The organism is Alteromonas sp. 07-89-2, from assembly GCF_013113925.1.
Lineage (GTDB): Bacteria > Pseudomonadota > Gammaproteobacteria > Enterobacterales > Alteromonadaceae > Alteromonas > Alteromonas macleodii.
Window position 1 is genome coordinate 1 of the sequence record NZ_VTYM01000030.1, and the last position, 40,649, is coordinate 40,649.

Genomic DNA, 40,649 nt, shown 5'->3' on the forward strand with positions numbered 1-40,649 from the left:
CTGGCAGCCATAGCGATACGGTACCACCTGACTCCATTCCGAACTCAGAAGTGAAACGTATTAGCGCCGATGGTAGTGTGGGGTTTCCCCATGTGAGAGTAGGATACTGCCAGGTCCCATTAAAAGAAACCCGCCTAACGGCGGGTTTTTTGCGTTTGGAAGAAAGAAATAATGGGGTCAGAGTACATTAATCTCCATCACCCCAGTAAAACCTCAAATTGGGGTCAGAGTACTTTTTGGCTCTCACTCTCGTTAAAAAAAGAAATGTACTCTGCCCCCATTATTGTGGGCTACCTAAATTACATGGTTTTTTTCTTTTTAGGGCATTTAAGAAACAGTTTGACGATATGGTAGATAGGTACAGACTGTAGCTTAGGTCCAAGCGTTGGAAATACGAATGTAGAGTCAGAGTACTTTAAAAGGTTATCTTTTAAAAAGTACTCTGACTCCAATCTTTGAAATGTATTCCTACCCCACTTGTTAGATAAGTAAAAATGTACTCTGACCCCATTATTTTTGTGTTGTCAGTATTTGTAGACATTCTTATTCGATAAAAGCCTTAATAGATCTGACTTACTTTTAGCAAAGTGAGCGTTTTTTGGTAAACTCTGTCGGGTATTTTTCTAGTTGAAGTAAATAGGACAAACTAATGGCCGTATTCGGTACAGTATTCATGCCACAAATGGCACTTGCTACCTTTGTCAACGATAAGTGGACTGACACCGAATTTGTCAGTGCAGATAGTATTCAACTGCACCCTGGTGCACACGTGCTTCATTACTCAAGTACATGCTTTGAAGGATTGAAAGCATTTAAGCACGAAGATGGCAGCATCAACATTTTTAGAATGGATAAGAATATTGAGCGCTTCGCTCAAAGTAGCCGTCTGCTTAACTTGCCTGAAATAGACAAAGCGCAAGTCGAAAAGATGATCATCGATATTGTTGCAAAATACGCCTCTGAGGTTCCTGAGCCTCCAGGCTCTATGTATATCCGCCCTACGCATATCGGAACGGAAGCGTCTATTGGTAAAGCGGCAGCACCATCAGCAAGTTCTATGCTATACGTCCTGTTATCGCCAGTTGGTGATTACTTTGCTGGCGGTTTGAAGCCACTTCGCTTGTTGCTAGACGAAACAGGCATGCGCTGTGCACCGCACATGGGAATGGTAAAAAGCGGTGGTAACTACGCCAGTGCGTTGCCTCCTATTCTTAAAGCGCGTGCAGAAGTTCAGGCTGATCAAATTCTGTTTTGCCCTAATGGCGATGTACAAGAAACAGGGGCTGCTAACTTTCTGCTTATCGATGGTGATGAAATCATTACTAAAGGGTTAGATTCTAGCTTCCTACACGGTGTGACCCGAGCAACGATTCTTCAAATTGCTAAAGACCACGGCATGAAGGTGAGTGAGCGTGATATTACTGTAGACGAACTACTAGAGCGTTCAGCTAAACGGAACACTGAAGCAGCACTGTCTGGTACAGCGGCTGTACTTACGCCGGTAGGTACTTTTATTCACAATGATAAAGAGTATCAGGTGGGTAACGGTGAAGCTGGTCCTGTAACGATGAAGCTAAGACAAGCGTTAAATGATATCCAATGGGGTAAGGCCGAAGACACTCACAATTGGTTGGTGAAAGTGCCAAACTAGTCTAATCAGACACCCATTAAAAAAGCCTGCGAACGCAGGCTTTTTCGTTTCTAAAAAGGCAATCGATTACTTCGCTTTGCCTTGCTTAGCGACTGCATCCATCATTGCTTTGATAGCGTCAGCATCGCCAAGATATTCTTTAGAGATTGGCTTAAGGTTTTCATCTAGTTCGTATACTAGCGGTACACCTGTAGGAATGTTTAGACCCAACACTTCTTCGTCTGACATACCATCAAGGTACTTAACAAGAGCACGAAGACTGTTGCCGTGCGCAGCAATAATTACGCGCTTGCCTGCTTGGATGTCTGGACGAATAACGTCGTGCCAGTATGGTAGTACACGTTCGATAGTTAGTTTTAGACTTTCACCACGTGGCAAGATATCAGCATCTACATTGTTGTAACGCGGATCGTGACCTGGGAAGTGCTCGCTATCATCTTCAACGGCCGGAGGTGGGATGTCGAAGCTACGACGCCAGATTTTAACCTGTTCTTCACCATGCTTAGCGGCAGTCTCTGCTTTGTCTAGACCTGTTAACGCACCGTAGTGACGCTCGTTCAGACGCCAGTGACGCTCAACTGGAAGGTAGTGCTGACCCATTTCTTCAAGTGCAATATTAAGTGTTTTAATTGCGCGAAGAAGTACAGACGTATAAGCCTGATCAAATGTAAATCCAGCATCTTTAAGAAGCTGACCTGCGGTCTTTGCTTGTGCTACACCAGTGTCGGTCAAGTCAACGTCGTGCCAGCCCGTGAAACGGTTTTCCAAGTTCCACTGACTTTCTCCATGACGAATAAGTACCAATTTATACATAGTTGGGTTACCTGCGGCGTTAGAGTGAAATAGTCTGAAAGTTTCCAGAAATTGGACGTTCAGACGTATATTTAAAAATCTGCTGTTATCATCCTTGATTGGCGCTTAAAAATCCAGTTTATGCTGGTACAAAATCGCAGGTAAGACGTGTGTTTATCACTATAACTTGGGAATAATTATATAAAACGGGTAAGGTCTGGATGAGCAACTTTTATCCACTCTTGCATTGATTGCTCTTCAATAAAGCTAAAGTCTTCGAAGTCGAAGCCAGGTGCTACTGTACAACCGACAAGTGAGTAATCACCCATAGTTGCGGCTGCCTGAAAATTCCCCGCTTTAACAACTTCTACATAGTCAGTGCTTTGCCCACCAATGCGACGTTCCCACAACTGTTGTTTTTCAAGTTGAAACAGTTGTAGTGGGGCCCCTTCGTAGTGATTCCACACTTCATCATGTAACACACGATGAAAACGACTAACTTGTCCCTTTAACAGAAGAAAATAAATATGAGTAAGCGCGGGTCGACTAGCATTGTGCACAAACGATTTAGTTTCGTTTTCAGAACGGAAAACTTGACGATAGAAACCTCCCTCGGGGTGAGGTGCAAGGTTGTACTTCTTAACTAGCGGGTGTGTCATGATAACTTCGTTATTATTGTTATTGCTTACTACTAATGCTTGTATATCTCAAAGCTTTCCTAAGCATGTATTAAGACATTTAATGTTTAACCTTCTTTTAAGCATACCGTTTGGTGCGTTATAAGAAAACAGAAATGTTGCATATTTGTAAACCATCTTAATCAGCAAGTACTCTGTGCATATGCGAAGTTTTCTTACCAATTAGCCTCAATATAAAGTGTGCCAAGCTTACTTACCAATAAGCGCTATCTGCCCTAGTCAGCTTTTTCCAACTGTTACAGCGCTTCTTCATAATCCATCTGTTTAAACCAATAATGAGAAATAGCTAAAAAAGCGATGCCATTACTAATAGTAGGTGAACTTTTTTTCATGTTTAGGCCGTACAAATTGGAAAATAAGGCGACGAAAAACACGTTGCTCGTTTCTTGCGTTAGCAAAATTGAAACGTACACAATATTAACGAACAGGCAAAGAAGGATGGTGAGCGTATGACATATAAGTCTTTTTCGCAGCTTGAAGTAAACGGCAAAAACTTCAAGGCGGTTAATTTTGACGGTATAGGCAATAAATATGCGCTCGACAGGCTTCCGTTTTGTATCAAAATTCTTTTGGAAAACCTGATTCGTCATGAAGACCAAGAGTTTGTAAACAGCAACGATATTGAGCAAGTAGCAAAGTGGGACACAGATAATCACGTTGATCACGAGGTGTCTTTTGTTCCCGCACGCGTTATCCTCCAAGATTTTACGGGTGTGCCTGCTATTGTTGATTTAGCAGCCATGCGCGATGCGGTTAGTCGTTTAGGTGGCGACGCTCAGGCGATTAATCCACTCAATCCAGTAGAGCTGGTTATTGACCATTCAGTAATGGTAGATCATTTTGCTGAAGACGATGCGCTTGAAAAGAATACCGACATTGAAATCCAGCGAAATAGAGAGCGTTATCAATTTCTAAAATGGGGTCAGTCTAGCTTTGACAATTTCAAAGTGGTTCCCCCTGGTCGCGGTATCGTGCATCAGGTTAACCTAGAGTATCTGGCTCGTTGCGCGTTTACTAAGGAACAGGATGGGGAAACCTTGGTTTACCCAGATACCCTAGTAGGTACAGATTCGCATACCACGATGATTAATGGCCTTGGCGTACTTGGCTGGGGTGTGGGAGGCATTGAAGCAGAAGCGGCGATGCTGGGTCAACCAGTAACAATGTTATTACCAAAAGTGGTTGGCTTCAGGCTTTCAGGTAAGTTACCTGCTGGCGTAACTGCCACCGACATGGTGCTAACTATCACACAACAACTACGTGAACATGGCGTTGTTGGAAAATTTGTAGAATTCTATGGACCGGGTCTTAAGCATCTTACTACGGCAGACCGTGCTACCATCGCAAACATGGCGCCCGAATATGGTGCTACTTGCGGTATCTTCCCTATTGATGATGTTGCGCTAGATTACCTGCGACTCACCGGCCGAGACGAAGATCAAATTGCCCTTGTGGAGGAATATGCAAAGTTCAGTCACTTATGGCATGACGACCACTCTAAAGATGCCCAGTATCATGAAACCTTGGAACTTAACTTAGATGAAGTGGTTCCTTCACTTGCTGGACCGAAGCGTCCTCAAGATAGAATTGCCCTCGATAATGCAGCAGAGGCATTTAGAGAGTGGCATCGTTCGCAAATTGACGTGAAAGTACTTGATGAAGAAACCGATCTCATTGCAGAAGCGGGGTTAGGTACAACAGACGAGGTGGACGAAGAACACGCCTCATTCGTGGAGTTCAGAGGAAGCAAGTTCAACCTTGAAGATGGCGCTATTGTAATAGCTGCTATCACCAGCTGTACTAATACGTCAAATCCATCAGTGCTCGTTGGCGCAGGCTTACTTGCGAAGAAAGCAGCAGAAAAAGGGCTAACTCGTAAGCCGTGGGTTAAGACTTCATTGGCACCTGGTTCTCAGGTTGTTACTCAGTATCTAGAAGATGCAGGTCTTATGGACCCGCTTGAAGCACTTGGCTTTAACTTGGTTGGCTACGGCTGTACTACGTGTATTGGTAACTCTGGACCGCTACCTGATGCCATTACCGACGCCATTAGAAAAGCGAAACTTACGGTTACCTCAGTTTTATCTGGTAACCGCAACTTTGAAGGGCGTATCCATCCTGATGTGGCTGCAAACTACTTGGCATCACCACCACTGGTTGTTGCATACGCGCTGGCTGGAAGCATGAATGTAGATATCACTAAAGAGCCGTTAGGTAAGGCGAGTGATGGTTCTCCGGTATATCTAAAAGACATCTGGCCTACCGAAGACGAAATTCAGCAATATATATCGGAAAACGTCACCGGTGATTTGTTTAAAGAAAAGTATGCAGATGTATTTAAAGGAAGCGGTGAATGGAATGAACTGCAGGTAAGTAAAACATCGGTCTACGACTGGCCAGAATCAACCTACATTAAGCATCCGCCTTTCTTTGAAGTAATGGGTAAGGAGCCTGAGGCTCTCAGTGCAATTGAAAATGCACGATGTTTGGTTAAGGTGGGCGATTCGATTACTACCGACCATATTTCTCCAGCCGGCGCCATCGCAGAAGATAGCCCAGCCGGAGAGTACCTGCAGGCCCAAGCCTAAAGACTTTAACTCTTACGGGTCGCGTCGTGGTAACCACGAAGTTATGATGAGAGGTACGTTTGCTAACGTGCGTCTTCAAAACCAATTAGCACCCGGCACAAGAGGCAGTGCTACCACACACTTCCCAAGTGGCGATGGTATGTCTATTTTCCATGCTGCTATGCGTTACAAAGATGACGGCGTACCAGCCATTGTTATTGGTGGAAAAGAGTACGGTACCGGCTCGAGTCGAGATTGGGCTGCTAAAGGTCCTTCTTTAATGGGTGTAAAAGCAGTACTAGCTGAGAGCTACGAGAGAATTCACCGCTCGAACCTCATTGGGATGGGAATTTTACCGCTCCAATTTAAGTCAGGTGACAGCGCGAGTTCTTTGGAGCTTAAAGGCAATGAGTCTTTTTCTATTAACGCTGTTGAACGTGGGCAGACCGAGGTTGAAGTTAAAGCCGTGTCGGATGAAGGGAAAACAACAACGTTTATGATGGATATCAGAATTGATACATCAAACGAGTTCACTTACTTTGAAAACGGCGGCATTCTGCATTACGTAATAAGAGAATACTTGAAGAAATAAGAATGCTAGACGTTGATGGCAAGGGGTAAATCCCTTGCCTTTTATTTGCGAGTTAGTAGTAGCGCTTTTCGCAGATGATTTCTTTTATATTCGAACCAATTTCTTTGTAGCGAAAGCACTTAAGATCTTTGGCCTCGGCACCATACAGGCTAACGTACTCATCGACTTTTGGCTGCATAGCAGACTTAAAATCTTCGGGGAGTGCACTGTCGATCTCTCTGTAAGTTTGTTCCCATTTGCGTCGCTTTTGCTCAAGCGCCACATTAAGCCACACCCAACCTTTTTGGTAATCGGGCTCCATTCCCCACCCATACAGATACATTTGTGCTAGGTAGTACTGAGCTTCTTTATTTCCTGTATGTGCTGATTCAGTCAACTTGCTTAACGCTGTGTCGAAATCCTCATCTTTTAGGGCTCTTACACCATCTTTAACTATCGCTAAATAATCATCTTTCCACATATCTTCAATGGTTCTATCCCTTGCTTGAAGTGTTGTCGAAAACGCGCTAATTGATATCATCAAAAAAACAGCTTGTTTTAGTTTCATTGCTTCCTTTCTCTAATATTATTGAAAACGTAAATTGAAGATTAATCACCACCGATAATTTGAACTTGTGCAAGGTCGGTGTCGCCTTTAAGCACTTTGAAAATTGCGTCCTGAACGAGGGTGCGCATGCCATCGGCAGCGGCCTGAGACTTCATATCGGCGACGCTGGCTTCTTTGTACACCATTGACCGAAGCTCTGGCGTCATACCTAGTAGTTCGTGTACACCTGTTCTACCTTTGTAACCCGTGTTTCCACATTCTTCGCAGCCTTTAGCGCGGTAAAGCTCTAGTGGCGTCTGAATATTCAGCTCCGCCATGTGCGCTTTACCGTACTGACGCTCAATAAAGGACATATCGGTTTCAGTGGCGATGTACTTTTCTTTGCAGTTACTACATAGCGTTCGAATAAGACGTTGAGCCAGTATACCCACGCAGGCATCTGAGAAGTTCACAGGGTCGAGACCCAAATCAAGTAAACGGGTAATCGTTTCAGGGGCTGAGTTAGTATGCAGTGTAGACAGTACTAAGTGACCGGTTAACGAGGCCTCAATACCTGCATGCGCGGTTTCTTTATCACGCATCTCACCAATAAGAATAATGTCAGGATCAGCACGTAAGAATGCGCGCAGGGCAGCAGCAAAGTTGAAGCCAATCTTAGGGCTTACTTGAACCTGTTGTAGGCCGGGTTGCGTGATTTCCACCGGGTCCTCGGCTGTCCAAATCTTCTTTTCAGGCGTGTTTAAATATCCCAATATAGCGTGAAGCGTGGTGGTTTTACCTGAACCCGTTGGCCCAACAACGAGAAGAATGCCGTGAGGCTTCTTAATCATTTCTTCTAAACGCGCACGGTTGTTCGGTGCCAAGTTCATCTTATCAATAGGCATCGCACCGCCAGATGCCAGAATACGCATAACCACACCTTCACCGGCAACCGTAGGAATGGTGGCAACACGAACTTCAACAAGTTGACCATTCATTCTAAACGCGAGTTTGCCATCCTGAGGTACGCGTTTTTCGGCAATGTTCAAATTCGACATTATCTTTATGCGTGCAATAACCGCACTGTGATGCGAATTAGGCACTTGGTTCATGTCGCGGCACACACCGTCCACGCGCATACGTACACGAGTGGGCGCGTTTTTCTCTGGGTCTATATGAATATCTGACGCGTTGAGTCTTTTTGCATCGTGCAGAATACGGCTTACTAAGCGCACCACAGCAGGGGCGTCGTCAGAAAGTTCATCGACCTGGTCGTCGTTATCTTCAGTTGATGTACCAATCTCGTCGAGAATATCACTCATCTCGCCGGGACCACCGCCACCGCTGTTTTCCCCCAAATATTGAAGAATTAAGCTTGGAAGGCTGACAGCTATCTCGTAGCTATCAATGCCCATGGCGCTCTCTATTTCCATAAGTAGCGCTGCATTATTAGGTTCAGCCATCAACACGATGGGCTTGTCATGGGCATCGGCAATGACAGCCACATAGTTTCTTTTTAAATAAGAAACATTCAGACGGCTTTCATTTTCGAACCTGTGATACTTATCAGGTAAATAAGGAATAAAAGGCACCTGATAGTGAATAGAAAGCGAGTTGCCAATTTCTTCTTCAGAGATGCGGTGTTCCGATACAAGACGCTGTATAAGAGCGCGAATGTCTGGAGTAGAACTTTGAATATCGTTTAATGTAGCTTCGTCTAATAAGCTTTTGTGGACTAGTAGGTCGAAAGGGTTATTTGTGCCGCCCAGTTCAAATCTGAACTTGTCGCCAAGAATAAGTGCAAGGGCATTGCCTAGCTTTAAATCTTCTTCAGTAAAACCACCACTGACTTTGTTGATGATTTGGATAACACCCATCAACACGCCCGCATTCATTATAGGTACGCATAAAATGTTCTGGGTTTTAAAGTCATTGTCTTTGTCGAACTTGTCGGCAAAGCGCAGGCGAGGGTGAATGCTTTGAAGTAGTGCAGGATTATACGGGTCGTCAATAACCACAGCCTTTTGTGATAGGGCAACATAACCAGCAATCGACATTGGGCTAATTGGCACTTTTATTTCCAGTGTCTCTTTACCCGTTTTAAATCTCGCGACCAAATCTTGATGCTGACGTCGACGTTGAAAAATACTCATACGCTGGGCATCAAACAAACCAAGTATAATTGGCTCTAATAGGCCATACGCATCCAGTAACGTGGAATGGTTATTTAAAATGCGTTTTATTTGTGCAAAAGTTTGCTGGTTATTCACTACTTCCATATTCTCACTACTAATAATATTGGCGCCTAGTCCTTTATGCATTTGGCGTTACAAGTGCCTGTTAAGCTAGGGTAACAAGATATACCTATACCACGAAAGCAACAATACTACTTATAGACAGTTACATACACTGGTATAGCGTAAAAATATGTGTATAAAAAGCAGACTGCCTCTTGCATTGCTTCTGCCTTTCTGTATAATTCGCGCCCACTGCCCAATTAGGGCACGTAATTTTTAGCCGCGACCTCACTGCTTTTAGGGTGGTTGCCGAAGTAACGGATTCATCATCACTGATTGGCCTGTTGCTGGCGTGCTAGAAAAAAGAACAGGGTTCCGATTGGGAACCATCGGTTTACGCACATCCTTTCTTTCCGGAATAAATGGAAGAGAAAGGGTGAATTTTTTTGTTCTTTCGATTGGAGCTTAATCGATGCCAAATCAAAGAATTCGCATTCGTTTGAAAGCGTTTGATCACAAGTTGATCGATCAGTCTACGGCTGAAATCGTTGAAACTGCGAAACGCACTGGTGCTCAGGTAAGTGGTCCTATTCCTCTACCTACTCGCAAAGAACGCTATACAGTTCTGATTTCTCCGCACGTTAACAAAGACGCGCGTGATCAATATGAAATCCGTACTCACAAGCGTTTGGTAGACATCATCGAGCCAACTGATAAAACAGTTGACGCGTTGATGCGTTTGGACTTGGCTGCTGGCGTTGATGTTCAAATCAGCCTGGGCTAATAAGAGAGGGTTATAACAATGGCGATTGGTCTAGTCGGTCGTAAAGTGGGTATGACTCGCATCTTCACTGAAGATGGTACGTCTATCCCTGTGACTGTTATTGAAGCGACCCCAAACCGCGTTACTCAGCTTCGTACTGAGGAAACTGACGGTTATCGCGCTCTTCAGGTTACTGCTGGAACTAAGAAAGCTAACCGCATCAACAAAGCTGAAGCAGGTCACTTTGCTAAAGCTGGTGTTGAAGCTGGACGCACTCTAGTAGAATTCCGCCTAGAAGAAAACGAAGGTGCCGATATTGAAGTAGGCAGTGAAATCACTGTTGAAATCTTTAACGACACTAAGAAAATTGATGTAACTGGTACATCAAAAGGTAAAGGTTTCCAAGGTGCTATCAAACGCTGGAACTTCAGTTCTCAGCGTATGACACACGGTAACTCTTTGTCACACCGTGCTCCTGGTTCAATTGGTCAAAACCAATCACCAGGTAAAGTATTCAAAGGCAAGAAAATGGCTGGTCAGCTTGGTAACAAGCAAGTGACTACTCAGTCTTTGGAAGTTGTACGTGTTGACGTAGAGAACGGCCTTATCCTAGTTAAAGGTGCCGTACCTGGCGCAACTGGCAACGATGTAATCGTAAAGCCAGCTGTTAAAGCGTAACGTCTGGGGAGTGAACTGATGGAATTAACATTGAAAGACGCGCAAAGCGCTCTTGAAGTATCCGAAGCGACCTTTGGACGTGAATTCAACGAAGCCCTGGTACACCAGGTAGTTGTAGCTTACGGTGCAGGCGCTCGTCAGGGTACAAAAGCGCAGAAAACTCGCGCTGAAGTTCGTGGTGGCGGTAAGAAGCCATGGCGTCAAAAAGGTACTGGCCGTGCACGTGCTGGTACAATCCGTAGCCCAATTTGGGTTGGCGGTGGCCGTGCTTTCGCAGCAAAGCCTCGTGACTTTGACCAAAAAGTTAACAAGAAAATGTATCGCGGTGCGATCAAGAGCATCCTGTCTGAACTAATTCGTCAAGACCGTTTGGTTGTTGTAGAGAAGTTCGGTGTTGACGCACCTAAGACTAAAGCTCTTATTTCTGCACTTAACGAATATGAGCTAAATGACGTTCTAATCGTTACTCCTGAAGTTGATGAGAACTTGTTCCTAGCGGCACGCAACTTGTACAAAGTTGACGTACGTGACGTAGCAGGCATCGACCCAGTGAGCTTGATTGCATTTGAAAAAGTGCTAATGACTGCTGATGCGGTTAAACAACTTGAGGAGGCGTTAGCATGAAAGAAGAACGTCTACTGAAGGTGCTAGTAGCACCTCACGTTTCAGAAAAGTCTACAATGGCTGCTGAAGCGAACAACACAGTTGTATTTAAAGTAGCTAAAGACGCGAACAAAGCCGAAATCAAAGCTGCAGTTGAAAAACTGTTTGAAGTTGAAGTTGAAGGTGTTCGTACTGTGAACGTTAAGGGTAAAACCAAGCGTCACGGCATGTCTTTCGGTAAGCGCAGCGACTGGAAAAAGGCCTACGTGGTTCTTAAAGAAGGTCAGGACATCGACTTTGTCGGTGGTGCTGAGTAAGAAGGGGATTAGAAATGCCATTATTGAAAGCTAAGCCAACTTCTGCCGGTCGTCGTCACGTTGTTCAGGTCGTAAATCCTGACCTGCACAAAGGTGCACCGTACGCACCTTTGCTTGAAAAGAACAGCAAATCTGGCGGTCGTAACAACAATGGTCGTATTACCACTCGTCACATTGGTGGTGGTCATAAGCAACACTACCGTGTAATCGACTTTAAACGCAACAAAGACGGCATTCCAGCTAAAGTTGAGCGTTTAGAATACGATCCAAACCGTTCTGCAAACATTGCACTAGTATTGTACGCAGACGGTGAACGTCGTTACATTCTGGCTCCTAAGGGTATGCAAGCAGGTGATGCAATCCAGTCTGGTTCGGACGCTCCGATCAAGTCTGGTAACACTCTACCTATGCGTAACATCCCTGTAGGTACTGTTGTACACGCAATTGAAATGAAGCCTGGCAAAGGTGCGCAAATCGCACGTTCTGCTGGTGCTTATGCTCAGATCCTAGCACGTGACGGAAACTACGTTACCCTACGTCTACGCTCTGGCGAAATGCGTAAAGTTCTATCTGATTGCCGCGCCACTATCGGTGAAGTTGGCAATGCAGAGCACATGCTTCGTTCACTAGGTAAAGCTGGTGCTACACGCTGGCGTGGTGTTCGTCCTACCGTTCGTGGTGTTGCCATGAACCCGGTTGATCACCCACACGGTGGTGGTGAAGGTCGTACATCAGGCGGTCGTCACCCAGTAACTCCTTGGGGTGTTCCTACCAAAGGTAAGAAAACCCGAAGCAACAAGCGTACTGATAAGCTTATCGTACGTCGTCGAAACAAGTAATAGCGAGGATTCACCATGCCACGTTCTCTCAAGAAAGGTCCTTTTATTGACCTTCACTTGCTGAAGAAGGTAGAGGCTGCAGTGGAAAAGAACGAACGTAAACCAATCAAAACTTGGTCTCGTCGTTCTATGATCATCCCAGATATGATTGGGTTGACCATTGCGGTCCATAACGGTCGCCAACATGTACCTGTCATTATTAGTGACGAAATGGTCGGCCACAAGTTGGGCGAATTTGCGCCAACGCGTACTTACCGCGGCCATGTCGCGGATAAGAAAGCTAAACGTTAAGGGGTAGGAAGATGGAAGCATTAGCTAAACACCGTTTTGCCCGCACGTCGGCTCAAAAGGCACGCTTGGTTGCGGATCAAATTCGCGGAATGCACGTTGAGAAAGCTCTAGAGCTTCTTGCGTACAGCCCGAAGAAAAGCGCAGCGCTAGTAAAGAAAGTATTGGAATCTGCGATTGCTAACGCAGAGCACAACGAAGGCGCAGACATCGACGAATTACGCGTGTCTAAAGTTTTCGTTGACGAAGGTCCAACTATGAAACGTATCAAGCCACGTGCTAAAGGCCGTGCTGATCGTATCTTCAAGCGCAGCAGTCACATCACTGTGGTTGTAGCGGATAACTAGGAGTAGATAATGGGACAGAAGGTACATCCTACAGGTATACGCCTGGGTATCAGCAAACCATGGACTTCTACCTGGTACGCTAATACTGCAGACTATGCAGACAACCTGTATAACGATCATCAGGTACGTCAGTATCTGACTAAGCAACTAAAGAACGCTTCACTTTCTAAAATCGTGATCGAGCGTCCTGCTAAGAGCATCCGTGTGACTATTCACACTGCTCGTCCAGGCGTTGTAATCGGTAAGAAAGGTGAAGACGTAGAGAAGTTGCGTAACTACGTATCTAAGCTAGCCGGCGTGCCAGCTCAGATCAACATCGCTGAAGTACGTAAGCCAGAGCTAGATGGCCAGCTAGTAGCTGACAGCATCTCTAGCCAGCTAGAGCGTCGTGTTATGTTCCGTCGTGCTATGAAGCGCGCAGTACAAAACGCAATGCGTCTAGGCGCGAAAGGTATCAAAGTTGAAGTTAGTGGCCGTTTGGGCGGTGCAGAGATTGCACGTTCTGAATGGTACCGTGAAGGTCGCGTTCCTCTGCACACTTTCCGTGCGGACATCGATTACGCAACCTCTGAAGCGTCAACTACTTACGGTATCATCGGCGTTAAAGTATGGATCTTCAAAGGTGAAGTTCTAGGTGGTCTACCTACAACTCAAGAGCAAGCACCAGCTGCTCAACCTAAGAAGAAAGGCCGCAACGCTAAGCGAGAGGGCTAATCATGTTACAACCAAAACGCATGAAGTTCCGTAAGATGCACAAAGGCCGCAACCGCGGCTTAGCAGCGGGTAATACTGTTGCCTTTGGTACTTACGGCCTTAAAGCAGTTGGTCGTGGTCGAATGACTGCGCGCCAAATCGAAGCAGCGCGTCGTGCTATGACTCGTCACGTTAAGCGTCAAGGTAAAATTTGGATTCGAGTTTTCCCTGACAAGCCAATTACTGAGAAGCCTCTAGAAGTGCGTCAAGGTAAAGGTAAAGGTAACGTTGAGTACTGGGTATGCCAAATTCAGCCTGGTCGTGTGCTATACGAGATGGAAGGTGTTCCTGAAAATCTTGCACGCGAAGCGTTTGAATTGGCAGCGGCTAAACTGCCATTTAAAACAACCTTTGTAACTCGGACGGTGATGTAATGAAAGCGACTGAACTGAAAGAAAAGAGCGTAGAAGAGCTGAACGCAGAGTTGATTAACCTGCTACGCGAACAGTTCAACCTACGCATGCAGCACACAACAGGTCAGCTTGAAAAAACTGATCAGTTGAGAAAAGTACGTCGTAACATCGCGCGTGTTAAAACCATTCTGACTCAAAAGGCTGATGCGTAATGACTGAGCAAAAAATTCGTACAGTACAAGGTCGTGTGGTTAGCAACAAGATGGATAAGTCTATCACTGTTGTAGTTGAACGTTTTGTTAAGCACCCAATCTACGGGAAGTTCATCAAGCGCTCTACTAAGCTTCACGCCCACGACGAAAACAACGTATGCAATAAAGGTGACGTAGTAACAGTACGTGAATGTCGCCCACTATCTAAGAGCAAATCTTGGATGCTAGTTGACGTTGTTGAGAAAGCTGGCGTTTAATCGCTAACTTTTTTCAAAGTCTTAAAAAAGCCGCTCTCGAGCGGCTTTTTTGTATCTGCAGTTTCTTACACGTGCTTCCATAGGCTTAAGCGTGTTCATCATCAGCGCCGTTGAAGACTAGCGTCTTGTATAAATCAGCGTAGGCACTGGACATCCTTTCTATAACAAATTTACTCGTGACAAGCTTATACAAGGCCTCTCCATATTGTGCTCTTTCATCAGGTGCTTCAATTAGACTAATTAAGCTCTCCCCTATTCCGTCAATATCTCCCGGCGCTACCAAAACACCTGTTTCCTTATGCTTGATAACTTCGGGTATTCCTCCCACAGGACTAGATAACACTGCACATTTATTAGCACCTGCCTGAAGTAAAATATCGCCTAACCCCTCTGAATAGGAAGGATGAACCAGAATATCTACATTAGGAAGTATTTTGGCTACCTCTTTAGTAAAACCGCAAAGCTTCACATGCTCGTCTAGCTTGTGGCGTTCTATAAGTGATTGATAGCTCTCTTTTAGATTTCCCTCGCCAAACAATAAACAGGTTACATTTTCATGCTTGTTCAATACATCGTGCATAGCCAAAATGATATCCGCTTGCCCTTTTTGAGATATGTACTGAGCGAAGTTTGCAATGACGATATGGTCTTCAGGAATAGAGAATGTACGTCGCAGCCAACCGCTATCTTTGCGTTGGGAATAATCTGTTAAGTCTACTGCTGGATATATAACGCGCTGATGCTCTACGCCTTCACAATGTAAGGAAACCACTTTCCTCACACCTTCAGATACGCTGATAACTGCATCGAATTGTTTGTACTTATAAAATGAAAAGTGAGTTTCGGGGTTATCTATTCGCCTTGTGCAAACTGTAGGCACACCTGAAATTTTGGCGAGCATGGCACCCCATACATCCGAACCCCGTTCGCTGTGTACATGAATAATGTCTGGGTTAACCCCATTTACGACTTCCAGTAAACGCTTTACACATAGGAAGTCTGACTCACCGGCATACTTAATGGTATGCGTTTCACAATGCCCAAAAGCCGTATGACGAATTTCACTGTCTTCAGCGCAAACCAAGTTTAGTGATATATCATCATGGTGCTCTAAGGCATTGATGAGGTATGCAACTTGTTCGGCGCCACCGTGAAGATGTATGCCAAGTTCAATGTGTAGAACGCGTATACTCAAGTGTCTTCCTTAAAATTTATTTAATATTCTGTATACGCTGCTTTTTTATTTAAGACCGTTTTTTTGCGGCTTTTCTTATATGGTTGTGGTTACATCCTGCTGTTTAAACATCGCTATACGCATAAAGCGAGTGACCAATATATTATTGCCTTTCTCATATACACTATTTACTTACGTATAGGGTCGCTTTGCCCTAGACGCGGGCTATTTAGCCACTACAATGTCGAAAGAATCTATCGGGAACTGCGGCACTAGATAGCTAGAGTTACCTGCGTAACGCTGGAAGTGGGTGTTTCGCAGTGCCCAGCACACCGTATTTGAAAAGCATAATTCAACATCGATAGTCGATCACTTGTAGTCGTGCCGTCGAAGTATCTGTATCAAAAAGGATGTATTTATGGTTGTTGCCAATACACGTGGCTATAAACCTACTCTACTTGAAACGCTCTGCCGGTGGGGATATTCGCTTGTATTGGCGATTGCGATTCCCTTCGCATTTATTCATTTATTAATAAAAGCCACGAAAACAAGCGATGACTCGCATCGAGGGAGATTTGAGCGTTTTGGCATAGTTCCAAAGCCGCTCAAGCAGAATGGCTATTTGTTTCACTGTGTTTCAGTGGGAGAAGTCGTGGCTGCTTCATGCGTAATAAAGCGAATAATGCAACACGAGCCAGACGCGCAAATAACCGTTACTACAACCACGTCTACAGGCTCTGCTCGCGTTCGAGATATATTCAAAGACACCGTTCACCATTTCTATCTGCCTTACGATTTGTCGCTGACTATGTCTTCAATGCTGAAACGCATCAAGCCCAAAGCAGTAATGATTACAGAAGTTGAACTATGGCCAAACCTTATTCACGTGTGTTGGAAGCGCAATATTCCCGTTATGGTAATAAATGCTCGCATGACTGAGCGCTCGGCCAAACGTTATAAAAAAATCGGACAGCTATTTAATCCTATGTTGGCTAAGCTGTCTCACGTATGTGCTCAAGGGCAGAGAGACTATGATAATTATGCTTGGCTTGGTGTTGCGCAAGATAAGCTAACCCTCACGAATAATATTAAGTTTGATCAAGCCGCAAATACAGCGAGCTCTTTTGCACATTTTCTTGGGTTAGCTAAGGGTGAAAGGCCAATACTAGTTGCAGGTAGCACACACGAACCTGAAGAGAGCGTTATCGTTGAATCTGCAAAGGTTTTATGGAACGAGAACCCTCAACTACGGGTGATTATTGTCCCTCGCCATCCAGAGCGTTTTGAAGCCGTAGCAAAATTACTTGAAAGGCATAATCTGAACTTTGTCAAAAGTTCAGAGGTGGATAACGTTCCAGACGATGTGAACGTTATCCTGTTGGATGAAATGGGTAAGTTAAATCATGCTTATGCGGTAGCAAAATTTGCCTTTGTTGGCGGCTCTATTGCCGATAGAGGCGGCCATAATGCCCTTGAGCCGGCAGCATTCTCGTTGCCAATAATGATGGGGCCACACACCTATAATAACCCTGTTATCTGCGACTATTTAAAAGAATGTGGCGCATTAAGCATTGTAGAAGATGCTTCTCGCGTTTCTTCAACGGTACAAGAATGGCTTGAATCACCCAGTAAAGCTGAAAAAGCGGGAATGGCCGGTAAAAAGGTACTACAGGATAACAGCGGCGCGTTAGATTCTACTTTAGCGTGTATACATCGCAGTATTCATTAAATGCCGTCAGTCAAAAACAGCAACTCGTTGTTATTGAACAAAAAAGGAACCCCGCATTTGTGCGTCTGATGCACCAAATTAGGCGCTGTGACAGCTAGAAGATAATGAATAGGGACTTGGTTTTTAGCTATCTATTTGATTATAAGAGGATTGTTGAAGTTGGTTCGCTGCTTGCTATAAAGTGTGCGACAGCGTAATAACAGTAAAATCCAAATAAATATGCACCTTTTAAAAAGGGCACTGCGTTGCGCGTTTTCCAGGGAGAGACCTCCTGCCGGTGGGCAGGAGGTTTTCTTACTTTTGCACTTCTACTTTTTCTTCTTTTCGTTCTGGTTCAATCAAGCTAATCACACGCCATCCCGCTTTAGGCTGAATACTGTTACCGTTGATAAAAGTATAGCTCTTACCTTCAGCGTTGATCGCAATGAGAGGTGTAGCGCGCTCACCATACTGTTTAATATACTGCTCGTAAGTAAACTCTTCAGATAAACGGGTGGTTTTCACCATTGAGTCACGGGCAATGGCCGATGCTAAATACCCATAAGTAACGCCTTCATCGAACAGAGTAAGTTTTTTCGCGTATTGTTCGCTAACTTGGTGACTTGGTCGCGTAGATTGTTCGTTATTTGTAAGTGCCCATACTTTGTCTTTGCCCATCGTGTATTCAAAGTGATAAGCAATAAGTGGGTTAAGCTGTTTATAAGGCGACATAATCAGCACGGTACCGAATGTATTCAGATCAAGATGTCGCGCTGCATGGTCAGACATTGGGTTGCCAAAATATACTGGGATATCCTTCATACGCGCTTCTCTTATTGCGTCCCAGTTAGTATCTGCAATGGTAACGTCTAGTTTTTGGTTTATCATTTCCGTCGCTAAGGCGCGGTTGAATTTACTGCCACCGAAAATCAGATAGCCAGTTGGCGCAGGCGCTCTCACCTTAAGTAGCGACGCAACAGTGCGTGAAGTAAGGCTCTGTACCACTACTGTTGCAATAATCACCATAAAGACAATAGGAACAATGATACCCGCGCCTTCATAGCCAATTTCTTCAAGCTTTAAAGAGAAAAGGGCTGATACTGCCGCTGCAACAATACCGCGAGGTGCAATCCAGCTTAGCAAGGCTAATTCGTTTAACTTGAGTCCGGTACCAACGGAGGACGCCAATACGGACAAAGGCCGAGCCACAAACATTATGGCGGCAAGCACTACAATGGAGCCCCAACCTACATCCACTACCGATTGTAAGTTCAAACGCGTGGCAAGCAGAATAAATAAGCCTGAAATAAGTAAAACACTGAGGGTTTCCTTAAATTCAAGAATGTCTTCTACGTCTACGTCCTTCATATTGGCCAGTACCATACCAGAGATGGTAACGGCCAAAAGGCCAGACTCGTGCGCGACATAATTAGACGCTGCAAACACACCCAGAATAACGGTTAACACTGCGGTGTTAAGCAAATAGTGCGGTATCCAGTCTTTGCGAATAGACAGACCAAGCAGATAGCCAGAAGCGAGACCTAGTACAGAGCCAATTCCAATGGTTTTGCCAAACGCTATTAGCGTGTGAGTAATGGCGGTTTCTTGCGATGCAACGATAAACTCGAAAACCAGTACGGCGAGCAGAGCGCCGATAGGGTCTATGACAATCCCTTCCCAGCGTAAGATATTGGCCAAATTCGTTTTCGGTCGCACGGTTCTGAGCATGGGTACTATAACCGTGGGGCCTGTTACGGTAACAATGGCTCCGAATAGGAAGGATAGCTGCCAAGTAAGATCAAGACTGTAGTGCGCTGCAGTGGCTGCGACAAGCCAGGTTACAACCACGCCCACAGAGCAAAGGTTTCGAACCATGTTACCGTGACCCGCGATGTCGCTGAACTTCAGCGTCAGTGACCCTTCAAAAAGAATAATGGCAACAGAGAGAGAAACGACAGGAAACAGCAAATCACCGAATAAGTCGTCCGCGTTGAGCACGCCAAAAACAGGGCCAACCACAATACCGACAATTAACAACGGTAAAATAGCAGGGAGCCTAACCTTATAGGCTAAGTATTGGCAGGTAATTGACAGCAATCCAACTGCAACGAGTGAAAGAAGCGGGTCTGACAAAGTGAGTCCTTAACGTGTTGATATTATTCCATGGTATATCAGCCTAAACATTTGTCATACAGAGACTTTAGGCCAACCTATGTTTATAGCGATATACGCTTGGGCTAAAAGTTTAGACCAATAGACCTTATTTAGTGCACTAAAATGCATGTTAGAGAGTGGTAGGTTTGATATTATTCGTCACTTATCGTTCTTTTCGGAGCCTTTCATTGAACACTCACATTAAATTCGGGGCGTTATCAGCATCGCTTGTACTAGCATCGGCATGCGCGGTTCAATATCCCATCCCTTCTGCACAGTTAAAAATAGAAAATATCGTTGAGTTGCCGGAAGAACTTTCAGAAACATCGGGTCTATTTTGCGAAACGGACGGCATGTACTCTTTAAATGACTCAGGTAATGCTCCCGTCATTTATCGTATAAATTACCGGGGTGAAATTATTGAACGAACGCGCTTACCGCTCACCAATAAAGACTGGGAAGCAATAACGGCAGACGCTTCATCGTTTTACATTGCGGATGTGGGAAACAATAAAGGCAAAAGAGAACAGGTCGAAATACATAAAGTAAACCGCTCAAATGTGAATGACATCACCTCTATTACATTGAAATACGAGGGTAATGACGCTTCGAATAACATTCCTTATGCACATGATTTCGACTCAGAGGCGATGGTTAAGCATGGCGATGACCTGCTTCTTTTTTCTAAAAGTTGGAAAACTGGTATAACTCATATCTATAAAGTAAACGAAGACGAAGCTGAGCAAACCATTAGTACGTTTGCGTCCATTGATGGACTGCCGGGCGTGGTAACTGGGGTAGACTTCGATCAGCACCAAAATAGGTTTGTTATCACCGGCTACAAATCAGATCCATTTGGAAACTTTGCTACTTTCATGGCTCAAGTATCAAGCGACTTTGCCCTGCTTGATGTATGGCCGCTTGAGCAATATAAACAAGTTGAAGGCATATGCGTGGATAATAGCGGCACATATTGGTTCAGCGAAGAAGCTACGGAAGGGCGCAAAGCATCGTTGTCTAGCGCCAGAGTAATGCCATAACAAGTAGCGCCAAAACAGGTAACGCCGTAACGAGCAACGCCATAAAAAAGCGAGTTGATTGAAGTCTGGCAGCCAATCCCCCCAAGCTTATTCACGGTTGTGAATAAGCGCTCTTTCATTGTCAGCAGCTGTTCTTTTAAAGTTATCTTTTAGTCGATGTTAGTAAAATGGCTAATACCCAACTGCCTACTTTCCTGTCTATACTGAAATTGTGATCGAATAAGTTGTAGCCAACCACAATTTGAGAGGCAGCGAAAAATGAGACGTTTAAACCAGTCCTTTTTAGCAATGTGCTTTTGTCCATGTTTTTTATTGGCGGGTGCATCTAATGCCTCTGTGGTCGAAAAGGCACAAGAATGGCTCAACAAATATTCAGACAGTGACGATACGTTTTCCCTAACTCTCACTAAAAATAAAATTAAGTTCAAAGGCTGCAAACAAAAGCAGTATCAACTTGCATTTAGCCAAAAACTGGCGCCAATGTTTAACGTTGAAGCCATTGTCCATTACAACAAAGGGCTGCTTGACTACGGTGTTATGTCTCAGCGTGTCAGAAGCCACGAATTTGAAGTGGTTAGCTGGTGGGATCGAGGTGATTATCGGTTGGGGTTAAGCCATAAAGTACGCCCCCGTCATGAGATGAGCATTCCGGTTGCCGATACAATTCGTCTGCCTACCAGTACATCAGCAGGCCTTTACGTAGAAATTCCGTTCAATGAAGACAAGCACCTTCTTACTGTTGGAGCTATGAGAGAGTCGTGGGAAAGTGAAGGGGCATCAATGCAATTGCCATGGCGCTCTAGCCGTGACAATCAAGTAAAAGTAGAATACGCCATCACTTTCTAAATGATGGCGCGTAAGGTTGTGTTATCTCACCGCTTTGCCATCCATAAGACATAAGTAAACTTAAAGCTTAAATCTGCTCACTTCAGACGAGAGTTCTTGTGCCAGTTCGTCGAGCTTGTCACTCACGCTAACCAATATCTTAGTCGCATTCAGGGTTTCTTCACTTGATGCACTAATGTCATTAATGTTTCGACTGATATCTTCAACCACCGTAGCTTGCTCTTCCGTAGCCGTCGCTACTTGCGTGTTCACATCATTAATGTGAGCAATCTCTTCGGCGATATCTTGAAGCAGTTTGTCTATTTCATTGGTTGCGGTTACCACATCGGTTGTGCGTGCGCGACTTGACTCCATTTGCGAAACGGCAGATTTAGAGTCTTGCTGGAACTTATCGATCTTCACCTGTATTTCATCAGTCGCTTGAGCGGCACGTTGTGCAAGTGTTCGCACCTCATCAGCAACGACTGAGAAGCCTCGGCCGTGATCGCCAGCCCGAGCTGCTTCTATAGCAGCGTTTAGCGCAAGTAAATTGGTTTGCTCTGAAATACCTCGAATTGTATCGAGGATACCGCCAATGGCTGCGGTGTGTTCATCTAGCGATTGAATAACCCGAGACACATCTTGAATTTGACCCGAAAGACCGTTAATCGCGTGCACTGCACGTTGGGTAATTTCTCGACCGTGAGCGGAATTAGTTGTAGCCAGATTCGCATTTTGCGCAGCATGGGTAGCTGACTGGGCTACTTCATTTACCGTACTGCCCATCTCTGTTAGCGCGGCTGCCGCCTGTAAGGTTTGATCGCGCTGGCTCTTGGTTGAGTTTTCTGTTTGATGAGACTGCTTCGCAACATCTTGTGCTGACGCCTTTAGTGCGTGACTTGTTTTCGCCACTTGCGAAATGGTGCCGTGAAGGTGATCAATAAAGTTATTGAACCCTTCAACTAATCGGGCAATTTCCTTTTGTTCTGGCATAGGAATACGAGAGCGTAAGTCGCCTTGTCCTCTGCCAAGCTGCTGGAAAACATCGGCCAGTGATTCAAGTGGTTTGGTAAGCGTGCCTGCTAGCCAAATACCAATAAGCGCGAAAGCGCCTGCTATCACCAAAGCCCAAATAATAATCTGGCGACTGCCTGCATTTAGTGATGCGTAAAGCTCATGCTCGGGTACTTGTGCAACCACGTACCAACCGGCTTTTTCCACATAGGTACTGGCAAACAGTTGCGTGTCGCCTGCCGCGTCGCTGGTGGCCATAGCAAAGCCCTGACGATTGAGTAGTTGCCCTGATGTGCTTGAATCGCTTATGGACGCTAACTTAGCCTTACCTAATAACTCGGTATTGGGATGCGCGATAATGGTGCCGTTTCCGTCAACAAGAAAGACAAAGCCGGTTTGCGCAATTTTCACCGCATTGATGATATCTAGCAGCTCATCGACCGATTTAGCGACACCCGACATACCTCTGCCGTTTACTTGCTGGTAATTCGCAAAAAGTCGGTAACCTTGGCCCGGTTCGTTGTATAGGCTTAGTGAAATTGGTTCGCCGCTATTTTTGTAAGCGAAAAACCACCCATCAAATTCATCGTTTTGTAGCACCCGTAAGAAACCATCTTGGTTCCAATATTTGTAGGTGGTTCTGTCTACAAATGAGGCTACCGTTAAATCGTTAAATTCAACGATATTACTTAAATAGCTAAGGAGACGGCGTTCGCCAGCGCTATCTGCGCCTGCCGACGACCAGGCAAGAATGTCGGGGTTAGAAGCAATGCCGTGAGCAACGGTAAGCATTACACTTGCTTCCCTGTCCACTCGGTTGCCAACCTGTTTAAGTAATGAAGGAAGCTGAAGTTCTTCCATGTTCTCTTTAACGAGATCACGGGCAATCCATTGGCTAATAGAACCTACAAGAATAGCAGCAGCGAGCACCGCCACAATAAGAGAAATAATGAGTTTTTGTTTTATACTGAAAGTCATGACTTTCGACCACGTAAGTTAATGCTGAAATTTATGATCAAGGGTGACGTGGCATTGCAGGCACAGCAACGTCTGATACTGAGTCCTAGGCGGGTCAGTACTACTCTCTGATTCTTACGCTAGTGCTATTTTTATTTTTTAAGCGCAGACAAGTTATCGACCTTTTCCCTGCAAAGTTTATACTTTTTGCTGGGGCAAAGAGATTGTGAAGCATAATTGACCAATAGGTCAATAGAAAGATGAGGCTTTACAAAAACGTCAGTTACAAAAAAGCCCTCTGCTTTGCGAAGAAAACAAGAGGGCCAATGGCGTACTGAAGCTAAATATTTAATTAGCCACAGCTAGGGCCTGTTGCTCTTTGATGTACAGCGAATAACAACAGGACCTAGGAAGGGTAAGTGCGTTAACTTACTCTTTGCTTTCCTTAGGAATAGGGAAACCACGGTCACGCATCAATGCGTCTACCTTGGCGTCACGACCACGGAACTTGCGATATGCTTCAGCTGGATCCATTGCGTTACGTACGGCGAATAGATACTTCACTAAGCGATCGCCTACTTCTTTATCGTAGAAACCACCCGGTGCTTCCATAAAGGCTTCTGCTGCGTCAGCAGTAAGAACCTCTGCCCACATGTAGCCGTAATAGGCCGCAGCATAACCTTCACCCGAGAACACGTGACCGAAGTGAGGTGAACGGTGACGCATAACGATTTCTTCTGGCATACCAAGCTTCTTAAGCTCTTCACGCTCAAAAGTATCAGGGTCAATCTTGCTAGGATCGGTAGTATGATACTTCAGGTCCATAATGGCAGAAGCCATGTACTCAGTGGTTTTGAAGCCTTCATTGAAGGTTGAGGCCTTCTTAATCTTCTCAACTAGTTCTGCTGGAATTGGCTCGCCTGTTTCATGGTGAACCAGATAGTTGTTGATTACCTCATCGGTGGTCAACCAGCGCTCTAATAACTGAGACTGGAACTCAGTGTAATCGCGTACGCCAGAATGCGAAGACGGGTATTCTACGTCAGACGCTAAGAAGTGAAGAGCATGACCAAATTCATGGAAGTAGGTTTCAGCATCATCCCACGAAATAAGTGTAGCTTCGCCATCAGCACCTTTCACGAAGTTCGAGTTGTTTGAAGACAATACGGTCTTCTTACCATCGAACGTGGTGTAAGAGCGATATGTGGTTGCCCAAGCACCAGAGCGTTTACCTTGGCGTGAGAATGGGTCAAGGTACCAAAGACCGATATGCTCACCGCTGTCTTTGTCAGTTACTTCCCATACTTTTACATCTTCATGGAAAACCGGCACTTTGCCTTCTTCAACAGGCGTAAAGTTGAAGTTGAACAAGCGACCTGCAACGTAGAACATCGCTTCGCGAAGCTTATCAAGCTGTAAATACTGCTTTACTTCGTTTGAATCTAGGTCGTATTTCGCTTGGCGCACTTTTTCTGCATAGAAGCGGTAGTCCCAAGGGGCAATGGTGATGTCTGCACCTTCTTCATCGGCAATGGCCTGCATGTCGGCCACTTCTTCTTCAACGCGAGCAATAGCGGCAGGCCATACTTTCATCATCAGATCCATGGCGTTTTCTGGGTTCTTCGCCATACGATCTTCTAAACGCCACTGTGCGTAATTTTCGTAACCTAACAGCTCAACGCGCTCATCTCGAAGGGTTAGGATGCGCTTGATAATGTCATTGTTATCAAACTCGTCGGCATTGTCGCCGCGGTTGTAGTAAGTACGCCATACTTTTTCGCGAAGCTCACGATTGGTTGAGTAGGTCAAGAACGGGTCCATAGACGAACGCGTATTGGTAATCGCATACTTACCTTCTTCGCCGCGAGACTCTGCTGCCGCTTTAGCTGCCTTTACAAACGAAGCGGGTAGGCCGTCAAGCTGGTCTTCAGTAATATAAGTAACGTAGTTTTCTTCGTCTGCTAGTACGTTGTTAGAAAACTTGGTGTGCAGCGTAGCAAGTTCTTGGTTAATTTCAGCGTAGCGCTTTTTCGCTTCGCCATCTAACGTCGCACCGTTGCGCGCGAAGCTGTTGTAAGTCATCCACGTAATACGCTGTTCTTCTGGCGTGAGCGATTTCAGTTCATCAGACTCGTACACCGTTTTCACTCTTTCAAAGAGTTTTTCATTTTGCGTAATTTGAGTGAAGAAAGCTGACAGTTTTGGTGACATCTCGGCCTGAATTTCGCGGAATTCAGGGCTAGACTTGTTTGAGCTCCAAATGCCGTAATACGTGAATACGCGTCCAAGCTCTGCACCTGCGCGCTCCATTTCAACAATGACGTTTTCAAACGTTGGTGGCGCTTCGTTATTTGCGATGGCTTCGATCTCTTTAAGATTCAGTTCCATGGCTTTTTCTAGCGCAGGCTTCAAATCTTCCAAATTCATTTTATCGAAAGCAGGCACACCGCCGTACGGGCCTTTAAACTCTTGAAGCAGCACGTTATCAAACTGTGCTTGTTGAGATGTCGCTGTATTTTGTGCATCTGTGCTGGTGGTCTCAGGTGCTTTTTGTTCTGAACATGCACCGAGTGCAACCACAACCGCCATAGCGGTGAGTGATGATTTAAATTTACCCATGAGTTTTCCTGTCTGTTTTTATCTATACGTTTTATGACAAAAACCATCTTAAGATAATGTAAAAATAAGTTAAATGCTCTTTAACGTAATTCCTTGCAGCACAGCGGTTTGAAGAGAAATCGCGCTGATATGCAATTCGTCGAAATTGGTCAAATTTTGATTGGCTTTATGCTGGTTGGAAATTACACTGCGCGCGTTCTGAATAGCTGTCTTCCGCAGCTCGTAAACCACTGACTTTTTTACTGTGATCATCATGTTTGAATTACTTCTTCACGCGTTTCCCGTTGCATTCGCTTTGGCCTCCTTTTGGTCGAACACTGAACGTAAATTACTGCTACTAAATTTAGGGTTATGTATTGCTATTGGCTCACTTTTGGTTTTTGAGCAAGCGTGGGGAGGAGCCGTAGTAATTACGGTGGCGGGGCTGAGTACCAGTTATCGTTTAATAAAACAAAAGCTACTGTCTCCTGTTGCAACCTACATTACATTAATCTCTATGATGGTTATTGTGCTGACGGTGAATAACCTAACCGGTAAAACATCGTTAGTTGAAGCTATGCCGGTGTTAACTTTTATGGCATACCGGTTTGGTGAACTTCACTGCAAGGAAGCGGGTTTAAGGGTATGCATGATCATTGGCTCCATCAACTTCACTGCGTACGGAATAATTACGCAAACGTGGGGATTAGCCATTACTGAAGCCCTGTTTGCGGCCTCGAACCTGTGGTATTACATGAAGCTAAGACGTGCCATGCGTACCAGCCCTGTTTGAAGCATAAAGTAGTTCATGTCAGACCGATAACTGCACTAACTTAATGACAAGCAACTGGACGTTTTGAAGCCTTTGCTTGTATTGAAACCATAGCCGCTTTGTGGTTTATTGCGTCTTTAAAGGGAATCAAAATTTCACAGGGAAGACGATGCAGCGCAAACCCATCGACAAGGCACTATTTCTTGGTGTTCCAGCATTTCTACTGGCTCTTTTTATTTTAAATATCACTGCAGAAGGTGAAGTGAAACTAGCGGCTACTCTAGGCAGTGTTGGGCTATGTATTGGCTTTTTCTCTTATTTAAGAAGCAGGCACTTCGGTAATAGGTATCCCATTGAAAAATTGATAGAAAAAGATGGTGATTTTGTGGTGTTTCACTTTTTACAGGGACTTGATCGTCAGCCTCTCAGGGTTAACGCCAATACTATCTATGCGCTTAATTTTTCTCACCATTACCTTGGAGTCATATTGGAAAGCGGCAACGGTAAAGGGTTTGACTTTCACTATCCTCATAAAGAAGCCGTAATAAAAGCGAGACTTCAAGTGGTGCTTGGTGATGATGGATTTAACAACGTAAAAAAGAATGTCTAAATAAAGCGAAAAAAGTGTAAAACGAAAAAAGTGTAGAGCGAAAACAGTGTAAAGAGAAGCCCGAAAGTAATATTTACTCGCGGGCTTTTTTTATTTTATCAGTGTAAAGACTTACGCAAACACCACGGTCTTATTTCTGTGAATAATCACGCGGTCTTCTAAATGGTAGCGCACGCCATGAGCTAATGCCGTTACTTCACAATCTTTACCCTTACGCACCATATCAGCTGCACTGTCACTGTGACTAATACGCTTAACGCTTTGCTCAATAATAGGGCCTTCATCTAAATCTTTAGTTACGTAGTGACAGGTTGCGCCGATTAACTTTACGCCGCGATCATAGGCTTGCTGGTAAGGCTTAGCACCTGCAAAGCTCGGTAAGAAGCTGTGGTGAATGTTAATGGCTTTACCTTGCAATTCTTGGCAAAGCGTATCAGGTAAAATCTGCATAAAGCGGGCAAGCACGGTCAAATCAATTTTATATTCTTGAAGTAAGGTCGTGATTTGCGCAAAAGCGGCTTCTTTCCCTAACGCTTTAAAGTCTACCCAATGGAAAGGGACCTTGTACCAGTCTGCAAACTGTTTCATTTGCGGGTGGTTACCAATAATAACCGGAATATCACAGTGTAGTTCGCCTGTGTGCCAGCGGTGAAGCAGGTCAACTAAACAGTGAGACTCAAGGCTGGCAAGCAAAGCGACGCGCTGTTTTTTGCTGGAGTCGCTCAACTTCCAGTTCATCTGATATTCGTTAGCAAGCGGGGTGAACTCTTTAACAAAGCTTTGATGATCTAACTTTAGCGAGTCGGTGCTAATTTCATGGCGCATGAAAAAGCGGCCGGTTTGTAAGTCAGTGTGATGGCTTGCTTCAACGATGGTAGCGTTATGGTCGGCCAAAAATTGCGACACGCTGGCAACGAGCCCAATTTGGTCTGGGCAGTCTATTACTAATCTAAATGTTTGTTGCATTTGGGCAGTTTGAATAAAAAAACAGGCTTTCTTTTTACCTGTGCCGCCATGCGTTGTAAAGGCGACGCGGTACTTTAAACCAGCTTAAATTGCTATAACTCATAATCACACGAGGTCTTAAGCTGAAAAGGTGCGAGTCAAATGGACATCAGTTTACCCAAGTCAGCACGGTATTGCGTTTGCCTTTATTCGTCGGTTATCCCTCGGCGCAGCTTTTCTCTCACCGACATATTGTGTTTTAACGGCCAAGACTGGCGGATAGGGTAGACTACCCCTTGCGGTGTAGAGACAGACTCAAAAAGGTGAAATGCCGAAACGTGAACGTCTACATTGGGGCTGTAAAGGGGAAGAGGCAAACTCGACGTAGCCTTTCTGACAAGCGTAACGTGAGGCTTATATTCTCTGCTTTCTACCTCTATTGCCGCCTTGCGGGCTGCTTTTCGCGACAATTTGGCGAGTTCACCTAGCGCCTTTGGCGCATCTGTCGGCGAAGCGAAGAGTATCTTAGGGCCGTTCCATAATCCCGTCGCATCGAGGGTTAGAGAAAAGGGTTCGCTCACAAGCTGATCGAGTTCATACACCAACGCTTCGTGCTGCCGGTGATTTATCTCACCTAAAAAGCTAAGCGTTATGTGGAAGTTCGCCGCCGGCACTGCGTACGGTTGCGCGGACCCTTGGCTATTGGTGTGATCGTAGCGCGCATTGGTAGACTTTCGAGAACGGGTAGACTCGCTTTTTACCCATTGCCGGGGCATAACTTCAGGCAATGCCTGTTGGCGCCAGCTATCTAGAGCAAGTTTTTCTGTGGCGCTAAGATCTAAACCAATAAAGCTTCGCATAGCTTTCCTCCTTCCAATTTGCCCTTTAGCTTGTACATCACGTTAATGTCCATACAAACCTAAGTTTATCATGGCGCTACCTGCGATTTCCAAAACAAGACGCAAGTATTGAGCTATTTGCCATATTTAAAAAAATAGCAGTGATGTTCGGGTACATTGCTCAAATCAGGTACACTATACCCATCAACTTATAACACCTTTATGCCCTTTATGTTACAGCCGTTTTCTCACTTACCCGCTTATGAACTCGTTACGCCGCTTGAAGAAGCTGTAGCCGCTAGCAACGTCATCATAGGGGCTCCTCCGGGCGCGGGAAAGTCCACCGTACTTCCTTTGTCACTGCTGAAATCATCGCTTAAAGGAAAAATATTACTTATGCAGCCACGGCGCGTGGTGGTGAGAAACCTTGCAGACTATTTAGCTAGGCAATTAAATGAAAATGTGGGCGAAACGGTTGGCTATCGCATCAAGGGGGAGTCGAAAACATCGTCTGCCACTCGGCTTGAGATTATAACTGAAGGGGTCCTGACTCGCATGATTCAGCAAGACCCTGAGCTTGCTGGGGTAGCTGCTATTGTCTTCGATGAATTTCATGAACGCAGTATTCACAGTGACTTCGGTTTGGCACTAGCGCTTGAAGTACAGTCTGGGCTTCGCGATGACTTACGATTAGTTGTAATGTCGGCTACCTTGGATGTAGCACCCCTTCAAACGTTGCTCAATGCGCATAGCGCACTGCCAGTAGTGAACTTGAATACGCAAGGGCGCATGTTTGCCGTTGACATCCGCTACACACAAGATGTGCAGACGCATGAGTTAGTACCCAAAACCTGCAATATCATAAAGCAGGCAGTAGGCGAACACGACGGTGATATTTTGGTTTTCCTTCCTGGGCGAGGAAGCATCAATGCTGTTGCCAAAGAAATAAAAGGGTTAGCTGAGAGTGCGGACATGGCAGTTCACATGCTCTATGGAGCGTTAAGTAAATCTGTGCAACAAGCCGCTATTACGCCAGACCCGCAAGGCAGACGAAAAATCATATTATCTACCAATATTGCTGAAACGAGTCTTACCATTGAAGGCGTGACGGTGGTTATTGATAGCCTATGGGAAAACAGTGCTCAGTATCATCCGTCCAGTGACATAACTGCGCTTACCCAGCAGCGCATTTCGCAAGCATCCGCCATTCAAAGATCGGGGCGCGCGGGGCGTGTAATGGCCGGAACCTGCTATCGTTTGTGTAGCAAAAGCAGCTTCGAGCGTTTGGCCAAACACAATGCGGCGCAAATTGAAAAGGAAGACTTAAGTAGCTTTTTGCTTGATACCTTAGCCTGGGGCAGTAGCCCAGATACCTTGGCATTGTTGACGAAGCCTACACAAGCGCAGCAGCAGGTTGCACAACAAAAGCTTCAGCGGGTTAACGCTATCTCACAATCCAGTATTACTCCCTATGGAAGAGCGTTGGCCCAGTTACCTTGTCAACCTCACTTAGCCCATTTATTACTCACCGTTAAACAAGGAGTTGATGGACTTAGTGCCGATATAAACGACGCGCTTCGCCACGCTGCTCCCTTTGTTGTGGCCCTTAGCGAAAGTAATATCAGTGTGGGTGGCGCAACAAATGTCATGGATGCGCTGCTCCACGCCAATAGCAACACGCGCAGTCAGCTTACACAGCAAGCTACCCGTTATGCGCGCTACGTGCAAAATAATGATGGAAAAGCACAACGCTTTAAGCCTGATATTAACGAACTAGACGAGCAAGCCCTCGGGCTTTGTATCGCTATCGCATTTCCTTTGCAGGTGGGCTATAGGCGCAGTGCGTCAGATAAATCGGCAGAGAGCTCGAATACAACAAACGGTAAGCCTAAGACCGGTATAGTCGAATACAAACTGGCAAGTGGCAAGGGTGCAGAGCTCACTGCTGCTGGTAGTGCGTCCATTTTTAATGAGAGTGAAAATGGCGATGGACCATGGCTGGCAGTGCTCGACGGGCAGCTGATAAAAAGCACGGTGGCAATACGCTTGGCACAGCCAGTGCCTGAAAGCTGGTTGCGTTTAGCCTTTCCTGAGGCGTTCAAAGAAAAGCGCAGCGTTGTTCTTAACAGCGATACTGGGGTAATGGAAGCCAGAGTAAGTACGGGCTTTTATGAGATAACGTTAAATAGCACACCGGTTTCTGGACAGGAAAAAAGTCGTGAAAAAGCATTCTGGGATGATGCGTTATGCAACGCATGGTTCGCGTATCTTGATGCACTTCCTCTATCAAGCTGGCCGCTTTCTGATGCAGACTGGCAATGGTGGCGAAGAGTGTCCATGGCAGGAAAGCTCAATTTACCACAAGAAAAAGCCTTCGATGAACCCGATCCGTGGCCGTTGTCATTGAGCGCTCTCGTACACGAGGCCAAAGACAGTTTAGCGCCCCTCTTAAAAAACTGTAAAAACATAAAAAATCTCAAGCAGTTACCGTGGAAAACAGCCTTGAATAATGGCCTTTCTTGGCCTCAGCAAGATGCCTTAGCCACACTCTTACCAACTCACGTGACTATTCCAACCGGCAGAGAGGCTAGCCTGGATTATCGCGATAATGGAGATGTGGTGCTGTCGGTCAAAATGCCAGAGTTATATTCTCAAGGCACGCCATTAACGATAGCGGGTGGGCGAATTACCGTTGTATGTGAGCTGCTGTCACCAGCAGGTAGGCCATTACAAACCACCAGTGATTTAGCCGCCTTTTGGCATGGCAGTTATAAGGAAATACAAAAAGAAATGAAGGGGCGCTATCCAAAGCACTTTTGGCCAGATGACCCCGCAAATGCATCGCCGACCAGCAAAACAAAAAAGCATATGTAGCGCGCTGATACGGCTACACAAACCATCGTTTTCAGGTGATTTTTATTTATTTTAAACAAGAGTAGTATCTATACGCCATTTTCCTATATGCCAGTTTCGTACACAGTATGTTTTTTACGACAGTGGTCGTGCGCTGAAACTTGCGCTAAGTTGGAGTATGAAACCTCACTCTTATTTACAGGTTATACTACCAAATGAAACTATCTTGTATTGCTACCGCTGCTTTTTTATTTGCTCCTTCAATTAACGTTCAAGCTCACGATTTTTGGCTAGAACCCACAGCATATCGTTCTCAAGAACCGAGTTCGCTGGCACTGCAGTTTAAAGTGGGTCATAAGGAAGATACCTCTCATTGGAACCTTGCATGGGATAGAATAGTCGCGTTGCGCACCTACTCTTTTGACGGTGTGACTGATATGGCTGCCAGTGTTGTACCTAAAACCTCAATGCTGCCGGGCATGGCAAAAACAACCAAGCTCCCATCCGGTACTCACGTCATAGGGTTTGAAAGCTATCACGCCACAAGCACATTAAAAGCGAAGAAGTTTAATCAGTATGCAAAAGAAGAAGGCTTAACTGAGGTGTTGGCGCACCGCGAGGCGAGGGGACAAAACGATATCGCCGGCAAAGAGCTGTACTCTAGAAAGGCGAAAACCATTGTGCAAGTTGGTGACGCGGTAACGAACAACGTATTAAAACCCATTGGCCATACATTGGAAATAGTGCCTCTTGAACATCCTTACAAGCTTGCAGGAAACACGCTATCTGTTCAGGTATTATTTAAAGGTAAGCCTTTGAGTAACGCACTTATTGATGCGTATTCCTTGGTTGATCACAGCGCTAAAGAGCAAGCGGTTAAAACTGATAGTGAGGGCAAGGCGACATTTAAATTTGACGTCGAAGGACCTGTAATTCTGAATACAGTTTGGGGAGTCCCACTTGCAAATAGCTCGGCTGCAGATTTCGAAACCTATTTTTCAAGCCTAACGTTTGAGTACTTTCAGTAACCAACACAGTGAGTGGTTTACACCTTGTAGGCCACTGAAAATACCAAACAGTGAATGCGCGCCAGAAATGGCGCAGCATATATGAAATTTAAGAAGTCGTCGTTTCAAGGTCGATATTAAGTGCAGCCATCACTTCAAGTCCTGGGAACCCATCCGCAATCATGTTGTTACTAATTTGGTAATTGCGAATGCCTTCACGTGTAGCGGGGCCAATAATGCCGTCAGGCTTACCCACATCAAAGCCCAAATCATTCAGCTTGCTTTGAAGGGCAATAATATCTTTGCGATTGTACGCAGGTAAATCAGGTAACGTGGCTTTAATGCCAGACGCGCCAGCAATGCGGTCGGCCAATACACCCACGGCAATGGCATAAAACTCTGAGTTGTTCCAGCGCATAATAACGCGGAAGTTTTTGTAGGCGATAAAGGCGGGGCCGTTATGACCAGCAGGCACAATAACATAGGCGGTAGTGTCGCCTTCGCCCAGCTCAGAACCATCAGCTTTTTTCACGCCTTGGGCGTGCCATTCACTGAGAGGTTTTCTATTTTTATAGCCTGACTCTTGATAGTCAAAGTTCTCAGGCAGTTGCACTTCACGACCCCATCGGAAGCTGCGCTCCCAACCCAAGTTAGCAAGGAAGTTTGCCGCAGAAGACAACGCATCTTCTTCACTTGCCCACAAGTTTATTTGTCCGTCGCCATCGCCATCAATAGCGTAGTGGGTATAGGCCGAAGGCATAAATTGGGTGTGCCCCATTGCACCGGCCCACGAGCCAATCATGTCTTCTTTTTGCAGCTTCTCTCGCTCCATCAATTTCACAGCAACAAGAAACTCTTGGGTGAAGTAGGTGCTTCTTCGCTTATCACAAGCTAAAGTGGCAAGCGAATCGAGTACCGGCATTTTGCCTTTGTAAGAGCCAAAGTTTGTTTCTAGCCCCCAAAAAGCAAGCAAATAATGAGGAGGCACGCCGTATTTTTCACTTAGCTTATGCAAAAGCTTGTCGTGCTTTGCATACATCTCTTTACCTTTTTCGGTACGCCAGTCGGTAACGCGCTTGCTGAAGTACCCTGGAAAGGTTTGTACAAATTCTGGTTGGCTTCGGTCTAGCTCAATCACACGATCTTGGTGAACAAGACGAGGAAACACATCATCGATAGTCTGCTGGCTAACCCCTTCCTGTTTGGCTTTATCAGCAAGCGCTGCGGTGCAGCTAGCGAATTGTTCATTGGCTAGCGCTGAATTCATTGTCGCACCCGCTAGAAGCAGCGCCATAGACGTGCGAAGTGACGGTCGAAGAAATGAGGCGTAAGACTTGGCCCCTTTAGGCGAACGAGTAGAGAAAAAAGAAGACTTAAATGAAGCTAAGCGCATAGTACGGTTCCTGTGTTACTTGCCAGCATGCTATCGCATTGTGACCGTGAAACGCGAGTAAAATTCATTTTTGTCCTTCAACATATTAGCGCCATGGGACGTTTCAGAAGTATACAAATTCGGAGTGTGCATATTTGGAAACAGTTGTTGAGAGGCGGCCCGAATGGTAATGTTGATACTATTAAAACTAACGTTTTAAAGGCGTTCGTTAAATCCATATCGCAATATGTGCGATGTCATCCTCAATGATCTTCATGGCGTTTTCACGTGGCAAAAAGACAGACAAAAGACAATCCATCTTCAAAAAGTAAAGCATCAAGCAATGGCAAAGGCTCGGCCAAGCGCTCGTGGTTTTTCAAACTGTTTTGGCGAGTCACTCTTATTGGTTTGGTTGTGCTTGGGGCGTATGCCTTCTACCTTGACGCCCAAATTAAGCATGCGTTCTCTGGAAATAAATGGGAAGTTCCCGCGCAGATCTTCGCCCGTCCGCTGGAAATCAGCAAAGGTGAAGAGATAACGCCCCAAGAAGTCATCGATGAGCTCAATTTGCTGGGCTACCGCAAGGTAACCTTTGCCGACAGTAGCGGTGAATATAGCTATCAAAATAAGGTGCTGACTGTGCAGCGCCGTGCGTTTCAGTTTCCAGAAGGCGCAGAGCCTCTGCGTCATTTAGTGATAACGTGGGAAGGTGCACGTATTGGGGAAATTTATGACAAGTCGCAAGGCCGCCCGTATGGTTCTGCAAAGCTAGAACCCTGGTTAGTAACGCGCATGACAAGCGGGTCTCAAGAAGACCGTATGCTGGTAACGTTAGACACCATTCCTGACATGTTGCCAAAAGCGCTAACCCTGGTGGAAGACCGCAATTTTTATAATCACCATGGCGTTGCGCCGCTTTCAATATTGCGGGCTCTAATGGCAAACATTGCAGCCGGACGAACGGTCCAAGGCGGGAGTACGCTAACGCAGCAGCTGGTTAAAAACATGTTTTTAACCCGTGAGCGTTCCATTGTGCGAAAGGCAAAAGAAGCCATTATGGCAGTGATCATTGATGCCCGTTACAGCAAATCCGAAATTATTGAAGCGTACTTAAACGAAGTGTTTTTGGGGCAAAATGGCGATATGGCCGTACATGGTTTTGGGCTTGCCAGCTATTTCTATTTTGACCGACCAGCTAACGAGCTAAGTACGCCCGAAATAGCCACGTTGGTTGCTATTATTAAAGGCCCATCTTATTACAACCCACGCAAATATGCTGAGCGCACGAAAGAGCGTCGTGATTTAGTATTGCGCATGCTGTTTGATGAAAATGAAATTAGTCGTCAAGACTACGAACGCTTTGTGAATATGCCGTTAGGGCTTGCCAGTGGTGCAAGCTTAGCAAGCGGTAAACACCCGGCTTTCATGGAGCAGGTTCGTCGGGAACTCAATGAAATTCTGGCTGAGCCTAGCTTAAGAGACTCGGGCGTAAAGGTGTTTACAACACTTGATATCGTAGCCCAGCGCCGCGCTGAAAGTGCATTGTCAGGCACATTAGACGGTTTGCAAAAAGACAGGAAAGTGCCATTACAGGGCGCAATGGTAGTCACAGACAGTGCAAGTGGTGAAGTACGCGCTATTGTTGGCGGAAAAGACTTTGCGTTCAAAGGCTTTAACCGAGCGCTTGACGCAAAACGCCCAATAGGCTCGCTGATTAAACCTGCGGTTTATTTAACCGCACTAGAAGATCCTACACAATTTAACCTGGCAACGCCGCTTAAAGACGAGCCCATTACCCTTGAAAGTCGAAATGGAAAAACGTGGTCGCCGCAAAACTACGATAAAGAATTCAGAGGCCAGGTGCCTTTACTTCAAGGGCTAGTCGAGTCTTTAAATATACCAACCGTTAATCTAGGCATGCAGATAGGGCTTGATGCGCTAGCCGATACGATAGAGCGATTAGGGGTAACCACCCCCGTAGATAAAGTACCGTCGTTGACCCTTGGTGCTTTTGAATTGACACCATTTAGTACAAACCAAATGTATCAGACCCTATCAAATGATGGGCGTTACATACCTCTTCATACGGTGACTTCTGTAGTAACAGCAGATAACGCGCTGCTTTGGAAAAAGGCGGAGTTTTTTGCTCAGCGCACCGATGAAGCAGCAACCTATTTGCTCAACTATGCCTTGTATAAAGTAACCACCGAAGGTACTGCGAAGCGCATCGGTTGGAATTTTGGGAATGTGAATATGGCTGGCAAAACGGGCACCACAGACGATTACCGCGATAGCTGGTTTAGTGGCTTCGATAGAAACAATGTGGTTACGGTTTGGGTAGGCAATGATGACAACCAACCGGTTAATTTGACCGGTGCAGGTGGGGCCTTGCCCGTCTTTATAAACTACATGAAATCTCAGTCACCCAAGTCATTATCAAGGCGTTTCCCAAAAGGGTTAGGCATTGCACATTTTGACGCCAAGACCGGCGCGGTTGTGGTTGCAGGATGTGCTGGGAGTTTAAGCGTACCGGCTATTTTGGATGTGCTTCCTCCACCTCAACAAGATTGTTCAGGCCGTCCTGTAGACAAAGACAGCGACAAGGATGATAAAAGCTGGTGGGAACGGATATTCGGATAAAAAAACTCCAGTAAGAAGATAGAAAACACAATCACTTGGCTGGGATACAGTCCGTGCTTTCTATCTCCCTCTGGAGTAAAAGGCCCAGGGAAGGCAAATCTTTTAGCGGTAGTCGGTTAGGTTCCTATTTGTTTTTATTGCGTTTTCAGTGACCTTTCTGAAGGAATAGGCGCGCTGTTGAAAACACCAGCGCACTGACTACAAACGCAATAACCGGTCCGAGTACCACCATAAATAGGGTTGCGGCGGTTAACATGTGCATTCTCCTTATGCGTCGTTATCGTCTGAGCTGATAGGCTCAATCGGCGTAATAGTGATGTCAGCAACCAATGCATTTGCTTCTTCTACTTCTGGCTCAAACGTATGGCTTGCAGTTAACACGTCATAAGTCACGCCTAGGTCCAAGTTCTGCTTTACGTCATGCATGGCGCTTTCAACGATAAAATCTGTATGCGAAACAATGTTGTTCTGAGTGTCGTCAGCGAACGCTGATGCGCCCAATACGCTAGTTGCTAAAGTTAGTGCAGTGAAAGTTTTGCGACCGATAAACATAGTAATCTCCAAAAATTAAGTTAGACACTGCACTTGAACATACTGCGTGGCAGCTATCATGTTGCTAAAGGTTTCGATAATAAGTCGTTATCAATTAACAATTAGTTTATAGCGAGGGATGTGCCAACTCGTAAAAATAAGGTAAGCATATGAATTTAATGAATTTTAACTTTTGATAAAAAATGAAGGTGAAATTGGGGGATTAAAGAAATACTAAAATTTAGCGAATTTAATGTAGAGGTGGTCAAAATGACTAACGCAAATCTTTTAACACTTGCGCAGCGACACTGGTGACCATGAGAAAGGTCAGAAATAGGGGCGCTAGCCTATAAAGAAGAGCGGCGCCGCCAATGTATAAAAGAGTGAATAGATCTAGGACGCTTTACTTCTAAATTGTGAAACCATTGTCACTACTAGCGCAATAATCACACCAGCAGCAATACCAACAACACCATCAGCAAGTATAGACATAACCAGCGATGCGTCTGGGATAAGTGCGGTAAACCAGTCGGTAATAACGTGCAAAAAGCCAATGCTGTGTGTGAGGATGCCACCACCGACTAAAAACATAGCAACAGTGCCTACAACCGCAAGGGTTTTCATTAGTGCGGGGGCGGCAACTAATAACGCTCTGCCAATAAATCGTTGAAGAGTGTTCATTGAACCTGTTAACGACTTGCGGAGCATGTAAAGCCCAACATCGTCCATTTTAACTAGTGCCGCTACCAGCCCATAAACGCCAAGGGTAATAGCTAAGCTTAGTGCTACTAGTACACCAATTTGCGTAGTAAGTGTTGCATCGGTCACTGTGCCTAATGCAATTACAATAATTTCAGCAGACAGTATAAAGTCTGTGCGTATAGCGCCTTTAATTTTATCTTTCTCAAAAGCTACCATATCCACATCTTCGTGGGTAAGCGCTTCTATTCTGGCTTCTCGTGTTTTTTCTTCATCTTCGTGGGGAAGATATTTGTGCAGCAGTTTTTCTGCACCTTCAAAACATAAATATAACCCGCCCAGTACCAAAAGGACGGTTATAAGAGAGGGCACAAAAGCACTGATGGCTAATGCCGCAGGAACCAATATTGCTTTATTAATAAGTGAGCCTTTTGCTACTGCCCATACAACAGGTAGCTCTCGGTCTGCTTTAACGCCTTGGACCTGGTCGGCGTTTACCGCTAAATCGTCGCCCAAGACGCCCGCTGTTTTTTGCGCCGCGACTTTCGACATGGTTGCGATGTCGTCCATTAACGTTGCTATATCATCAAGTAGGGCAAGTAAGTTAGCTGCGGCCACGTCGAATATCCTTTGTTATGTATTACAGTTAGAGTAATCCCCAGTAAATAGCAGCTTAGCGTACTTAAAACATGGGTGATATACAATCAGGAATAATGCCGATAAATCACAGTTCTTTTTAGGCAGTTTTCAGGGCTATCACCAACAGAAAAGGCGAAATCAGAGGAAGTGTGAGTTGAGAAGAGCACGCTCGTGCTCTTCTCATGTTGAAGTTAATTACCCCAAATGTTGTTTACCAGTTCTGGATGATCAACAAAAGGGTTTCGATTGTTCTGGAAATTGAAGGCAGCGTCATTCCTATCGATTTCCTTTTGGCTTACAGGGTCTTGAGAATGCCAGCTTAAAAGCAGAGTTAAGAACCAGCTTTCAAATACTTGATCACTCGTACCATTCAACACTGCGTCGCCATAGGTGCTATTCGTTTCCCAATTTGCAATGACGTTTTCATAACGTGTCGCCATGTATAAATACGCTCTAGCGAAGTCACCTTTGAACTCGTCGATGGGCTCAAAAACGGTGCCTGTATAACCAGAAGCAGAAGAGCCAGCGCCCAGTTTGGAACCATTCGATGACGTATAAATAGCACTTGCGACATCACCGTACGGATAGCTACTTCGGCGACCGTTAACGTAGCCGTCGGTTGCAAAAACGTGATGAACATCAGTATTCATTGGCGAGACTGCACCGCCAAACCAGCTGCGCGGGAAGGCGTGTTCGCGGTTATAGCAACTGCCTTCTCCACTATAGCTGCCACACTGGTCAGAACCAGCCGTGTAGCTGAAAGCGTCACTACCATTTGGGTTTTCTGAATACATGTCCAAAATGGAGCCGTCATTTTCATAGTAGCTGTCGCTTGTGTATGAAATATAGAATGTCCAAAGGTCGCCATAGCTTTGTGTATTATGATTTTTGATAATGTTGTAAAGCTCGGTTTTTAACGTATAGCCTGACAGACCGTTGGCACTTGCATAGTAACCAGTGAGTTCTGATGAACCACCACCATTGCCACCGTCACTCGTTGTGCCAACGTTAAAGCTGGTGCTTTCACTCGCGCCGAAAGAGCCGCCATTAGCAACAGACACGCCCTCTATTAGCAAGTTATAGCTGCCAGAGCCATAGGAGCAGCAGATTCCATCGCCATAGGCATCACTAATGGTAAAGGTATATTCTCCATCAGTAAGGCAAACCGCTTCAGTATAACTTTGGTTGCTAGCGTAGCTGCTGCCAGAGGCTTCAACTTGGTTGTTTGCGTTAGTTATTTGCCAACTGGTTTCACTGCCGTAATTGTCGGTAGTTAAGTTCAAAACGCCTGAATGGCTAGCACACGTGCTTCCACCGCCGTTGTTGCCGCCTGACCCAAGCGTAGTCGGCTCGAATGCGTCTACATAGACGGTTTCTGAACCATCAAAGCCAGTCTGATCATAAAAGCGTAACCCCACCTCAATCTCTTTTGACGCTGTAGCGGAATAAGAGAAAGTAAGCTGTTGCCAGTTTCCGGTTAAGCTGTTGTCAGAATAACCTTGATAACCGTCTACATATAGGCGTGCTTTTACAGCACCTTCAGTGTGATATAGCCTCACTGAAAATTCATAATTTTGACCGGCGGTTACATTGATTGTCTGACGGAAGTCAGTTGAACCTTGCGTTGTCGTATTGACAGTAACTGCAGCAGACTTGCTTCCCGAGAATGAGTAGACCGAGTTCTCAGCTACACTAATGCCGGAGTCGATAGTTGACCATGAATTAGGTGCGCCAGACGTCCATGTTTCAAAGTCTCCATTGGAGACCTGACCCATGGCGATAGCGGGTAACAACGCACC

Annotated in this window: 35 protein-coding genes, 1 rRNA gene and 1 pseudogene; 22 read left to right on the forward strand and 15 right to left on the reverse strand. The window is 45.4% G+C overall.

The window, feature by feature from the left end; all coding sequences use genetic code 11:
- Together rrf and F0261_RS16960 are read left to right on the forward strand one after the other, a co-directional pair.
- Window positions 1-115: ribosomal RNA gene (gene rrf / locus F0261_RS16955) — 5S ribosomal RNA — on the forward strand.
- 534 nt (window positions 116-649) lie between these two features.
- On the forward strand, window positions 650-1,651 hold the full coding sequence (locus F0261_RS16960) for a branched-chain amino acid aminotransferase (protein ID WP_171338520.1): 1,002 nt from the start codon (window positions 650-652) through the stop codon (window positions 1,649-1,651).
- 66 nt (window positions 1,652-1,717) lie between these two features.
- Here the strand turns inward: F0261_RS16960 and gpmA are convergent, their stop codons facing one another.
- Window positions 1,718-2,464 carry a 2,3-diphosphoglycerate-dependent phosphoglycerate mutase gene (gpmA, locus tag F0261_RS16965; protein WP_014947970.1) on the reverse strand — a complete coding sequence of 249 codons (747 nt, stop codon included), beginning with the start codon at window positions 2,462-2,464 and terminating at the stop codon, window positions 1,718-1,720.
- Window positions 2,465-2,640: 176 nt separating this feature from the next.
- A complete protein-coding gene (locus F0261_RS16970; protein WP_014978083.1) occupies window positions 2,641-3,102 on the reverse strand; it encodes a cupin domain-containing protein in 462 nt (153 codons plus the stop codon).
- A 488-nt stretch (window positions 3,103-3,590) separates the two neighbouring features.
- On the opposite strand from F0261_RS16970, the pseudogene acnA reads away from it, so the two are divergent.
- Window positions 3,591-6,300 (forward strand): annotated as a pseudogene (gene acnA, locus F0261_RS16975) (aconitate hydratase AcnA).
- A gap of 52 nt (window positions 6,301-6,352) precedes the next feature.
- Here the strand turns inward: acnA and F0261_RS16980 are convergent.
- Together F0261_RS16980 and F0261_RS16985 are read right to left on the reverse strand one after the other, a co-directional pair.
- Entirely contained in the window at window positions 6,353-6,847 is a 495-nt protein-coding gene (locus F0261_RS16980) for an SEL1-like repeat protein (protein WP_014978085.1), read from the reverse strand.
- 41 nt (window positions 6,848-6,888) lie between these two features.
- The gene (locus F0261_RS16985; protein WP_171338524.1) at window positions 6,889-9,105 is read right to left on the reverse strand and encodes a GspE/PulE family protein; all 2,217 of its coding nucleotides are present in this window, start codon (window positions 9,103-9,105) and stop codon (window positions 6,889-6,891) included.
- A 430-nt stretch (window positions 9,106-9,535) separates the two neighbouring features.
- On the opposite strand from F0261_RS16985, the gene rpsJ reads away from it, so the two are divergent.
- The 11 genes from rpsJ to rpsQ are packed head-to-tail and all read left to right on the forward strand — an operon-like array spanning window position 9,536 to window position 14,473.
- A complete protein-coding gene (gene rpsJ, locus F0261_RS16990) occupies window positions 9,536-9,847 on the forward strand; it encodes a 30S ribosomal protein S10 (RefSeq protein WP_010179497.1) in 312 nt (103 codons plus the stop codon).
- Window positions 9,848-9,865: 18 nt separating this feature from the next.
- Window positions 9,866-10,504: a 50S ribosomal protein L3 gene (gene rplC, locus F0261_RS16995; RefSeq protein WP_014947975.1), complete on the forward strand. Its 639-nt coding sequence runs from the start codon at window positions 9,866-9,868 to the stop codon at window positions 10,502-10,504.
- An 18-nt stretch (window positions 10,505-10,522) separates the two neighbouring features.
- Window positions 10,523-11,128, forward strand: coding sequence for a 50S ribosomal protein L4 (rplD, locus tag F0261_RS17000; RefSeq protein WP_012516958.1), 606 nt, complete (start codon window positions 10,523-10,525; stop codon window positions 11,126-11,128).
- Entirely contained in the window at window positions 11,125-11,424 is a 300-nt protein-coding gene (gene rplW, locus F0261_RS17005) for a 50S ribosomal protein L23 (protein ID WP_012516959.1), read from the forward strand. The genes rplD and rplW overlap by 4 nt, the downstream gene beginning before the upstream one ends.
- Before the next feature lie 14 nt (window positions 11,425-11,438).
- A complete protein-coding gene (rplB, locus tag F0261_RS17010; protein ID WP_014947976.1) occupies window positions 11,439-12,263 on the forward strand; it encodes a 50S ribosomal protein L2 in 825 nt (274 codons plus the stop codon).
- A gap of 15 nt (window positions 12,264-12,278) precedes the next feature.
- The gene (rpsS, locus tag F0261_RS17015) at window positions 12,279-12,554 is read left to right on the forward strand and encodes a 30S ribosomal protein S19 (protein WP_012516961.1); all 276 of its coding nucleotides are present in this window, start codon (window positions 12,279-12,281) and stop codon (window positions 12,552-12,554) included.
- An 11-nt stretch (window positions 12,555-12,565) separates the two neighbouring features.
- A complete protein-coding gene (rplV, locus tag F0261_RS17020) occupies window positions 12,566-12,898 on the forward strand; it encodes a 50S ribosomal protein L22 (RefSeq protein WP_014947977.1) in 333 nt (110 codons plus the stop codon).
- A gap of 9 nt (window positions 12,899-12,907) precedes the next feature.
- Window positions 12,908-13,612 carry a 30S ribosomal protein S3 gene (rpsC, locus tag F0261_RS17025; protein ID WP_014947978.1) on the forward strand — a complete coding sequence of 235 codons (705 nt, stop codon included), beginning with the start codon at window positions 12,908-12,910 and terminating at the stop codon, window positions 13,610-13,612.
- A 2-nt stretch (window positions 13,613-13,614) separates the two neighbouring features.
- The gene (gene rplP / locus F0261_RS17030; RefSeq protein ID WP_014947979.1) at window positions 13,615-14,025 is read left to right on the forward strand and encodes a 50S ribosomal protein L16; all 411 of its coding nucleotides are present in this window, start codon (window positions 13,615-13,617) and stop codon (window positions 14,023-14,025) included.
- Window positions 14,025-14,216: a 50S ribosomal protein L29 gene (gene rpmC, locus F0261_RS17035; protein WP_014947980.1), complete on the forward strand. Its 192-nt coding sequence runs from the start codon at window positions 14,025-14,027 to the stop codon at window positions 14,214-14,216. The genes rplP and rpmC overlap by 1 nt, the downstream gene beginning before the upstream one ends.
- Window positions 14,216-14,473: a 30S ribosomal protein S17 gene (gene rpsQ / locus F0261_RS17040; protein ID WP_014975444.1), complete on the forward strand. Its 258-nt coding sequence runs from the start codon at window positions 14,216-14,218 to the stop codon at window positions 14,471-14,473. The genes rpmC and rpsQ overlap by 1 nt, the downstream gene beginning before the upstream one ends.
- 85 nt (window positions 14,474-14,558) lie before the next feature.
- Here the strand turns inward: rpsQ and F0261_RS17045 are convergent, their stop codons facing one another.
- Window positions 14,559-15,668, reverse strand: coding sequence for a glycosyltransferase family 4 protein (locus F0261_RS17045; RefSeq protein WP_171338521.1), 1,110 nt, complete (start codon window positions 15,666-15,668; stop codon window positions 14,559-14,561).
- Between the two features lie 397 nt (window positions 15,669-16,065).
- Between F0261_RS17045 and F0261_RS17050 the strand changes: the two genes are divergently transcribed.
- A complete protein-coding gene (locus tag F0261_RS17050) occupies window positions 16,066-17,376 on the forward strand; it encodes a 3-deoxy-D-manno-octulosonic acid transferase (protein ID WP_171338522.1) in 1,311 nt (436 codons plus the stop codon).
- 294 nt (window positions 17,377-17,670) lie between these two features.
- On the opposite strand, the gene F0261_RS17055 is transcribed toward F0261_RS17050, so the two are convergent.
- A complete protein-coding gene (locus F0261_RS17055; protein ID WP_014947984.1) occupies window positions 17,671-19,488 on the reverse strand; it encodes a sodium:proton antiporter in 1,818 nt (605 codons plus the stop codon).
- Window positions 19,489-19,697: 209 nt separating this feature from the next.
- On the opposite strand from F0261_RS17055, the gene F0261_RS17060 reads away from it, so the two are divergent.
- Entirely contained in the window at window positions 19,698-20,549 is an 852-nt protein-coding gene (locus tag F0261_RS17060) for a hypothetical protein (protein ID WP_171338523.1), read from the forward strand.
- Window positions 20,550-20,807: 258 nt separating this feature from the next.
- Window positions 20,808-21,395: a hypothetical protein gene (locus tag F0261_RS17065; protein ID WP_014978090.1), complete on the forward strand. Its 588-nt coding sequence runs from the start codon at window positions 20,808-20,810 to the stop codon at window positions 21,393-21,395.
- A 60-nt stretch (window positions 21,396-21,455) separates the two neighbouring features.
- Here F0261_RS17065 and F0261_RS17070 read toward each other — a convergent pair whose 3' ends face one another.
- The 3 genes from F0261_RS17070 to F0261_RS17080 form a co-directional block, all read right to left on the reverse strand.
- A complete protein-coding gene (locus tag F0261_RS17070; RefSeq protein ID WP_014978091.1) occupies window positions 21,456-23,366 on the reverse strand; it encodes a methyl-accepting chemotaxis protein in 1,911 nt (636 codons plus the stop codon).
- 408 nt (window positions 23,367-23,774) lie between these two features.
- On the reverse strand, window positions 23,775-25,964 hold the full coding sequence (locus F0261_RS17075) for a M3 family metallopeptidase (RefSeq protein ID WP_014978092.1): 2,190 nt from the start codon (window positions 25,962-25,964) through the stop codon (window positions 23,775-23,777).
- Window positions 25,965-26,033: 69 nt separating this feature from the next.
- A complete protein-coding gene (locus tag F0261_RS17080) occupies window positions 26,034-26,219 on the reverse strand; it encodes a hypothetical protein (protein WP_014975451.1) in 186 nt (61 codons plus the stop codon).
- On the opposite strand from F0261_RS17080, the gene F0261_RS17085 reads away from it, so the two are divergent.
- Entirely contained in the window at window positions 26,218-26,736 is a 519-nt protein-coding gene (locus F0261_RS17085; RefSeq protein WP_014947990.1) for a YgjV family protein, read from the forward strand. The two genes, F0261_RS17080 and F0261_RS17085, sit on opposite strands and share 2 nt — an antisense overlap.
- Window positions 26,737-26,884: 148 nt before the next feature.
- Window positions 26,885-27,325, forward strand: a complete 441-nt coding sequence (locus tag F0261_RS17090; protein ID WP_014978093.1) for a hypothetical protein — start codon at window positions 26,885-26,887, stop codon at window positions 27,323-27,325.
- 111 nt (window positions 27,326-27,436) lie between these two features.
- Here F0261_RS17090 and purU read toward each other — a convergent pair whose 3' ends face one another.
- Together purU and thpR are read right to left on the reverse strand one after the other, a co-directional pair.
- Window positions 27,437-28,291 (reverse strand): formyltetrahydrofolate deformylase, encoded by an 855-nt coding sequence (gene purU / locus F0261_RS17095; RefSeq protein WP_014947992.1) that lies wholly within the window; start codon window positions 28,289-28,291, stop codon window positions 27,437-27,439.
- Window positions 28,292-28,476: 185 nt separating this feature from the next.
- Complete coding sequence (thpR, locus tag F0261_RS17100; RefSeq protein WP_014978094.1) at window positions 28,477-29,130, reverse strand: RNA 2',3'-cyclic phosphodiesterase; 654 nt, start codon at window positions 29,128-29,130, stop codon at window positions 28,477-28,479.
- Window positions 29,131-29,286: 156 nt separating this feature from the next.
- Between thpR and hrpB the strand changes: the two genes are divergently transcribed.
- The gene (hrpB, locus tag F0261_RS17105; protein WP_014978095.1) at window positions 29,287-31,983 is read left to right on the forward strand and encodes an ATP-dependent helicase HrpB; all 2,697 of its coding nucleotides are present in this window, start codon (window positions 29,287-29,289) and stop codon (window positions 31,981-31,983) included.
- A 194-nt stretch (window positions 31,984-32,177) separates the two neighbouring features.
- A complete protein-coding gene (locus tag F0261_RS17110; protein ID WP_014978096.1) occupies window positions 32,178-32,990 on the forward strand; it encodes a DUF4198 domain-containing protein in 813 nt (270 codons plus the stop codon).
- Between the two features lie 88 nt (window positions 32,991-33,078).
- Here F0261_RS17110 and F0261_RS17115 read toward each other — a convergent pair whose 3' ends face one another.
- Window positions 33,079-34,362 (reverse strand): lytic murein transglycosylase, encoded by a 1,284-nt coding sequence (locus tag F0261_RS17115; RefSeq protein ID WP_069943605.1) that lies wholly within the window; start codon window positions 34,360-34,362, stop codon window positions 33,079-33,081.
- 267 nt (window positions 34,363-34,629) lie between these two features.
- On the opposite strand from F0261_RS17115, the gene mrcB reads away from it, so the two are divergent.
- Window positions 34,630-36,981, forward strand: a complete 2,352-nt coding sequence (gene mrcB / locus F0261_RS17120) for a penicillin-binding protein 1B (protein ID WP_101563348.1) — start codon at window positions 34,630-34,632, stop codon at window positions 36,979-36,981.
- 267 nt (window positions 36,982-37,248) lie between these two features.
- Here the strand turns inward: mrcB and F0261_RS17125 are convergent, their stop codons facing one another.
- The 3 genes from F0261_RS17125 to F0261_RS17135 all read right to left on the reverse strand — a co-directional run.
- Window positions 37,249-37,533 carry a hypothetical protein gene (locus F0261_RS17125; protein ID WP_014975460.1) on the reverse strand — a complete coding sequence of 95 codons (285 nt, stop codon included), beginning with the start codon at window positions 37,531-37,533 and terminating at the stop codon, window positions 37,249-37,251.
- Between the two features lie 372 nt (window positions 37,534-37,905).
- The gene (locus F0261_RS17130; protein WP_014948000.1) at window positions 37,906-38,829 is read right to left on the reverse strand and encodes a DUF808 domain-containing protein; all 924 of its coding nucleotides are present in this window, start codon (window positions 38,827-38,829) and stop codon (window positions 37,906-37,908) included.
- A 212-nt stretch (window positions 38,830-39,041) separates the two neighbouring features.
- Window positions 39,042-40,649, reverse strand: a 1,608-nt coding sequence (locus tag F0261_RS17135) for an endonuclease (RefSeq protein WP_253819449.1), incomplete at its 5' end; no start/stop codon positions are given.

What these genes read in the sequence shown, in the direction of transcription:
- F0261_RS16960 (WP_171338520.1), top strand. Translation starts at nt 650, where the DNA reads ATGGCCGTATTCGGTACAGTATTCATGCCACAAATGGCACTTGCTACC.
- gpmA (WP_014947970.1), bottom strand. Translation starts at nt 2,464, where the DNA reads ATGTATAAATTGGTACTTATTCGTCATGGAGAAAGTCAGTGGAACTTG.
- F0261_RS16970 (WP_014978083.1), bottom strand. Translation starts at nt 3,102, where the DNA reads ATGACACACCCGCTAGTTAAGAAGTACAACCTTGCACCTCACCCCGAG.
- F0261_RS16980 (WP_014978085.1), bottom strand. Translation starts at nt 6,847, where the DNA reads ATGAAACTAAAACAAGCTGTTTTTTTGATGATATCAATTAGCGCGTTT.
- F0261_RS16985 (WP_171338524.1), bottom strand. Translation starts at nt 9,105, where the DNA reads ATGGAAGTAGTGAATAACCAGCAAACTTTTGCACAAATAAAACGCATT.
- rpsJ (WP_010179497.1), top strand. Translation starts at nt 9,536, where the DNA reads ATGCCAAATCAAAGAATTCGCATTCGTTTGAAAGCGTTTGATCACAAG.
- rplC (WP_014947975.1), top strand. Translation starts at nt 9,866, where the DNA reads ATGGCGATTGGTCTAGTCGGTCGTAAAGTGGGTATGACTCGCATCTTC.
- rplD (WP_012516958.1), top strand. Translation starts at nt 10,523, where the DNA reads ATGGAATTAACATTGAAAGACGCGCAAAGCGCTCTTGAAGTATCCGAA.
- rplW (WP_012516959.1), top strand. Translation starts at nt 11,125, where the DNA reads ATGAAAGAAGAACGTCTACTGAAGGTGCTAGTAGCACCTCACGTTTCA.
- rplB (WP_014947976.1), top strand. Translation starts at nt 11,439, where the DNA reads ATGCCATTATTGAAAGCTAAGCCAACTTCTGCCGGTCGTCGTCACGTT.
- rpsS (WP_012516961.1), top strand. Translation starts at nt 12,279, where the DNA reads ATGCCACGTTCTCTCAAGAAAGGTCCTTTTATTGACCTTCACTTGCTG.
- rplV (WP_014947977.1), top strand. Translation starts at nt 12,566, where the DNA reads ATGGAAGCATTAGCTAAACACCGTTTTGCCCGCACGTCGGCTCAAAAG.
- rpsC (WP_014947978.1), top strand. Translation starts at nt 12,908, where the DNA reads ATGGGACAGAAGGTACATCCTACAGGTATACGCCTGGGTATCAGCAAA.
- rplP (WP_014947979.1), top strand. Translation starts at nt 13,615, where the DNA reads ATGTTACAACCAAAACGCATGAAGTTCCGTAAGATGCACAAAGGCCGC.
- rpmC (WP_014947980.1), top strand. Translation starts at nt 14,025, where the DNA reads ATGAAAGCGACTGAACTGAAAGAAAAGAGCGTAGAAGAGCTGAACGCA.
- rpsQ (WP_014975444.1), top strand. Translation starts at nt 14,216, where the DNA reads ATGACTGAGCAAAAAATTCGTACAGTACAAGGTCGTGTGGTTAGCAAC.
- F0261_RS17050 (WP_171338522.1), top strand. Translation starts at nt 16,066, where the DNA reads ATGGTTGTTGCCAATACACGTGGCTATAAACCTACTCTACTTGAAACG.
- F0261_RS17065 (WP_014978090.1), top strand. Translation starts at nt 20,808, where the DNA reads ATGAGACGTTTAAACCAGTCCTTTTTAGCAATGTGCTTTTGTCCATGT.
- F0261_RS17070 (WP_014978091.1), bottom strand. Translation starts at nt 23,366, where the DNA reads ATGACTTTCAGTATAAAACAAAAACTCATTATTTCTCTTATTGTGGCG.
- F0261_RS17075 (WP_014978092.1), bottom strand. Translation starts at nt 25,964, where the DNA reads ATGGGTAAATTTAAATCATCACTCACCGCTATGGCGGTTGTGGTTGCA.
- F0261_RS17085 (WP_014947990.1), top strand. Translation starts at nt 26,218, where the DNA reads ATGTTTGAATTACTTCTTCACGCGTTTCCCGTTGCATTCGCTTTGGCC.
- F0261_RS17080 (WP_014975451.1), bottom strand. Translation starts at nt 26,219, where the DNA reads ATGATGATCACAGTAAAAAAGTCAGTGGTTTACGAGCTGCGGAAGACA.
- F0261_RS17090 (WP_014978093.1), top strand. Translation starts at nt 26,885, where the DNA reads ATGCAGCGCAAACCCATCGACAAGGCACTATTTCTTGGTGTTCCAGCA.
- purU (WP_014947992.1), bottom strand. Translation starts at nt 28,291, where the DNA reads ATGCAACAAACATTTAGATTAGTAATAGACTGCCCAGACCAAATTGGG.
- thpR (WP_014978094.1), bottom strand. Translation starts at nt 29,130, where the DNA reads ATGCGAAGCTTTATTGGTTTAGATCTTAGCGCCACAGAAAAACTTGCT.
- F0261_RS17110 (WP_014978096.1), top strand. Translation starts at nt 32,178, where the DNA reads ATGAAACTATCTTGTATTGCTACCGCTGCTTTTTTATTTGCTCCTTCA.
- F0261_RS17115 (WP_069943605.1), bottom strand. Translation starts at nt 34,362, where the DNA reads ATGCGCTTAGCTTCATTTAAGTCTTCTTTTTTCTCTACTCGTTCGCCT.
- F0261_RS17125 (WP_014975460.1), bottom strand. Translation starts at nt 37,533, where the DNA reads ATGTTTATCGGTCGCAAAACTTTCACTGCACTAACTTTAGCAACTAGC.